This is a genomic window from Pseudomonas sp. NPDC077408, assembly GCF_050269105.1.
In the GTDB taxonomy this organism is placed as follows: domain Bacteria; phylum Pseudomonadota; class Gammaproteobacteria; order Pseudomonadales; family Pseudomonadaceae; genus Stutzerimonas.
The window spans coordinates 227320-283641 of the sequence record NZ_JBNNHS010000005.1 but is presented as its reverse complement, the minus strand read 5'-3'; the positions used below and the strand labels follow the sequence as shown (position 1 = coordinate 283641).

The 56322-nt window shown below is 61.7% G+C and carries 53 protein-coding genes and 1 tRNA gene (2 of these 54 cut by a window edge); 40 read left to right on the top strand and 14 right to left on the bottom strand.

Features of this window, described 5'->3' with window-relative positions; genetic code table 11:
* The 7 genes from gabD to ACQKEK_RS15410 form a co-directional block, all read right to left on the bottom strand.
* A protein-coding gene (gabD, locus tag ACQKEK_RS15440) for an NADP-dependent succinate-semialdehyde dehydrogenase (protein ID WP_499143669.1) crosses the window boundary here: on the bottom strand, positions 1-1285 show its 5' portion. The gene continues 182 nt to the left of window position 1, outside the view; only the first 1285 of its 1467 coding nucleotides appear in the window; the start codon lies at positions 1283-1285; its stop codon lies off the left edge, out of view.
* 13 nt (positions 1286-1298) lie between these two features.
* Positions 1299-2126: an ABC transporter permease gene (locus tag ACQKEK_RS15435; RefSeq protein ID WP_128120323.1), complete on the bottom strand. Its 828-nt coding sequence runs from the start codon at positions 2124-2126 to the stop codon at positions 1299-1301.
* Positions 2127-2190: 64 nt separating this feature from the next.
* Entirely contained in the window at positions 2191-3444 is a 1254-nt protein-coding gene (locus ACQKEK_RS15430) for an ABC transporter permease (RefSeq protein ID WP_499143668.1), read from the bottom strand.
* 79 nt (positions 3445-3523) lie between these two features.
* A complete protein-coding gene (locus ACQKEK_RS15425) occupies positions 3524-4555 on the bottom strand; it encodes an ABC transporter substrate-binding protein (RefSeq protein ID WP_127838351.1) in 1032 nt (343 codons plus the stop codon).
* Positions 4556-4610: 55 nt separating this feature from the next.
* Positions 4611-5720, bottom strand: a complete 1110-nt coding sequence (locus tag ACQKEK_RS15420; protein ID WP_216706987.1) for an ABC transporter ATP-binding protein — start codon at positions 5718-5720, stop codon at positions 4611-4613.
* 211 nt (positions 5721-5931) lie between these two features.
* Complete coding sequence (locus ACQKEK_RS15415; RefSeq protein WP_046162870.1) at positions 5932-6561, bottom strand: response regulator; 630 nt, start codon at positions 6559-6561, stop codon at positions 5932-5934.
* 4 nt (positions 6562-6565) lie between these two features.
* Positions 6566-8935, bottom strand: coding sequence for a PAS domain-containing sensor histidine kinase (locus ACQKEK_RS15410; protein ID WP_499143690.1), 2370 nt, complete (start codon positions 8933-8935; stop codon positions 6566-6568).
* Between the two features lie 157 nt (positions 8936-9092).
* Between ACQKEK_RS15410 and ACQKEK_RS15405 the strand changes: the two genes are divergently transcribed.
* Positions 9093-10109 (top strand): alpha/beta hydrolase family protein, encoded by a 1017-nt coding sequence (locus tag ACQKEK_RS15405; RefSeq protein WP_499143667.1) that lies wholly within the window; start codon positions 9093-9095, stop codon positions 10107-10109.
* 17 nt (positions 10110-10126) lie between these two features.
* Here ACQKEK_RS15405 and ACQKEK_RS15400 read toward each other — a convergent pair whose 3' ends face one another.
* Genes ACQKEK_RS15400 through ACQKEK_RS15390 form a run of 3 tightly spaced genes read right to left on the bottom strand, consistent with a single transcriptional unit; the run spans position 10127 to position 12582 of the window.
* Positions 10127-10897 carry a DnaJ domain-containing protein gene (locus ACQKEK_RS15400; protein ID WP_499143666.1) on the bottom strand — a complete coding sequence of 257 codons (771 nt, stop codon included), beginning with the start codon at positions 10895-10897 and terminating at the stop codon, positions 10127-10129.
* Positions 10898-11563, bottom strand: coding sequence for an N-acetylmuramate alpha-1-phosphate uridylyltransferase MurU (murU, locus tag ACQKEK_RS15395; RefSeq protein WP_499143665.1), 666 nt, complete (start codon positions 11561-11563; stop codon positions 10898-10900).
* Positions 11560-12582 carry an aminoglycoside phosphotransferase family protein gene (locus ACQKEK_RS15390; protein ID WP_499143664.1) on the bottom strand — a complete coding sequence of 341 codons (1023 nt, stop codon included), beginning with the start codon at positions 12580-12582 and terminating at the stop codon, positions 11560-11562. The genes murU and ACQKEK_RS15390 overlap by 4 nt, the downstream gene beginning before the upstream one ends.
* A gap of 131 nt (positions 12583-12713) precedes the next feature.
* Between ACQKEK_RS15390 and ACQKEK_RS15385 the strand changes: the two genes are divergently transcribed.
* The 11 genes from ACQKEK_RS15385 (at position 12714) to ACQKEK_RS15335 (ending at position 26866) form a co-directional block, all read left to right on the top strand.
* Complete coding sequence (locus ACQKEK_RS15385) at positions 12714-15467, top strand: LPS-assembly protein LptD (RefSeq protein WP_499143663.1); 2754 nt, start codon at positions 12714-12716, stop codon at positions 15465-15467.
* Entirely contained in the window at positions 15448-16755 is a 1308-nt protein-coding gene (locus ACQKEK_RS15380; protein WP_499143662.1) for a peptidylprolyl isomerase, read from the top strand. The genes ACQKEK_RS15385 and ACQKEK_RS15380 overlap by 20 nt, the downstream gene beginning before the upstream one ends.
* A gap of 87 nt (positions 16756-16842) precedes the next feature.
* Positions 16843-17826 carry a 4-hydroxythreonine-4-phosphate dehydrogenase PdxA gene (gene pdxA / locus ACQKEK_RS15375; protein WP_499143661.1) on the top strand — a complete coding sequence of 328 codons (984 nt, stop codon included), beginning with the start codon at positions 16843-16845 and terminating at the stop codon, positions 17824-17826.
* Between the two features lie 261 nt (positions 17827-18087).
* The gene (gene rsmA / locus ACQKEK_RS15370) at positions 18088-18885 is read left to right on the top strand and encodes a 16S rRNA (adenine(1518)-N(6)/adenine(1519)-N(6))-dimethyltransferase RsmA (protein ID WP_499143660.1); all 798 of its coding nucleotides are present in this window, start codon (positions 18088-18090) and stop codon (positions 18883-18885) included.
* Positions 18886-18911: 26 nt separating this feature from the next.
* The gene (gene apaG / locus ACQKEK_RS15365; protein WP_046162875.1) at positions 18912-19295 is read left to right on the top strand and encodes a Co2+/Mg2+ efflux facilitator ApaG/CorD; all 384 of its coding nucleotides are present in this window, start codon (positions 18912-18914) and stop codon (positions 19293-19295) included.
* The gene (locus tag ACQKEK_RS15360; RefSeq protein WP_127838343.1) at positions 19292-20113 is read left to right on the top strand and encodes a symmetrical bis(5'-nucleosyl)-tetraphosphatase; all 822 of its coding nucleotides are present in this window, start codon (positions 19292-19294) and stop codon (positions 20111-20113) included. The genes apaG and ACQKEK_RS15360 overlap by 4 nt, the downstream gene beginning before the upstream one ends.
* Entirely contained in the window at positions 20110-20439 is a 330-nt protein-coding gene (gene glpE / locus ACQKEK_RS15355) for a thiosulfate sulfurtransferase GlpE (protein WP_045430702.1), read from the top strand. Before ACQKEK_RS15360 ends, glpE begins: the two co-directional genes overlap by 4 nt.
* Positions 20440-20709: 270 nt before the next feature.
* Positions 20710-22632: a PrkA family serine protein kinase gene (locus ACQKEK_RS15350; protein ID WP_045430704.1), complete on the top strand. Its 1923-nt coding sequence runs from the start codon at positions 20710-20712 to the stop codon at positions 22630-22632.
* 93 nt (positions 22633-22725) lie between these two features.
* The gene (locus tag ACQKEK_RS15345; RefSeq protein ID WP_499143659.1) at positions 22726-23997 is read left to right on the top strand and encodes a YeaH/YhbH family protein; all 1272 of its coding nucleotides are present in this window, start codon (positions 22726-22728) and stop codon (positions 23995-23997) included.
* Positions 23998-24007: 10 nt separating this feature from the next.
* Positions 24008-25561 carry a SpoVR family protein gene (locus ACQKEK_RS15340; RefSeq protein ID WP_499143658.1) on the top strand — a complete coding sequence of 518 codons (1554 nt, stop codon included), beginning with the start codon at positions 24008-24010 and terminating at the stop codon, positions 25559-25561.
* Positions 25562-25654: 93 nt separating this feature from the next.
* Positions 25655-26866: a multifunctional CCA addition/repair protein gene (locus ACQKEK_RS15335; RefSeq protein WP_499143657.1), complete on the top strand. Its 1212-nt coding sequence runs from the start codon at positions 25655-25657 to the stop codon at positions 26864-26866.
* Positions 26867-26919: 53 nt separating this feature from the next.
* Here ACQKEK_RS15335 and folK read toward each other — a convergent pair whose 3' ends face one another.
* Both folK and folB read right to left on the bottom strand, forming a co-directional pair.
* On the bottom strand, positions 26920-27456 hold the full coding sequence (gene folK, locus ACQKEK_RS15330; protein WP_499143656.1) for a 2-amino-4-hydroxy-6-hydroxymethyldihydropteridine diphosphokinase: 537 nt from the start codon (positions 27454-27456) through the stop codon (positions 26920-26922).
* Positions 27447-27800, bottom strand: coding sequence for a dihydroneopterin aldolase (gene folB, locus ACQKEK_RS15325; protein WP_128120308.1), 354 nt, complete (start codon positions 27798-27800; stop codon positions 27447-27449). Before folB ends, folK begins: the two co-directional genes overlap by 10 nt.
* Before the next feature lie 75 nt (positions 27801-27875).
* Between folB and plsY the strand changes: the two genes are divergently transcribed.
* Positions 27876-28445, top strand: a complete 570-nt coding sequence (plsY, locus tag ACQKEK_RS15320) for a glycerol-3-phosphate 1-O-acyltransferase PlsY (protein WP_128120307.1) — start codon at positions 27876-27878, stop codon at positions 28443-28445.
* Positions 28446-28456: 11 nt separating this feature from the next.
* Here the strand turns inward: plsY and tsaD are convergent, their stop codons facing one another.
* A complete protein-coding gene (gene tsaD, locus ACQKEK_RS15315; protein WP_499143689.1) occupies positions 28457-29482 on the bottom strand; it encodes a tRNA (adenosine(37)-N6)-threonylcarbamoyltransferase complex transferase subunit TsaD in 1026 nt (341 codons plus the stop codon).
* 197 nt (positions 29483-29679) lie between these two features.
* On the opposite strand from tsaD, the gene rpsU reads away from it, so the two are divergent.
* The 27 genes from rpsU to ACQKEK_RS15180 all read left to right on the top strand — a co-directional run bounded on the left by rpsU (position 29680) and on the right by ACQKEK_RS15180 (position 55731).
* Positions 29680-29895, top strand: a complete 216-nt coding sequence (rpsU, locus tag ACQKEK_RS15310; RefSeq protein ID WP_003283508.1) for a 30S ribosomal protein S21 — start codon at positions 29680-29682, stop codon at positions 29893-29895.
* 138 nt (positions 29896-30033) lie between these two features.
* Positions 30034-31968: a DNA primase gene (gene dnaG / locus ACQKEK_RS15305; protein WP_499143655.1), complete on the top strand. Its 1935-nt coding sequence runs from the start codon at positions 30034-30036 to the stop codon at positions 31966-31968.
* A gap of 67 nt (positions 31969-32035) precedes the next feature.
* Positions 32036-33892: an RNA polymerase sigma factor RpoD gene (gene rpoD, locus ACQKEK_RS15300; protein WP_499143654.1), complete on the top strand. Its 1857-nt coding sequence runs from the start codon at positions 32036-32038 to the stop codon at positions 33890-33892.
* Between the two features lie 118 nt (positions 33893-34010).
* Positions 34011-34087 (top strand) — tRNA-Ile (locus tag ACQKEK_RS15295).
* 214 nt (positions 34088-34301) lie between these two features.
* Positions 34302-36092 (top strand): SLC13 family permease, encoded by a 1791-nt coding sequence (locus ACQKEK_RS15290; RefSeq protein ID WP_499143653.1) that lies wholly within the window; start codon positions 34302-34304, stop codon positions 36090-36092.
* Between the two features lie 92 nt (positions 36093-36184).
* A complete protein-coding gene (locus tag ACQKEK_RS15285; protein WP_499143652.1) occupies positions 36185-37462 on the top strand; it encodes a bifunctional O-acetylhomoserine aminocarboxypropyltransferase/cysteine synthase in 1278 nt (425 codons plus the stop codon).
* Positions 37463-37556: 94 nt separating this feature from the next.
* Positions 37557-37991, top strand: a complete 435-nt coding sequence (trxC, locus tag ACQKEK_RS15280) for a thioredoxin TrxC (RefSeq protein ID WP_499143651.1) — start codon at positions 37557-37559, stop codon at positions 37989-37991.
* Positions 37992-38314: 323 nt separating this feature from the next.
* Positions 38315-39034 (top strand): beta-ketoacyl synthase chain length factor, encoded by a 720-nt coding sequence (locus ACQKEK_RS15275; RefSeq protein ID WP_128120301.1) that lies wholly within the window; start codon positions 38315-38317, stop codon positions 39032-39034.
* Positions 39010-39819 carry a lysophospholipid acyltransferase family protein gene (locus ACQKEK_RS15270; protein WP_045430736.1) on the top strand — a complete coding sequence of 270 codons (810 nt, stop codon included), beginning with the start codon at positions 39010-39012 and terminating at the stop codon, positions 39817-39819. The genes ACQKEK_RS15275 and ACQKEK_RS15270 overlap by 25 nt, the downstream gene beginning before the upstream one ends.
* Positions 39800-40072: a phosphopantetheine-binding protein gene (locus ACQKEK_RS15265; protein WP_045430738.1), complete on the top strand. Its 273-nt coding sequence runs from the start codon at positions 39800-39802 to the stop codon at positions 40070-40072. The genes ACQKEK_RS15270 and ACQKEK_RS15265 overlap by 20 nt, the downstream gene beginning before the upstream one ends.
* Position 40073: 1 nt before the next feature.
* A complete protein-coding gene (locus tag ACQKEK_RS15260) occupies positions 40074-40331 on the top strand; it encodes an acyl carrier protein (protein ID WP_045430740.1) in 258 nt (85 codons plus the stop codon).
* A gap of 82 nt (positions 40332-40413) precedes the next feature.
* Positions 40414-40992, top strand: coding sequence for a COG4648 family protein (locus tag ACQKEK_RS15255; RefSeq protein ID WP_045430742.1), 579 nt, complete (start codon positions 40414-40416; stop codon positions 40990-40992).
* On the top strand, positions 40989-42668 hold the full coding sequence (locus ACQKEK_RS15250) for an ApeI family dehydratase (protein WP_499143650.1): 1680 nt from the start codon (positions 40989-40991) through the stop codon (positions 42666-42668). Before ACQKEK_RS15255 ends, ACQKEK_RS15250 begins: the two co-directional genes overlap by 4 nt.
* A gap of 74 nt (positions 42669-42742) precedes the next feature.
* On the top strand, positions 42743-43489 hold the full coding sequence (locus ACQKEK_RS15245; protein ID WP_499143688.1) for a glycosyltransferase family 2 protein: 747 nt from the start codon (positions 42743-42745) through the stop codon (positions 43487-43489).
* Complete coding sequence (locus ACQKEK_RS15240) at positions 43486-44427, top strand: lysophospholipid acyltransferase family protein (RefSeq protein ID WP_499143649.1); 942 nt, start codon at positions 43486-43488, stop codon at positions 44425-44427. Before ACQKEK_RS15245 ends, ACQKEK_RS15240 begins: the two co-directional genes overlap by 4 nt.
* Positions 44414-45952 carry an HAL/PAL/TAL family ammonia-lyase gene (locus ACQKEK_RS15235; protein WP_499143648.1) on the top strand — a complete coding sequence of 513 codons (1539 nt, stop codon included), beginning with the start codon at positions 44414-44416 and terminating at the stop codon, positions 45950-45952. The genes ACQKEK_RS15240 and ACQKEK_RS15235 overlap by 14 nt, the downstream gene beginning before the upstream one ends.
* Positions 45945-46370, top strand: coding sequence for an acyl-CoA thioesterase (locus tag ACQKEK_RS15230; protein WP_499143687.1), 426 nt, complete (start codon positions 45945-45947; stop codon positions 46368-46370). Before ACQKEK_RS15235 ends, ACQKEK_RS15230 begins: the two co-directional genes overlap by 8 nt.
* On the top strand, positions 46367-46987 hold the full coding sequence (locus ACQKEK_RS15225) for an outer membrane lipoprotein carrier protein LolA (RefSeq protein WP_499143647.1): 621 nt from the start codon (positions 46367-46369) through the stop codon (positions 46985-46987). The genes ACQKEK_RS15230 and ACQKEK_RS15225 overlap by 4 nt, the downstream gene beginning before the upstream one ends.
* On the top strand, positions 46971-49310 hold the full coding sequence (locus ACQKEK_RS15220) for an MMPL family transporter (protein ID WP_499143646.1): 2340 nt from the start codon (positions 46971-46973) through the stop codon (positions 49308-49310). The genes ACQKEK_RS15225 and ACQKEK_RS15220 overlap by 17 nt, the downstream gene beginning before the upstream one ends.
* Before the next feature lie 148 nt (positions 49311-49458).
* A complete protein-coding gene (locus ACQKEK_RS15215; protein WP_499143645.1) occupies positions 49459-50712 on the top strand; it encodes an NAD(P)/FAD-dependent oxidoreductase in 1254 nt (417 codons plus the stop codon).
* Entirely contained in the window at positions 50709-51236 is a 528-nt protein-coding gene (locus ACQKEK_RS15210; RefSeq protein WP_499143644.1) for a DUF3261 domain-containing protein, read from the top strand. Before ACQKEK_RS15215 ends, ACQKEK_RS15210 begins: the two co-directional genes overlap by 4 nt.
* Positions 51233-52420, top strand: coding sequence for a beta-ketoacyl-[acyl-carrier-protein] synthase family protein (locus tag ACQKEK_RS15205; protein ID WP_499143643.1), 1188 nt, complete (start codon positions 51233-51235; stop codon positions 52418-52420). Before ACQKEK_RS15210 ends, ACQKEK_RS15205 begins: the two co-directional genes overlap by 4 nt.
* Positions 52417-52869 carry a hotdog family protein gene (locus tag ACQKEK_RS15200; RefSeq protein ID WP_499143642.1) on the top strand — a complete coding sequence of 151 codons (453 nt, stop codon included), beginning with the start codon at positions 52417-52419 and terminating at the stop codon, positions 52867-52869. Before ACQKEK_RS15205 ends, ACQKEK_RS15200 begins: the two co-directional genes overlap by 4 nt.
* On the top strand, positions 52866-53594 hold the full coding sequence (fabG, locus tag ACQKEK_RS15195; RefSeq protein WP_499143641.1) for a 3-oxoacyl-ACP reductase FabG: 729 nt from the start codon (positions 52866-52868) through the stop codon (positions 53592-53594). Before ACQKEK_RS15200 ends, fabG begins: the two co-directional genes overlap by 4 nt.
* On the top strand, positions 53594-54820 hold the full coding sequence (locus tag ACQKEK_RS15190) for a beta-ketoacyl-ACP synthase (RefSeq protein WP_499143640.1): 1227 nt from the start codon (positions 53594-53596) through the stop codon (positions 54818-54820). Before fabG ends, ACQKEK_RS15190 begins: the two co-directional genes overlap by 1 nt.
* A 33-nt stretch (positions 54821-54853) precedes the next feature.
* Complete coding sequence (locus ACQKEK_RS15185) at positions 54854-55294, top strand: excinuclease (protein WP_499143639.1); 441 nt, start codon at positions 54854-54856, stop codon at positions 55292-55294.
* 143 nt (positions 55295-55437) lie between these two features.
* On the top strand, positions 55438-55731 hold the full coding sequence (locus ACQKEK_RS15180) for a hypothetical protein (protein WP_046162901.1): 294 nt from the start codon (positions 55438-55440) through the stop codon (positions 55729-55731).
* A gap of 58 nt (positions 55732-55789) precedes the next feature.
* On the opposite strand, the gene hemE is transcribed toward ACQKEK_RS15180, so the two are convergent.
* Positions 55790-56322: the 3' portion of a uroporphyrinogen decarboxylase gene (gene hemE, locus ACQKEK_RS15175; protein ID WP_127838322.1), read on the bottom strand. It continues 532 nt past the right edge of the window; 533 of the gene's 1065 nt are visible here — the last part of the coding sequence; the start codon falls outside the window, past its right edge — the gene reads right to left on this strand; its stop codon occupies positions 55790-55792.

The following is a 56322-nucleotide window of genomic DNA, read 5'->3' as shown; positions in this document are numbered from 1 at the left end:
TCAGGTCGCGCGCATAGAAGTAGGCCGCGAGACCGAACTCGGTGTCGTTGGCCTGCCGGATCACCTCCGCCTCATCGCTGAAGCGGAACAGTGGCGCCAGCGGGCCGAAGGTCTCCTCGCGCGCCACGGCCATCTCGGCGGTGACGTCGCCGAGCAGGGTCGGCTCGAAGAAGGTGCCACCCAGTGCGTGCGGCTTGCCGCCGGTCAGCAGTGTGGCGCCTTTGTCCAGCGCGTCCTGCAAATGGCGCTGGACCTTGGCCACTGCGGCGGCGTCGATCAGCGGGCCGGTGGTGACGCCCTCCTCCGTGCCGTTACCCACATTCAGCCGTGCAACTGCAGCGCAAAGCTTGTTGGCGAATGCATCGTAAATGCTGTCGTGCACATATATCCGGTTAGCGCAGACGCAGGTCTGCCCGGCGTTGCGGTATTTGGCGATCATCGCGCCCTCGACCGCCGCATCCAGATCGGCATCGTCGAACACGATGAAGGGTGCGTTGCCTCCCAGCTCCAGCGAGAGCTTCTTTAGCGTCGGCGCGCATTGCTGCATCAGCCTGATGCCCACTGCTGTCGAGCCGGTGAACGACAGCTTGCGCACGATAGGGCTTTCGCAGAGTTCAGCCCCCACTTCGCGAGACATGCCGGTGTTGGCGGTGACCACGCTGAACAATCCAGCCGGGATACCTGCGCGTTCGGCAAGCACGGCCAGCGCCAGCGCGGAAAACGGCGTTTGCGGCGCCGGTTTGAGCACCATGGCGCAGCCGGCCGCCAGCGCCGGGCCGACCTTGCGAGTAATCATCGCGCTGGGGAAGTTCCAGGGCGTAATCGCCGCGGTTACGCCGACCGGCTCCTTTTGCACGAAGATGCGCTTGTCGCCGGCGTGTGCGGGAATCACCTCGCCGTACAGGCGCTTGCCCTCCTCGGCGAACCATTCGAGAAAGGACGCGGCGTAGGCCACTTCCCCACGGGCCTCGGCCAGCGGTTTGCCCTGTTCGGCCGTCATGATGCGCGCCAGGTCTTCCTGGTTTTCCAGCATCAGCTCGTACCAACGACGCAGGCGCGCGGCTCGCTCCTTGGCAGTCAGCGCCCGCCAGGCCGGTTGTGCCGCCTGTGCGGCATTGATGGCGCGACGGGTTTCGGCGCGCCCCATGTTGGGCACCTCGCCGATGAGTTCGCCGGTGGCCGGGTTGAAGATAGCGGTCCGGCCGCCCTCGTCGGCATCGCACCAGACGCCGTCTAGGTAGGCCTGCTGGCGAAGCAGGCCGGGATGATCAAGTTGCAGGGTCATGGAAGCGTCCGGATCAGGCGGGTTGTTGGGTACGCATCTTCTCGGAGCGGCCGCGTAGCCACTCCAGGGTCAGCAGCAGCGCGATAGAGAAGCCAATCAGCAAGGTGGCCGCGGCGGCGATGGTCGGGCTGAGGTTTTCACGAATGCCGCTGAACATCTGCCTCGGCAAGGTGATCTGTTCGGGGCCAGCAAGGAATAAGGTCACCACCACTTCGTCGAAGGAAGTGGCGAAGGCGAACAGCGCACCACTGATCACTCCCGGCGCGATCAGCGGCAGCGTCACGCGAAAGAAGGCGGTCAGTGGCGAGGCGCCCAGGCTGGCCGCGGCGCGCACCAGATTCTGGTTGAACCCCTGCAGCGTGGCCGACACCGTGATGATCACGAACGGCACGCCCAGCACTGCATGCACCAGAATCAGCGACAAGTAGCTGTTGCCCATGCCCAGCGGGGCGAAGAACAGGTAGCTGGCCACACCGACGATCACAACCGGCACCACCATCGGCGATATCAGCAAGGTCATCACCAACGCCTTGCCGCGGAATTCGCCGCGGGTCAGGCCGATCGCCGCCAATGTGCCGAAAACCATCGCGAGCGCCGTGGCGGCCGGCGCGATGAGCATCGAGTTCTTCAACGAACGCATCCAGTCCGCCGAGCTGAACAAGGCCTCGTACCAGCGCATGGAGAATCCCTGCAGCGGATAGACCAGAAACGAGCCTGAGTTGAAAGACAGCGGCACGATGACCAGCACCGGCACGATCAGGAACAGCAGCACCAGCGCACAAAGGATGCGCAGCGTGTAGAACCAGACCCGCTCGATGGGCGACATGTAGGGGCTCAGCATGGAACGGTCTCCTGCCCAGATGAACGAATGGTTTGCTTTGATTGCCGGGTAAGCGCCGTCATGCTCAACCCAGCCTCAGCCGGCTGGCGCCGACCAGCCAGCTGTAGACGACATACAACAACATGGTCGCCAGCAAGAGCAGGCCGCCCAGCGCCGTCGCCATGCCCCAGTTGATGGTGGTGTTGGTGTAGAAGGCGACGAAGTAGCTGACCATCTGGTCGTTGGGGCTGCCGAGCAGCGCCGGCGTGATGTAGTAGCCAATGGAAATGATGAACACCAGCAGGCAACCGGCACCCACGCCCGCCAGCGTCTGCGGAAAATACACCCGCCAGAAGCTGGCGAAGGGATGACAGCCCAGCGAGATCGCCGCACGCATGTAACTCGGCGAGATGTTCTTCATCACGCTGTAGATCGGCAGGATCATGAACGGCAGCAGGATATGCACCATGGCGATGTACACGCCGGCGCGGTTGAATACCAATTGCAGCGGCTCGTCGATCAGGCCCATCTTCAACAGCGCACCGTTGATCAGGCCGCTGGACTGCAGCAGCACGATCCAGGCGGCGACGCGCACCAGGATCGAGGTCCAGAACGGCAGCAGCACCATGATCAGCAGCAGGTTGCTCTTGCGCGCGGGCAGATTGGCCAGCAGATACGCGAGCGGATAGGCAAGCACCAGGCAGATCGCCGTAATCACCAGGCCCATCCAGAAGGTGCGGGCGAAGATGTCCAGGTACACCGCCTGATCAGGCGAGACCGGCGCCAGCTCTCCCATGTCGTCGATGCGGTGATCGAGGGCAGCCAGCAGATAGTAGGGTGTGAGCGCACTGTCGTTACGACGGATGACCTGCCAGTAGGCAGGGTCGCCCCAGCGCTCATCGAAAGTCTCGAGCGCTTCCTTGTAGGACACTGGCAATTCCTTGAATGGGAGCGCGCGGGCCGTCTTGGTCATCAAGCTGCGGAAACCGGCCTGCTCCATATTCAAGCGTTTGGATAGATCGCCCAGCGACTGATTCTGCCTCGCCTCGAGCAGGTCTTCGCTGAGGGCCCGGTATACCGGTTCCTCTGGTAGACCGCGGCCATCCCAGGCCGCAATCGCCTCGACCGTGCGCGGCAGACTTCCCACCACCTCCGGGTTGTCGACGCTGCGCCATAGCAACGAGGCAATCGGCAGCACGAAGGTCAACAGCAAGAACACCAGCAACGGCAGGATCAGCGCCTTGGATTTCAACCGGTTCATGCGCTCGGCACGCGCCAGCCGACGCTTCAGGTTGGGCTCGGCGATATCGGGAACAGGCAAGGAGATGGCAGTCGCCATGGCGAACTCCGCAAAGTTTCAGTTTCCGGCGGCGCATGGCCCGCCTCAGAGCCGGCCATGCGAGGGGTGCCAGGCTTGCTTAGCGCGCAGCCCAGGCGTTGAAGCGCTGTTCCAGTTGCTCGCCATAGTCGGCCCAGAAGGTGACGTTCATAGCCACTTGGTTGGCGATGTTCTCGGGTGTCGTGGGCATGTTCTTCAGCAGCTTGGGATCGAGCAGTTCGACGGCTTTCTTGTTCGCCGGCCCGTAAGCGATGTTTTCTGAGAAGGCTTTCTGCTGCTGCGGTTGCAAGGTAAAGCTGACGAATTCGAGCGCCGCCTTCTGATCCTTCGCACCTTTCGGCATCGCCCAGGAATCGAAGTCATAGATGCCACCGTCCCAAACCACTTGCAGATTGCTCTCGTCTTGCACCGCGGCGATGCGACCGTTGTAGGCGCTGCTCATGACCACGTCACCGGAGGCCAGAAACTGCGGTGGCTGAGCGCCGGCTTCCCACCATTGAATGCTGGGCTTGATCTGGTCGAGCTTCTTGAAGGCCCGGTCCTGGCCTTCTTTGGTCGCCAGGACTGTGTACACGTCTTTCGGCGCAACCCCATCAGCCATCAAGGCGAATTCGAGGGTGTACTTGGCCCCCTTGCGCAGGCCGCGCTTGCCGGGAAATTTCTCGGTATCCCAGAAATCCGCCCAGCCGGTCGGCGCGCTGGCAAGCTTGTCGGCGTTGTAGGCCAGCACCGTGGACCAGACGAAGAAGCCGACACCGCAAGGCTGTATGGCACCCTCGATGAAGTCATCCGGATTACCCGCCACCGACGGATCGATTTCCTCGAACAGCCCTTCGTCGCAGCCGCGCGACAGCTCCGGTGATTCGACTTCCACGAGGTGCCAGGACACGCTGTTGGTATCGACCATGGCCTTCACCTTGGCCATCTCGCCGTTGTACTCGCCGGCGATGATCTTGTGGCCGGTCTTGGCCTCGAACGGCTCGTTGAAGGCTTTGATCTGGGCCTGCTTGTTGGCCCCGCCGAAGGTGACGGCCGTGAGGTTTTCCGCCGAGGCCTGGGCAGCGCATACCAGTCCGATGCTAAGGGCGGTCAGTTTCAGAGAGTTCAGCATTGTTATTCGCTCCATGATGCGGTTGAAGACAGCTTTCTTGCTTGCTCGTCCCTGCTTATGCCGCTTGCAGCGGATCCAGCGCACGGACGTGTTCCACTTGCCAGCCGATCGGCACGACATCACCAACTGCCAGGGCGGGATCGAACTCGGCGATTGGTTGCTTGACGAAGAAATCGCTGATGCCACAGACCTCGAGGCGGATGCGGATGTGATCGCCCAGGTAGACGAATTCGGCCACCCGCCCGGTGAAGCGATTCGGGCAGTTGGCGCTGGCGCCGTTGAGGCGGACCCGTTCCGGGCGGATCGACAGGTTGACCGGTGTACCCGGCGCACCGACCTTCACCGCAAGGGCCTCGACCCGTTCGCCGCGGCCCAATTCAACGGTGCAGTTGTCGCCGTCACGGCTGACCAGGCGTGCCGGCAGCCGGTTGTTCTCGCCGAGAAAGTTGGCGACGAAGGTGTTCGCTGGCCGCTCGTAGAGCGCCCGCGGCTCATCGATCTGCTGAATTTCGCCCTGATGGAATACCGCGACCCGATCTGACATGGTCAGCGCCTCGCCCTGATCGTGGGTGACGTAGACCACAGTGACCCCAAGGCTTTGATGCAGGTGCTTGATCTCCATCTGCATCTGCTCGCGCAACTGCTTATCCAGCGCCCCCAGGGGTTCATCCATCAACACCAGCTGCGGTTCGAACACCAGGGCCCTGGCCAGGGCCACGCGCTGCTGTTGACCACCGGACAACTGGGCCGGGTAGCGATTACGGAAGCCTTCGAGCTGCACCATCGACAGGGCGCGCTTGACTCGCTCCTTGATGTCGAGCTTGGCCATGCCCCGCACGCTTAGCGGGAACGCCAGGTTCTCGGAAACCGTCATGTGCGGAAACAGCGCATAGTTCTGGAACACCATGCCCATGTCGCGCTTGTGCGGCGGCAGCTTGTTGATCGAACGGCCGCCGAGCAGAATTTCACCGGCAGTCGGCGTCTCGAAGCCGGCCAGCATCATCAGGCTGGTGGTCTTGCCGGAGCCGGACGGGCCCAGCAGCGTGAGGAATTCACCCTTGCGGATGTCCAGGTTGAGGTCTTTGACGATCAGCGCTTCGCCGTCGTAACTCTTCTGGATGCCACGAAAGCTGACCAGTACTTCGTTCGCTTGGGAATCGAGCATGCCGCACCTGTGTTCCGTTGTTCCGTGACCACAGGTTAGGAGCCTGCGCAGTCCGCGAACATCAGCGCAGCGGAGTGATTGAACTCAGTCAAACGGAGAGACCGATGTAGGGATCGCCCTACAAGGGCTGCTGCGCCAGCGGCCTGACTGAGCAGCTGTCATAGCGCAAAGTCCACTGGGTTGAGGCGTGCACGGCGGCGGTCGGGCGAGCTCAGACCAACTTGTGCTCCATGGCATAGCGCACTAGATCGGCCACTGAGTGGGCGACCAGCTTCTGCATCAGGCGCGCCTTGTGCGTGCTGATGGTCTTGCTGCTGAGCGCAAGCTTGGCGGCGATGTCGTTGACCGAGTCGCCATGTACCAGGCGCTCGAAAACCGAGTACTCACGCTCGGACAGCAGCGCATGGGGTGGCCGGGAATCAGTGAGCCCGACCTCGAAGACCATTCGATCAGCCAGCTCCGGATCGATATAACGGCCGCCGGCAGCGACCTTGCGCACCGCGGTCAGCAACAGCGCCGGGTCGCTGTCCTTGGTGGCATAACCGGCAGCGCCGATTTTCAGCGCACGCGCCGCCATCTGTGCCTCGTCATGCATCGACAGGACCAAGATCGCCGGCGGCTGGCTCAATGCACGGATCCGTGGAATGGCTTCCAGTCCGTTGATGCCCGGCATGGAGATGTCCAGCAGCACCACATCGCAAGGCGTCAGCCGCAACTGGTCGAGCAGCTGCTGACCGTTACCCGCCTCACCGATCACCTGCATGTCCTTGGCCAATCCGATCAGCTGCTTGATGCCCTCGCGAACGATGGTGTGATCCTCGGCGACGATTACCCTAATCATGGCGCTAGCTCTCCAATGTACTGATCAGAACCGCAGGCGCGGCTGGGACATCCAGGGGCACCGAGACGTGAATCGAGGTCCCCTCGCCCGGCTGGCTTTCCAGCAGCAACGTGCCGCCGAGCATCTGCGCTCGCTCGTGCATACCAACCAGACCGAATGAGGGTCCCTGGCGGCTCTGCTGAACCACGAACCCCTGGCCGTCATCGCTGATGCTCAAGCACAGCATATCCCCTTGCTGCTGCAGGGTGAGGCTCACGGTTTGTGCATTGGCGTGACGCATGACATTGGTCAGGGCTTCCTGAAGGATGCGAAACAAGCCGATGGCCTTGGCATTACCGAGTTGCGGCGGGCATTCCGGCACTTCCACCAGGCAGGCGATGCCAGTGCGCTCCTCGAAGCGCCGCGCCTGCCAGTCGATGGCCGATGCGATGCCGGCGTCCAGAATCGGCGGGCGCAGGGCGGTCGCCACGTCGCGCACCTGCTGGAAAAGCTGCGCAATCAGCCGCTTCATGCCCTGCAAACGGGCCGCCAGGCCGGCATCGAGCTCGGCGAAGCTGATCTCGCACATGGAGATTTCCAACTTCAGTACCGTCAGCATCTGCCCCAGCTCGTCATGGACCTCGCGGGCGATGTGGGCTTTTTCCTCCTCGCGCACGGTCTCGACGTGCGCCGCCAGCTTGCGCAACTGCGCACGCGAGGCGTCCAGCTCCAGCTCAATCCGCTTGTTGTCAGTGATATCCCAGACGATACCGTCCCAGACCTGCCGACCCTCCAGCTGGCCCCGTACCGACGCACGGATATCGGCCCAGCGAATCTCGCCGGAACGAGTCAGGATCCGCCCCTGCCAGTACCAGTCGCTCATGCTGTCCAGGGCTTGCTGCTGGCTGCTCCAGTAACCCGGCTCGTCATCGGGATGGACCAGGCTGCGGATACCGCGTCCGGGCTGCAACAACAGCTCAGCCGAGTAGCCAACCAGGCGCTCGCTGGCCTCGCTGATGTAGGCGATGCTGACCGGCGCACCGGCGTCCTGCCGTTCGAGGCGGAACACCAGTCCGGGGACGTTGCCGGCCATGGCCTTAAGGCGCACCTCGCTTTCCTGCAGCGCGGCACTGGCGCGGCGGCGCTCGGTGATGTCAGCGAGGAACACGACCAGGTATTCCTTACTGCCGAATCGCAGGAAGCTCAGGGTGACTGCGGCGGGGAACCGGCTGCCGTCGGCACGCTGCCATTCACATTCGTGAACCCGATGGTCCTCCACACCGCTGCGGGCGTCACGCCAGAGCTGCAGCCAGTCGTCCATGCTCATTCCCGGTTCCAACGCTTGCAAGGGCTGGTCGAGAAGACTGTCCGAGGCATACCCGAGCAGTTCGACGGCAGCCTGGTTGGCATATCGAACATGGCTATCCCAGTTCAACCAGAGAATACCGACCGTACTGTGATCGAGGCAGAATTGAGTCAACCGCTGCGCCTCTTCGGCCGCGGCGCGCGCCTCGATGTCTCGCCGCGCCGATTTCAACCGGCTCTCCAGAAGCCCCTGCTGGCGGCGCTGCCAGACCAGCATGGTCACGGTAGCCACCAGCAGCAACGTCAACAGTAGGCTGAGGCTGCGCCAGTAACTGATGCGGCGGGATTGGTCGATGCTGCGCGATTTCAGCCAGTGCTCCTGCAACTGACTGAACTCACGGGCGGGAAAGTTGCGCAACGCCTGATCGATGACCGCGCTCATCACCGGGCTGTCGCGGCGGGAACCAATGCGCAGCAACAATGGATTGCCCAGATCACCTACGACATCCAGCGATGCGTATTCGGCCCGCTGCGAGAGCCGGCCGTAGAGCGGCTCATCAACCACTGCGAAGCGCACGCGTGCCTCGAGCAACTGACGAAGTGCCTCGAACTGGCTACCGACTTCCAGCACCGGCTGGCTCGGGTAGTTGCTGCGCATGTAGTCGGCCACCGCGCCGGGCCCCTCCAGGGCGATCACATCATTGCTGTCCAGACGCTCTAGATCGATCGCACGGGGGCCGTTTATGTCACCGATAATCAGCCTTGGCACTCTCAGAAACGGATCGCTATAGCGCCAGATGCGCAGCCCTTCGCGAGTCTGTCGCAGCCCTGGCGCAAGGTCGATCTCGTTGGCGCGCATGGCATCATCCAATGCCGCCTCGTCGACGAATCGATGCCATTGCAGGGTGACGCCGAGGCTGGCGGCCAGCCGCTCAATGAACTGCACGTGGAAGCCGGACAGGCGACGCTGGCGCTGGTCGTATTCGGCGTAAGGCGGCGCCATCACGACACCCACTCGCCACTGCTGGTGGGCCGCCAGCCACTCCTGTTGCGCATCGCTCAGCGGCACGCTCGAGGCCTGTACGGTCATGGCGTTCAGCGCAAGCAACAGGCAGCAACAACGCAGCAGAAATGACACCATAAGCCTCACGAGATCGGCATTCGTGCCGAAAACGCTTTTGTAGTGCATCTGCACCGCCTGCGCCAGCACCACGGCAGCGCCAGGCCGGCGTCTATCAGGAAAGTCCATGGTTCGAGCTCGCGTTTCAACTGGTTTGGCGGTCGCCTTGTTCGCCATCGTCACCAGTCCTTTTGTCAACGCCGTTGAGGAGCCTGCCGAACCGGAAGCCACTCCGGCTCCGGTGGCTATCGATCGCCCGCCGCTGCCCTCTCGCAGCGCGACCATGGCCGCTGACCTGTTGCGCCAACTGCCGCCCAGCGAGTTCATCAGCCTGAACGCGGACAAGGACGACTTCGTTGCGCTCTGGCGCCCCGCCAATGTCGCTGAACCCAAGGGTGTCATCGTCCTGTTGCCTGGCGAGGGCGAAAGCACCAACTGGCCGCGCGGCATTGGCCCGTTGCGTCGTGGCCTGCCGGACCACGGTTGGCACACCCTGAGCCTGAGCCTTCCGGACTCGCCGGGCTTGCTGTTACCGCCAGCCACTGAGCAAACGCCCGAGCAACCGACCGACGAACCCGAGCCTGAACAGCCCACCGAAGAGCCGCCGCCAAGCGAAGCCGGATATCTGCCTGAAGAAGCCGCAGCAGTGCCAGACGAACCGGCAGCCGACGACGGCGACGCGCAAGACCCGGCCGAAACGGCCGAAACGGCCGCGCCCAAGCCTGAGCAGGCCGAGCAGATCACTGCACGCATCGAGGCAGCCCTGGCCTTCGCCCGCAGCAAACAACCCGCAGCGATTGTGCTGCTAGGCCAGGGTACAGGCGGCTATTGGGCGGCCCGCTATCTTCAGCAACGGGCGCCAGCGGATGTCAGGCATCTGCTGGTGATCCAGCCGCGCCAACCGGAAGGACAGGACGAGCCGCTTGCGCAGCTGGTGCCGACCCTCAAGCTGGCCACCGGCGACTTCTATTACAAGGACGCAGGGAGCGAGCAACAGACAGCTCGCGAGCGACTGAACGCCAGCCGCCGAATCCAGCACCCGGCCTATCGCCAAGTCGGCTTACCCCAACAGACCGGCGATCGCCCCTCCGATCAGGAAGTGCTCGTTCGACGAGTCCGCGGCTGGCTCAAGCGAGAAATATAAGCGCCGACCGGCTCGCACTAACGAAAGCCCCGCCGCTCGCGAATCAAACCGTAGGCATGGTGCAGTTCGCGGGTCCGCTCGGTTGCCTCGCGCACCTCGATGGCGGTTGCGCCGGCACCGGCCTGCTTGTCCGGGTGGTGCTTGCTGAGCAGGCGCCGATAGGCCCTTTTGATTGCCTGCGGCTCGCTGTCGGCACGGACTCCCAGCAACCGCAATGCCTGCTCGTAGGCCCCACCGGGATTGCTCGGCGCGCCCTGGCGGCGCCCCCCTTGCTGGTCCAGCGCCGCCACGGCCACCGAATCCCAGCCCATCCACTTTCCCCAGAGCATGATCAACTCATGCTCACGCGCATCGATCTGCCCCTGGGCCCTGGCCATGCGCCAGCAGGCTTGCAGGAGCACCTTCGCTTCATCCTGCCGCCCTCGTAATCGCTGCAAGGGCTCTCGTAGCCCGTCTCCACTGGATTTGCCACGGTAAAAGGCATCAATTGCCATGCGTTGTTGAGGAGCGGTCAACTGTAGCCGGCGCATCTCACTGCGGGCGGCCTGGATGTGAGCCTCGCTGATACGCCCGCTGCTTTTCGCCAAGCGTCCGAGCAGGAAAAACAGCAAGTCGTTGCCCTGCATCATCGGTTTGACCCTTGATAGCAGTTGGCGCACACTCGCCCAGGAGTCGAGCCCGAAGCGACGATCCAGCACCTGCCCGATCAGTGCACCCAACAGGGCGCCCGGAATGCTCGCCAGCAGCCACCCTGCAAGTGCGCCTAGCAACGTGATTGGCCAGAACATTCAGCGCTGTGCCTCGAGCGTACGTTCGACTTCAGCCAGACGCTCATGCGTCCCAACGTCAATCCAGCGTCCGCGATAATGCTCACCGCTCAGCTTGCCGACAGCCATCGCCTGGCGCAGCAGAGGCGCAAGCTTGAACGCACCGGCACTGCACCCGGTAAACAATTGTGGGCTGAGTACGGCGATGCCGCTGTAGGTCAGCATCGCAGTGTCCCCGTCGCCAATGCAGCCGTCGATCAAGCTGAAATCACCTTTGAGGTTATGCGCTGGATTGTCCACCAGCACCAAATGCGCCAAGCCTTCGAGTGGCCGCTTCAGCGCACCAAAGTCATAGTCGGTCCAGATATCGCCATTGACCACGATAAAAGGCTCCGCCCCCAACAGCGGTAAAGCGCGATGAATCCCCCCGCCGGTCTCCAGTGGCTCGCCCTCGGCTGAGTACTGGATGCAGACGCCCAAACGCCGACCGTCACCGAGGTACGCCTCGATCTGTTCACCCAACCAGGCGTGATTGATCACCAGCTCGTCGATACCAGCCTCGGCCAGCGCCCGGATGTGGTATTCGATCAGCGGCACGCCGCCCGCGCGGACTAGCGGTTTGGGTGTGTGCAAGGTCAGGGGCCGGAGGCGCTCGCCCTTTCCCGCCGCCAAGATCATCGCCTTCATGATTCAACGGGCTCCTGCGGCAACCCTTGCAGCAGCCGCTTGAGATCGGCCAGTTCAGGGCGGCGCTCCAGCACGGTGTCGAGATAAGCGAAAAAGCGCGGCACGTCGGCCAGGTAGCGTGGCTTGCCGTCACGATGACAGATTCGCGCAAAGATACCGATGACCTTAAGGTGGCGCTGCAGGCCCATCAGATCGCTGGCGCGATGAAACTCGGCGAAGCTCTCCTGCACCGGTATCCCCCGTGCACGCGCGGAATCCCAGTAACCCTGCAGCCAGCCAAGCACTCGCCCTTCCGGCCAACTGAGAAAGGCATCCTTGAACAGCGAGGTGATGTCGTAGGTGACCGGGCCAATCACAGCGTCCTGAAAATCCAGTACGCCGGGGTTCGGCTCGCTGAGCATCAAGTTGCGTGGCATATAGTCGCGGTGCACCAGCACTGTTGGCTGGGCCAGCGCCGAGTCGATCAGCACACGGCAGGTTTGATCCCACAGCCGTTGCTCATCCGCAGTGAAGCTGTGGCCCAGATGCCTTTGCACATACCACTCAGGGAATAGCTGCAGCTCTCGGCGCAGCAGGGCTTCGTCATAGGAAGGCAGTACTGCTTGGTCGGCGTTGGCCTGGAACGCCAGCAGTGCCGAAATGGCGTCAGCAAAGAGCGCGTCAGCATTCTCGCCGTCGATTACGTCCAGGTAGGTCTGCCGACCCAGATCGCTGAGCAGCAAGAAGCCCCGCTCGAGGTCGGCCGCGAGGATTTCGGGCACATGCACGCCAGCCTCGGCCAGTATTGCCGCGATGCTCACGAACGGCTGGCAGTTCTCCTGAGGCGGTGGTGCGTCCATCAGGATAAAGCTGTGCTGCCCTGCCTCCCAACGGAAGTAACGACGAAAGCTGGCGTCACTACTGGCAGCAACCAGCGACACCTCGGGCACGTCGCCCCAGCCGCGACGAGCGAAAAGCGCCTGTAGATGGGGCTCCAGCCAGGCGTTGAGGTCCAGCAGACGTTGATCATGTTGCGGCATATCAGGGGCTCTCCACGGCGCTAGCCGATAAGCGGGTCATGCTTTATTATCCAGCATCTTTTTCAGCCCATCGAGAGGCGTGCGGCCCAGCCCGGCCGATGGCTCGCCGCAAGCACGGACCAAAAAACAAGATGGCAGTCAAATATCCCGCTTTTCGTAAAAAATTCCCTCTATTGGTAACTGGCGGCTTGCTCGCACTGCAACCTGTAACGGCGCCCATGGTCATCGCAGCCGAACAGTTCGCCTGCCAACCAGGCGCTGGCGGGGGTTGGAATTGCGCAGCGGATGCCGCCAGCCCGACCCTGCCACCACGTCCGACTCATCGTGGCACGTCTACTGGCGAGACCACTAGCGCTAAGCCCAGCGCCAGCAAAGCCGAGCGCCAGGCGGCCACCACAAAACTGGTCACCGAAAGCAAGGGCCGGGCACTGACCTCGCGCAGTGCCGATTACAGTCATCTGGACTGGGTGCCGCGCGATCAGCTGACCAATGCACAGCTGGCCGAGACAGGTCCGTACTGTGCCGGTACCTATGTTGAACCAAACCGCCCCGGTCAGTTCGACGACACGCCGATGAGCGAGGCACCGACCTACGTATCGGCCAAAGCAACCCGTTACGAGCAGCAGCAGGAAATCGCCACGCTGGCCGGCGACGTGGTACTTCGCCAGGGCAGCATCCAGGCCGAAGCCGACGAGGCGAGCCTGTACCAACTGGAGAACCGCGGCGAGCTGAAAGGCAATGTCCGTCTGCGTGACGGCGGCGCACTGATGGTCGGTGACCGCGCTGAACTGTTCCTCGACACAGGTGAAGCGCAGGTCGAAAACGCCGAATACGTGGTTCACGAAGGTAAGGTCCGCGGCAGTGCACTCTATGCCAAGCGTACCGAGGACGCGATCATCCGCCTCAAGGACGGGACTTATACCCGCTGCGAACCCGGCGATAACGACTGGTATCTGCAAGGCAACAACGTCACCCTCAACCCGGCCACCGGCTTCGGCTCGGCGACCAACGTCACGCTGCGGGTCAAGGGTGTGCCGGTGTTCTATACGCCTTACATCTATTTCCCGATCGATGACCGCCGCCAGTCCGGCTTCCTGGCGCCAAGCATCAGCTCATCCAGCGATACGGGTTTGTCGCTGATCACACCGTACTATTTCAATCTGGCGCCGAATTTCGACGCGACGCTTTACCCGAATTACATGACCGATCGCGGTTTGCTAATGGAAGGTGAGTTCCGTTACCTGACCCGTCGCAGCGAAGGCCAGTTCGGGGCTGCCTACCTGGATGACAGCAACGACGAGCGCAAGCTGCAGTCCGAGTACGAGGACCAGCGCTGGATGTACAGCTGGCAGCACCGTACCGGCCTGGACACGCGCTGGCTGGCGGAAGTCGATTACACCGACATCAGCGATCCCTACTACTTCCAGGACCTGGACACCCAGCTGGGCATCGATCAGCCAGATCACCTAGATCAGCGTGGCACCCTGACTTATCGCGCACCGTCCTATACGGCTCAGCTGAACGTACACGCTTACGAGCGCGCAACCATTGCCGACATCACACCCTACGAGCGCCTGCCGCAGCTGACGTTGAACGGCGCATTGCCGTTCCAGCCGGGTGGATTGCGGTTCGCTTATGGCACCGAGTTCGTCAGCTTCCAGCGCAGCCTGCGCAGCGGCAACTTTATTAACGAAGATGGTAATCCTGAACGTTGGTATGACGATCGCTTGAGTGGCCTGAAGCGCGCGGAAGGCGAGCGTCTGCACCTTGAGCCCGGCGTTAGTCTGCCGCTCGACTGGAGCTGGGGCTTCGTCCGGCCATCGCTGAAATACGCGTATACCAAGTACGATTTGACGCTGGACAATACCGGCCGTCGCCAGGTGAATGACTTCAACGACTCGCCTGACCGCAGCGTACCGATCTTCAGCGTCGATAGTGGCTTGTACTTCGACCGCGACACCCAGTGGTTCGGCAAGAACTACCGCCAGACCCTCGAGCCGCGGATGTTCTATCTGTACGTACCGGAAGAAGACCAGGATGACATTCCTGTGTTCGATACCGGTGAAAACACCTTCAGTTACTCTTCGCTGTGGCGTGAAAACCGCTTCTCCGGCAAGGACCGAATAGGCGATGCCAATCAGCTCTCGCTTGGCGTGACCAATCGCTGGATCGAGCCGAACGGGCTGGAGCGTCAGCGCTTGAGCGTTGGCCAGATCATCTACTTCCGCGACCGAGAAGTGCAGCTACCGAATCTCGAGGGTCGCCCAGGCTCAACCTCGGACGTATCGCCATACGCCCTCGAGTACCTGTATCGCTACAACCGCGACTGGCGCTTCACCTCGACGTTCAATTGGGATCCAGACGAAGGCCGCACCCAATCAGGCAGCGCCATGTTCCATTACCAGCCGGCTGACAATCCGCGAAAGATCGTCAACTTCGGCTACCGCTATCGCAACGACACCGTGCGATTCGACAGAGCCACCGGAGAGTGGGCCTATGGTGGCGACTACGGCGTGCCAGGCACGCCTGAGTACATCGAGGATTACTACAAGATCAACCAGCACGACATCTCCACCATCTGGCCGATTCTGCCGCAGTGGAGTGTGATCGCACGCTGGCAGCATGACTACAGCCGCAACCGCACATTGGAAGCCTTCGGTGGCTTCGAGTACGACAATTGCTGCTGGAAACTGCGCCTGATCAATCGCTACTGGATCGATTACGACGAAACCAGTCTCAACCCATCGCAGAACGATGAGCCGGACAACGGCATCTTCCTGCAAATCGTCCTCAAGGGACTCGGCGGCGTGTTCGGCAGCTCGACCGAGACATTCCTCGACGAAGGCATACAAGGTTACCGTGAACGTGAAGATCAAGCTTTCTGATTGTCTGCGCCCCCTGCTGGCAGGCGCACTATTGCTGGGCAGCGCGACTGCTGCGCTGTACGCGTCGGCCGAAGTTCGACAGCTCGACCGTATCGTCGCGATCGTGGACAACGACGTGATCATGCAAAGCCAGCTGGACCAACGGACCCGCGAAGTGCAGCAGACCATCGAGAAACGCGGCGCGGAAATGCCGCCCGCGGACGTTATGCAACAACAGGTGCTGGAACGGCTGATCACCGAAAATCTGCAACTGCAGATCGGTGAACGTTCGGGCATCCGTATCTCCGATGAAGAGCTGAACCAGGCGATGAGCACCATCGCCCAGCGCAACAACATGACCCTGGACCAGTTTCGCGCGGCCCTTGAGCGTGACGGCCTGAGCCTCGACACCGCTCGTGAGCAGATTCGCCGCGAAATGGTCATCAGCCGGGTGCGCCAGCGCCGGATTGCAGAGCGTATTCAGGTATCGAACCAAGAGGTGGAAAACTTCCTGGCTTCAGATCTCGGAAAGTTGCAGCTATCAGAAGAATACCGACTGGCCAATATCCTGATCCCTGTGCCGGAGTCCGCTGATTCGGCCACGATCCAGGCGGCTGAAAAAACCGCGATGGATACCTATCAGCAACTTCAGCAAGGCGCCGACTTCGCCAAACTGGCTGTCTCGCGTTCGGCCAGTGAAAACGCACTGGAAGGCGGCGATATGGGCTGGCGCAAGGCCGCTCAGCTGCCACCGCCATTCGATACCGAGGTCAGCAGCATGTCGGTCGGCGACGTCACCCGGCCGGTGCGTACCCCGCCGGGCTTCATCCTGCTAAAAGTGCTGGACAAGCGGGGCGGTGATACTCAGGTACGCGACGAGGTCCATGTTCGCCACATTCTGATCAAGCCGAGTCAAATCCGCAGCGAAGAAGAAAGTCGACGTCTGATCCAGCGACTGCGTGACCGCATCCAGGCTGGCGAGAGCTTTGCCGAGCTGGCGAAGAACTTCTCCGAAGACCCAGGCTCGGCGCTGAACGGCGGAGACCTCAACTGGATCGACCCCAGCTCGCTGGTTCCGGAGTTCCGGGAAGTCATGGCCAACACCGCCAGTGGGCAGCTGTCCGAACCCTTCAAGACGCCGTATGGCTGGCACATCCTAGAAGTGCTCGGACGCCGCGCCACAGATGCCAGCGAAGAGTTCCGCGAGCAACAGGCCCTGTCTTTGCTGCGCAACCGTAAGTACGAAGAAGAGCTGCAGAACTGGCTGCGCCAGATTCGCGACGAAGCCTACGTCGAGATCAAGCTCTGATTGCGCGGTGACATGTTCGTCAGCGACGCCTCAGCGGGCCGGCCAATCGGCCGGCCCGCTTCATTTCATCAGCCCAAAGGCCTAGAGATGACCACCAAACGTTTCGCCCTGACGCCCGGCGAGCCCGCCGGTATTGGTCCGGACCTCTGTTTGCTGCTAGCACGCGACAGCCACCCTCACGCCTTGGTCGCCATCGCCAATGCCGAGCTGCTACGCGCCCGAGCAGCCGAGCTTGGACTGGACATCACCCTGATCGACGTTGCCCCGGGCAGCTGGCCGAACCAGCCGGCAACCGCCAATAGCCTGTATGTCTGGGACACACCGCTCGCTGCGCCGGCCATAAGCGGCCAGCTCAACCCGGCGAACGCAGACTATGTGCTAGCGACGCTGACACGTGCCGGTAACGGATGCCTTGATGGCAGCTTTGCCGGCATGATCACTGCGCCGGTGCACAAGGGCGTCATCAACGAGGCAGGCATCTCGTTTTCAGGACACACCGAGTTTCTCGCGGAGCTGACCGGCACAGAGCAGGTCGTCATGATGCTAGCCACACGTGGGTTACGGGTTGCACTGGTCACCACCCATCTGCCGATCAAGGAGGTGCCGGCGGCCATCACTGCCGAGCGGCTGCAGCGTGTGACGCGCATATTGCACAACGACCTGGTAGCAAAATTCGGCATTGCCCATCCCCGGATTCTGGTCTGCGGTCTCAACCCACATGCTGGTGAGGGCGGACATTTAGGCCGCGAGGAAATCGAGGTCATCGAGCCAACGTTGGAAATCCTGCGACGCGACGGGCTCGACCTGATCGGCCCGCTACCGGCTGATACAGTGTTCACGCCCAAACACCTCGAACACTGCGACGCGGTGCTGGCGATGTACCACGATCAGGGGCTGCCAGTGCTCAAGTACAAGGGCTTTGGCGCAGCCGTCAACGTCACGCTGGGGCTGCCGATCGTACGCACCTCGGTCGATCACGGCACCGCGCTGGACCTTGCAGGCACTGGCCGAATCGACACCGGCAGCCTGCAAGTCGCGCTGGAAACGGCGTATGAGATGAGCGGCAGCTAAAAGCAGCACGCAGCAAACCCTGTTCGGGCGTAAGGCATACACCTGAAACACATCGGCGTGGCGGCCGCAGCCTGCCGAGCAGCGGCCGGAACAGCGGTCTCGAGTCGACAAAAAACCGCTTCCGGACTTTCCAGCGCGCCTCCGAACCGCAATGGCCCGCGGCGGGGGCACTCGCCTCAGCTAGCGCAGCTGCTAAACTGCGGGCCTTTTCGCTCCCAGCTGCAAGCCTCACGCTTCCAGCTGCTCCTGAGACTGCTGTATATGTCCGAGAACTACCAACACCGCGCGCGCAAGCGTTTCGGCCAGAATTTCCTTCACGATGCGGGCGTGATCCATCGCATCCTGCGCGCCATCCATGCCAAGCCGGGCGAGCGGATCGTCGAGATCGGTCCGGGCCAGGGCGCACTGACCGAAGGCCTGCTAGACAGCGGCGCACACCTAGACGTGGTCGAGCTGGACCTGGACCTGATTCCGATCCTGCAACAGAAATTCGCCGACCGCGAGAACTTCGCCCTGAACCAGGGCGATGCGCTGAAATTCGACTTCGCCCAATTAAGCTCGGAGCCAAACAGCCTGCGCATCGTTGGCAACCTGCCGTACAACATCTCCACGCCGCTGATCTTTCACCTACTCGATCACGCCAGCCTGATCCGCGACATGCACTTTATGTTGCAGAAGGAAGTGGTCGAGCGCCTCGCAGCAGCGCCGGGCGGCGGCGATTGGGGCCGGCTGTCGATCATGGTGCAGTACCACTGCCGCGTCGAACATCTGTTCAACGTGGGTCCTGGCGCATTCAACCCGGCGCCGAAAGTCGACTCGGCCATCGTGCGCCTGGTCCCGCATGAAGTGTTGCCGCACCCGGCGCGCGATCACCGGCAGCTGGAGACCGTGGTTCGTCAGGCCTTCAATCAGCGCCGCAAAACGCTGCGCAACACCCTCAAGGGGCTACTGGACGCAGATGCGATCGCCGCCGCCGACGTCGATGGCAGCCTGCGCCCGGAACAGCTGGACCTCGCCGCGTTCGTAAGACTATCGGATCAATTATTTGCCCGCGGCTGAAAGCGACCTACGCGAAGGAGCACACCATGCCTGAAGACCTCCGCTACCGGATCGACGTCAATGTCCGCCCGGCCTACCTCGCAGACCAGTCACAGCCAGACCAAAACCGTTTTGCCTTTGCCTACACCGTAACCATCGAAAACAAGGGCGAGCTCACAGCGCAGTTGCTGTCACGCCACTGGATCATCACTGATGGAGACGGTCAGGTGCAGGAAGTGCGCGGCGAAGGCGTGGTGGGTGAGCAGCCGGTACTAGCCCCCGGCCATCGCCATGTCTACACCAGCGCCACGCTGATGGCCTCACGCGTTGGCACGATGCAGGGCAGTTATCAAATGCTTGCCGAGGACGGGCACCGCTTCGATGCCACGATCGCACCGTTTCGGCTGGCCGTACCGGGAGCCCTGCATTGACTACCTATGCTGTCGGCGACCTGCAAGGTTGCCTCGAACCCTTGCTCTGCCTTCTGAAACAAGTTGACTTCAGCCCATCACGCGACTGCCTGTGGCTGGCTGGCGACTTGGTCAACCGCGGCCCACAATCGCTGGAAGCATTGCGCTTCGCGCGCGACCTGGGCAGTTCGGGTGTCACCGTTCTGGGTAATCATGACCTGCATCTGCTGGCCGTCACGCACAAGGTCGAGCGGCTGAAGAAGTCCGACACGCTTCAGCCGATCCTCGATGCGCCCGACCGAGCCGACCTGATCTTCTGGCTGCGTCAGCAGAAACTGGTCCACCACGATGCCGAACGCCAGGTCACCATGGTTCATGCCGGCATCCCACCGCAATGGACACTGAGTAAATCCCTGCGCCGTGCGGCCGAGGTCGAACAGGCGCTTCGCGACGACGCCATGCTGCAACCCTTCCTCGACGGCATGTACGGTAACCAGCCGGCCAAGTGGAGCAAGGAGCTGCACGGCATCCCTAGGTTGCGTCTAATCACTAACTATTTCACCCGGATGCGCTTCTGCAAAGCTGACGGCACCCTCGATCTCGAAGCCAAAGAAGGCCTCGACTCTGCACCCGCCGGATTCGCGCCCTGGTTCAGCCACCCCACTCGCAAAACCCGAGGCGAAAAGATCATTTTCGGCCACTGGGCCGCGCTGGAAGGCAATTGCGACGAGCCGAACGTCTACGCGCTGGATACCGGCTGCGTATGGGGCAACTCCATGACACTGATGAATGTGGACAGCAACGAACTGTACAGCTGCGACTGTGAGGCCAAGCCATGACCGAGTTCAAACGTATTTCACCCGAGCAGGCGCAGTCGCTGCGCAGCGAAGGCGGCGTGATCGTCGACATCCGCGACCCGAACAGCTTCGCCAATGGTCACGTCACCGGCTCGACACATCTGGACAACCAATCCTTGCCAGACTTCATCGCAACCGCTGATCTCGACCAACCGCTGATAGTCGTCTGCTACCACGGCAACTCCAGCCAGAGCGCAGCCGCCTATCTGGTAGGCCAGGGTTTTTCAGACGTCTACAGCCTTGACGGCGGCTTCGAGCTTTGGCGACAAGCGTTTCCGCAAGAGACTGAACAAGGCGATCCCGCCTAAAAAATCACGCCCGCCTAGGCCGCAGATAATGCGGCCTTGAGCCTCCCTTCCGACGAAACGCAGCGGCAATAACACCTCTCCTCCCTTGAACTTGCCGAATCCGAACTATCCTTCAGTGCAGGCCATCCAAACAGGTGGAAGCCGTGCAGCGGCTACCGGGCCTCAGTTTCGACCATCAGGTGTTCGGGGGAACTCCACAGGCCGGTAAGGCGGCCGTACCTGAATGCATGATGACAACACCGGCTCCGAGCATCGTCCGAGGTGAAGTCAATGAGCATTTTCAGCCATTTCCAGCAACGATTCGAAGCAACCCGTCAGGAAGAGTATTCGCTTCAGGAATACCTCGACCTGTGCAAGGAAGACCGGGGAACCTACGCAACTGCAGCCGAACGCCTGTTGATGGCGATTGGCGAGCCCGAACTGATCGACACTTCTGCCGACTCGAGACTTTCGCGGATTTTCTCCAACAAAGTCATACGCCGGTATCCCGCCTTTGAAGACTTCCACGGCATGGAAGATTGCATCGACCAGATCGTTTCCTATTTCCGCCACGCCGCGCAGGGCCTGGAAGAGAAGAAGCAGATTCTCTATTTGCTGGGCCCGGTGGGCGGCGGTAAGTCTTCGCTCGCCGAGAAGCTCAAGCAACTGATGGAGCGAGTACCCTTTTATGCAATCAAGGGCTCGCCGGTGTTCGAATCGCCCCTGGGGTTGTTCAACCCGGCTGAAGATGCACAGATCCTCGAAGAGGATTACGGCATTCCCCGTCGCTACCTCAGCTCGATCATGTCGCCCTGGGCCACCAAGCGGCTGCAGGAGTTCGGCGGCGACATCAGCCAGTTCCGCGTGGTCAAGCTCTATCCTTCGATCCTCAACCAGATCGCGGTGGCCAAGACCGAGCCGGGCGATGAGAACAACCAGGACATCTCGGCGCTGGTGGGCAAGGTCGATATCCGCAAGCTTGAAGAGTTTCCGCAGAACGACGCCGACGCCTACAGCTACTCAGGCGCGCTGTGCCGCGCCAACCAGGGCATGATGGAGTTCGTCGAGATGTTCAAGGCACCGATCAAGGTGCTGCACCCGCTGCTGACCGCCACTCAGGAAGGTAACTACAACAGCACAGAGGGCCTCGGCGCTATCCCGTATAACGGCATCTTGTTGGCTCACTCCAACGAGTCGGAATGGCACACCTTCCGCAACAACAAGAACAACGAAGCCTTCATCGACCGCATCTACATCGTCAAGGTGCCGTACTGCCTGCGGGTGAGCGACGAGATCAAGATCTATGACAAGCTGCTGTTCAACAGCTCGCTGTCGAAAGCCCACTGCGCGCCCGATACGCTGAAAATGCTCGCGCAGTTCTCTGTCCTGAGCCGCCTGAAGGAGCCGGAAAACTCCAACATCTACTCCAAGATGCGGGTCTACGACGGTGAGAACCTCAAGGACACTGACCCCAAGGCCAAGTCGATGCAGGAATATCGCGATACGGCCGGGGTCGACGAGGGCATGAATGGGCTTTCCACCCGCTTCGCCTTCAAGATCCTGTCCAAGGTGTTCAACTTCGATCCCCATGAAATCGCCGCGAACCCGGTGCATCTCCTTTACGTGTTGGAGCAGCAGATCGAGCAGGAGCAATTCCCAGCCGAGGTGCGCGAGCGGTACCTGCGCTTTATCAAGGAGTACCTGGCGCCGCGCTACGTCGACTTCATCGGCAAGGAAATCCAGACCGCTTACCTCGAGTCCTACAGCGAATACGGCCAAAACATCTTCGACCGCTACGTGCTCTATGCGGACTTCTGGATTCAGGATCAGGAATACCGGGACCCGGAAACCGGTGAAATTCTCAACCGCATGGCGCTCAACGAAGAGCTGGAAAAGATCGAGAAGCCAGCCGGCATCAGCAATCCGAAGGACTTCCGCAACGAAATCGTCAACTTCGTGCTGCGTGCCCGCGCCAACAACAACGGCAAGAATCCGTCTTGGCTCAGCTACGAGAAGCTGCGCGTGGTGATCGAGAAGAAAATGTTCTCCAACACTGAGGATCTGCTGCCGGTCATAAGCTTCAACGCTAAGGCCAGCAAGGAAGATCAGAAGAAGCACAACGACTTCGTCGTGCGCATGGTCGAGCGCGGCTACACCGAGAAGCAGGTTCGCCTGCTCTCGGAATGGTATCTGCGCGTACGTAAATCGCAGTAAGAGCAGCTGAGGGCTTGGAGCCGGAGCTGGAAGCCAAAGCAGCACGCTTCCGGCTCGCGGCTCGCGACTTCCAGCTCAGCCCGGAGGGCTCGTATGAGTTACGTGATCGACCGCCGTCTGAACGGCAAAAACAAGAGCACGGTCAATCGCCAGCGCTTCTTGCAGCGATACCGTGGACACATCAAGAAAGCCGTGGAGGAGGCCGTTGGACGCCGCTCCATTACCGACATGGAACACGGCGAACAGATCAGTATTCCCGGCCGAGATACCGATGAGCCGATCCTTCACCACGGTCGTGGCGGTCGGCAAACCATCGTGCATCCCGGAAACAAGGAGTTCATCGCCGGTGAGCGCATCCCTCGCCCAAACGGCGGTGGCGGCGGCCAAGGGGCTGGCCAGGCCAGCAACAGTGGCGAAGGCATGGACGATTTCGTTTTCCAGATCACCCAGGAAGAATTCCTCGATTTCATGTTCGAGGATCTCGAATTGCCCAACCTGGTCAAACGCCACCTGACGGGCACCGACACTTTCAAGACGGTCCGCGCCGGGATCAGCAACGAAGGCAACCCGTCACGCATCAACATCGTTCGTACCCTACGCTCGGCTCACGCGCGCAGGATTGCCCTGTCCGGAAGCAGCCGCGGCAAACTGCGCGAGGTAAAAGCTGAGCTGGCACGGCTCAAGCTGGAGGAGCCCGCCAACTTCACCGACATCCAGGCAGCCGAGGAAGAAATCGAACGACTCAGCGCGCGCATCCATCGCGTGCCTTTTCTGGACACCTTCGACCTCAAGTACAACCTACTGGTCAAACATCCCAACCCAAGCTCGAAAGCGGTGATGTTTTGCCTGATGGATGTGTCCGGCTCCATGACCCAGGCCACCAAGGACATCGCCAAGCGCTTCTTCATCCTGCTGTACCTGTTCCTCAAGCGGAACTACGACAAGATCGAGGTGGTGTTCATCCGCCATCACACCAGCGCCAAGGAAGTCGACGAAGAAGAGTTCTTCTACTCCCGGGAAACCGGCGGCACCATCGTCTCCAGCGCCCTGAAAATGATGCAAGAGATCATGGCCGAGCGGTATCCGGCTAACGAGTGGAACATCTATGCGGCACAGGCCTCGGACGGCGATAACTGGAACGACGACTCTCCGGTTTGCCGGGACATTCTGATCAACCAGATCATGCCGTTCGTCCAGTACTTCTCCTACGTCGAAATCACCCCTCGCGAACATCAGGCTCTGTGGTACGAATACAACCAAGTGGCCGAGGCCTTCGGCGACTCGTTCGCCCAGCAGCAGCTGGTGACAGCGGGGGACATTTATCCGGTGTTCCGCGAGCTATTCCAGCGGCGCATGGCTAGCTGAGGTAAGCAGCATGAAACGACAGCCCATTTCCACCGGCTCGGAATGGACCTTCGACCTGATCCGTACCTACGATCGTGAGATCGGCCGTATCGCCGAGCGCTATGCGCTGGACACCTACCCCAACCAGATAGAAGTCATCACGGCCGAGCAGATGATGGACGCCTACGCCTCGGTGGGCATGCCGCTTGGCTATCACCACTGGTCCTACGGCAAGCATTTCCTCAGCACGGAAAAATCCTATACCCGCGGGCAGATGGGCCTGGCTTACGAGATCGTCATCAACTCCGACCCCTGCATCGCCTATTTGATGGAAGAAAACACCATCACCATGCAGGCACTGGTGATCGCCCATGCCAGTTATGGCCACAACAGCTTTTTCAAGGGCAACTACCTGTTCCGCACCTGGACCGACGCCAGTTCGATCATCGATTACCTGGTGTTTGCCAAGCAGTACATCATGCAGTGCGAAGAACGCCACGGCATCGATGCCGTGGAGGATCTGCTCGACTCCTGCCATGCGCTGATGAACTACGGCGTCGACCGCTACAAGCGGCCCTACCCGATATCCGCCGAGGAAGAGCGACGCCGGCAGAAGGATCGCGAAGAGCATCTGCAGAAGCAGATCAACGATCTGTGGCGAACCATTCCCAAATTCGGCGAGAAAGATGACGAACGCCAGCGCGACCAGCGCTTTCCCGCCGAGCCCCAGGAGAACATCCTTTACTTCATCGAAAAACATGCACCGCTGCTGGAGCCCTGGCAACGAGAAGTAGTGAGGATCGTGCGCAAGATCGCACAGTATTTCTATCCACAACGCCAGACGCAGGTCATGAACGAAGGCTGGGCGACCTTCTGGCACTACACGCTGATCAACGACCTGTACGACGAAGGACTGGTGACCGATGGCTTCATGATCGAATTTCTTCAGTCCCACACCAGCGTGATCTATCAGCCCGGTTTCGACAGCCCTTACTACAGTGGCATCAACCCCTACACGCTGGGGTTCGCCATGTACCAGGACATCAGGAGAATTTGCGAGCACCCCACCGATGAAGACAAACACTGGTTCCCGGATATCGCCGGCAGCGACTGGCTCACCACGGTCAAGTTCGCGATGAACAACTTCAAGGACGAGAGTTTCATCCTGCAGTTCCTGTCGCCCAAGGTCATCCGCGACCTCAAGCTGTTCAGCATCCTCGATGATGACCACAAGGACGAGCTGCTGGTCCCCGCCATCCATGACGAAAATGGCTATCACGCCATCCGCGAATTGCTTGCAGCTCAATACAACCTCGGCAATCGTGAACCCAATGTGCAGGTATGGAGCGTCGATCGCCGCGGCGATCGCTCGCTGACCCTGCGCCACCAGCAGCACGACCGCAAACCCTTGGGCGGCTCCACCGATGAGGTCCTCAAGCACCTCCATCGGCTCTGGGGGTTCGATGTGCACCTGCAATCGATGCAGGATGACAAGCTGATCGCCACGCACCACATGCCGCCGAGAGTCGAGGCGGATGTCGAGGCCAAGTACCCCGGTATGAACCTGGCGCTGCCACCCATCTGACGGTTACACATCACTTCAGATCGAATACCCGAGAGCAGTCGCAGCTTGCTGCTTCGGGGCATTCGTTTATCCTCCGCCGCAATGGAGGACTGCATGCGAATCTATAAAGTCGGCGGAGCGGTACGTGACCGGTTGCTGGGGCGTCCTGTGACCGAGGTGGACTGGGTGGTCGTCGGCTCCAGTGCCGAAGAGATGCAGGCCAAGGGTTTTCGCCCGGTGGGCGCAGATTTCCCCGTGTTCCTCCATCCGGTCACAGGTGAGGAATACGCACTGGCCCGCACCGAGCGCAAGAGCGGTCGCGGTTACGGCGGGTTCACCTTCTATGCCAGCCCCGAAGTGACACTCGAAGAAGACCTGATCCGCCGCGACCTGACCATCAACGCCATGGCCGAGGATGAGCGGGGCCAGCTGATCGATCCCTACGGCGGCCAGGCCGACCTCGCAGCCCGCCAGCTCAGGCACGTATCCCCCGCCTTCGCCGAAGATCCTTTAAGGGTGTTGCGTGTGGCGCGCTTTGCCGCGCGTTATGCCGAACTCGGCTTTAGCGTGGCGCCCGAAACCCGGGCGCTGATGTGTCAGCTCGCCGAATCGGGGGAACTACTGGCGTTGACACCGGAACGCAGCTGGAAGGAAATCGCCCGCGCGTTGATGGAGCCTCGCCCTGACGTGTTCCTGCAGGTTCTACGCGACTGCGACGCCTTGAAGGAGCTGTTTCCGGAAATCGACCGGCTATTCGACGAGACGTTACCGCTCGAGGATGGTACCCAGGCCGGCAAACACACGCTTGAGGTGCTACACAGATGCGCCGCTCATGCTCAGCCCCTAACAGTGCGCTGGGCCTGTCTGCTGATGCCGCTGGGACAGACAGCTGACCTCGATGCGCCGAGTTCGGAAGCAGCCAGAACATCGCCAATTGACATCGTCAGCACGCGTTACAAAGTGCCGCGAGACTGCCAGGAGTTGGCCAGACTGGTCGGCGAATTCTACTCGCTCGGCCATCAGGCCATGTCACTGCCGGCGCAGACGCTGTTCGACTTGCTGCAGCATTTCGACATCTACCGCCGCCCGGAACGCTTCGAGCAGTTCGTCGCCTGCTGCGCTATGGACGCGCAGAGCGGTCACGAGGGGCACGCCTATCCGCAGGCCGAATACCTGCGCGGAGCCGCCGAGCATGTCCGCGCGGTACAGGTGAAACCGCTTATTGAACAGGGTTACAAGGGCGCAGAACTAGGAGAAGCACTTAAACGCGAACGACTGGAAGCTGTCCGCCAATATCAACGCCTCTATCAAGACAACGCCAACTGATCAGCGCTTGCCCTGCTGCAACGCGAGGAACCCGCGCTCTTCGCAAGACGAAGTCAGCGCGGGTCCGCGGCGGACAACAACGACGCTGGCGTCAACTCCTCGCCCTTCCACTGGAAGCGCACGGGCCACAGCTGCTGCTCGATGACCGATTCCCGCCACAATTCAGCGAAGCACCGCCCGGTCTCGGGATGCATCACGTCCGGCGACAGCAAGGCCAGCGGCCAGAGCACGAAAGCGTTTTTAAGTGTCTCCGGCCGCGGCAGTTGCAAGCCATGAAAATTGCCCTGCAGATCGCCATACATCAACACATCGATATCCAGTGGTAGACCTTTGCGGTCCGGCGCGTAGCGACCGTTGTCCGCTTCGATGAACTTGAGCCGTCTGTCCAGCTCCATCAGGGGCAACTCGGTGCTACCGGAGACCACAAGGTTGTAGAAATGGTCACCCTTGTAGCCCACTGCAAGGCTTTCAAAAACGGGTGAACAGCGCATGTCTCCGAGCAGCTTTTCCAGCGCATCGAGACCGGCCGTCAGATTCCGTTCACGGCGGCTATTGCTGCCGAGCCCCAGCAGTACGCGAGTCAGTGGCATCCGCGTTCGATCTCCACACCCAACGCCTTTGCGCGCGGGTTGACGCCCGGTTTGGTCACCCGTAGCCGCAACCAGGGAATGCCGAACTCACTCATCAGGGCAGCAGCCAGGCGTTCGGCAAAGGTTTCTACCAGCTCGAAGCGTGACGCTTGAGCGAAACAATCGATGGCGGCAGTCACTTTGGCATAGTCCAGCGCCTTATCCAGTTCGTCGTTCCGGGCGGCGGGACGGATGTCCCAGCCGAGGGTCAGGTCCAGCCGCAAGCATTGTCGAATGCCGCGTTCCCAATCATAGGCGCCGATCAGCGTATCCACTTCCAGCCCTTCGATGAAAACTGTATCCACGCAACGTTCTCCCTCGGCACGACAACTTCATGACAGGCCGTTAGACTCAGGAGCTCCTTGCCCCGGATGAATGCCATGTTCTGGCAATTAGCACTGCTCGCCTATCTGACCGGCTCGCTTTCATTCGCCATTCTACTCAGTCGCCTGACCGGCGCACCCGATCCACGCGCCGGCGGTTCCGGCAATCCCGGCGCCACCAACATGCTGCGACTGGCCGGTAGAGGCCTGGCCATCAGCACCCTGTTCGGTGACCTACTCAAGGGTTTGCTGCCAGTGCTGCTCGCCGCAGCGCTAGGCCTGGCCATCGAGCAACAAGCCTGGATCGGTCTCGCCGCAGTACTGGGCCACTCATATCCGTTGTATTTCCGCTTTCGTGGCGGCAAAGGCGTGGCCACAGCCGCTGGCGTCTTGCTTGGCCTGCATCCAGCAACGGCATTACTGGCGCTGCTCATCTGGCTGGCTGTTTTCACGTTGTCACGCACCAGTTCACTGGCCGCACTGGTCGCACTACCGCTCTGCCTGCCCTTTCTTGCCTGGATGCAACCGACGGCGCTCTGGCCTATGGCATTGCTGGCCGCGCTCGTCGCCTGGCGTCACCGTAACAACCTGCGCGACCTGTCTAAAGGCAGAGAGCGACATTTTTAAGCTAACCGGCGTCAAATCGCCGGAAGCGCTTCCATTGGCCAGCGCGCCTGTACCGAAATCTCAGGGCCGTCTTGCTGACCAGCAAGCAAACGCTGGCAGCCAGCATAGGCGATCATCGCCCCATTGTCGGTGCAGAAACGTGGCCGAGCATAGAACACGCGCCCCTTCAGCTCAGCGAGCATCGCTTCAAGACTCTGGCGCAGCGAAATGTTGGCGCTCACACCACCGGCAATGACCAGGCTGTGCAACCCCGTCTGCTTCAGCGCGCGCCGGCATTTGATGGTCAGCGTATCGACCACGGCCTGCTGAAACGCCAAAGCGATATCGCAGCGGGTTTGCTCACCATCATCGCCGGTACTCTGACGTTGCTGCCAGGTCGTCAGGGTGGACGTCTTGAGGCCGCTGAAACTGAAATCCAGCCCGGGCCGATCTGTCATTGGTCGGGGAAAAGTGAACCGACCCGGCGTGCCGCGCTCGGCAAGCGCTGCGATCTCCGGACCGCCCGGATAGCGCAGCCCCATCAGCTTGGCCGTCTTGTCGAAAGCCTCGCCAGCGGCGTCGTCCACCGACTCGCCCAGCAGTTCATAGCGACCAATGCCGTCTACCCGGACCAACTGGGTATGCCCACCGGAAACCAGCAGCGCGACGAAGGGAAACGCCGGCGGTTGCTCTTCGAGCATCGGCGCCAGCAGATGTCCTTCCATATGGTGCACGCCGATTGCCGGCACACTCCAGGCAAGCGCCATCGCCTGCGCGCAAGAAGCGCCAACCAGTAGCGCGCCCACCAGGCCGGGGCCGGCCGTATACGCCACCGCGTCGATCTGGCTGGATTCGCGTCCGGCCTCTTCGAGCACCTGACGGATCAGCGGCAGCATCCGCTTGACGTGATCACGCGACGCCAACTCTGGCACCACGCCTCCATAGACGCGGTGCAGATCGATCTGACTGAACAGCGCGTCGGCCAACAGGCCGTGCTCGCTGTCATACAGTGCAACACCGGTCTCGTCACATGAAGTTTCCAGCCCCAGAACCAGCATGGGCACGACCTTTCCAAAGAAGCGAATGAAGCCGCGCATATTAATCGCCGGGGCCAGCGACCGACCAGCGCTTTTCGATAAGGGGGCTTTGCATTCCACGCGGCAAGGCGTTAACATCCGCAACCCTTAAAACCAGCGTGCTCGCGATATTTGCCGAAGCGCGTTGTAACCGGTAAACAAGTGAAGGTACGTCCTGGATGCCCAACGTTAAAGTTAAAGAGAACGAACCATTCGACGTAGCTCTGCGTCGCTTCAAGCGTTCTTGCGAAAAGGCCGGTGTTCTGGCCGAAGTCCGCAGCCGTGAGTTCTACGAAAAGCCTACTGCTGAGCGCAAGCGTAAAGCTGCTGCCGCAGTCAAGCGTCACGCTAAGAAAGTGCAGCGCGAACAGCGCCGTAGCGTTCGCCTGTACTGATCCAGTACTGCTGACGCTGCATCAAGCCCGGCCAATGCCGGGCTTTGCATTTGAAGGAGACTCCGCTTCGCCAATCGGCGAATTGCCGGAGTTTTTTTCATTCCGGCCTGAACACTGCGAGCGTATTCTCATACCCCTATGGCCGGCTTGATCCCGCAATCCTTCATTGATGACTTGCTCAACCGCTCCGACATCGTCGAGGTGGTGAGTTCGCGCATCCAACTGAAAAAAGCGGGCAAGAACTACACGGCCTGCTGCCCGTTTCACAAAGAAAAGACCCCCTCATTCAGCGTCAGCCCGGACAAGCAGTTCTACTACTGCTTCGGTTGCGGCGCTGGCGGCAACGCGCTCGGCTTCATCATGGATCATGACAGCCTGGAATTTCCCCAGGCAGTCGAGGAGCTAGCCAAGCGCGCCGGCATGGAAGTGCCGCGAGAAGAAAGCGGACCGGGGCGCAAACCCCGTCAGCCCGTGGACTCGCCGCTTTATCCCTTGCTCGATTCCGCCGCCGATTACTATCGACAGTCACTCAAGGGGCACCCGGCACGCAAGGCCGCGGTGGAGTATCTAAAAGGCCGCGGTCTGTCTGGCGTTATCGCGAGGGATTTCGGCCTCGGCTTCGCCCCGCCTGGCTGGGACAACCTGATGAAGCACCTGGGCGGCGACGCCCTTCAGCAAAAGGCCATGATCGATGCCGGCCTGCTGATCGAAAACGCCGAAAGCGGCCGGAGCTACGACCGCTTCCGCGACCGGGTGATGTTTCCGATCCGCGACAGTCGTGGACGCGTCATTGCCTTTGGCGGACGGGTACTGGGCGATGACAAGCCGAAATACCTTAACTCCCCGGAAACACCTGTCTTTCATAAAGGCCAGGAACTCTACGGGCTCTACGAGGCACGCAAGGCCAATCGCGACCTGGATGAAATCATGGTCGTTGAAGGCTACATGGACGTCATTGCACTGGCGCAGCAAGGGCTGCGCAATGCCGTCGCGACACTGGGCACCGCGACCAGCGACGAACACCTCAAGCGCCTTTTCCGCATCGTGCCCAGCGTGCTGTTCTGTTTCGATGGTGACGCAGCCGGCCGCAAGGCTGCATGGCGCGCCCTGGAATCGGCTCTGCCCAACCTGCAGGATGGCCGCCGCGCACGTTTTCTGTTCCTGCCGGAAGGCGAGGACCCGGACAGCCTGGTGCGCAGCGAAGGTACCGATGCCTTCAAGGCCCGAATCCAGCAACAAGCGCAACCGTTGGCCGATTACTTCTTCCAGCAGCTCAGTGAAGAAGCAGACCCGCGCTCCCTGGAAGGCAAGGCCCACCTGGCGACGCTTGCAGCACCGCTCATCGAAAAAATCCCCGGCAACAACCTGCGCGCATTGATGCGGCAGCGCCTCGGGGAAATTACCGGTCTGCATAGCGAAGCACTTCAGCAGATGGGCTCAGCATCGCCGAGCGCCGCGTCGGAATACGACGACAGCGTGTATTACGACACCACGCCTGGGCACGACGAAGGTGACTACTACGCACCGCCGGCCACTACCCAACCAAAGATCGGCGGCAAGAAAGAGTGGAAAAAAGACTGGAAAAAGAACGGCCAGCGTCCAGACTTCAAAAAGCCACGCGCACCGAGAACGCCCGCCACAGTAGAACCACCAGCACTGACCACATTGCGTACGCTCCTGCACCACCCTGAGCTCGCGCAGAAGGTCGAAGATGCCAGCCACTTCGCGGCGGAAGACGACACCTACGCACAACTACTGGTCGCCCTGCTCGGAACGCTGCAAAAGAACCCCAAACTGCGCAGCCTGCAATTGATTGCACGCTGGCATGGAACCGATCAAGGGCGACTTTTGCGCGCACTTGCCGAGAAAGAATGGCTAATCTCGGCCGATAACCTTGAACAACAGTTTTTCGACACCATAACAAGCCTTGCTGCTAGACAACGCGACCGCAGCCTTGAAACGCTGCTGCGCAAAGCTCGCCAAGGTGAACTCAGCGCAGAGGAGAAAGAGCAGCTGCGCAGCCTGCTAAATCGCAACTCAACACCCGCTATATCGACCTCAACTGGCGCGTGAGGTCCTTGCTCGGCTATAATGCTCAGCTTGTTTTCAGCCCGCCAGAACCGTCAGTGGATAGGGTTATATGTCCGGAAAAGCGCAACAGCAGTCCCGTCTCAAAGAATTGATCCAGCGTGGCCGTGAGCAGGGTTACCTGACTTACGCCGAGGTCAATGACCACCTACCGGAGGATATTTCCGATCCGGAACAGGTGGAAGACATCATTCGCATGATCAACGACATGGGTATCAATGTATTCGAGGTTGCCCCGGATGCCGATGCCCTGTTGCTGGCCGAAGCCGATACCGATGAAGCTGCAGCAGAAGAGGCCGCTGCGGCACTCGCCGCTGTGGAAACCGACATCGGCCGCACCACCGACCCAGTGCGCATGTATATGCGTGAAATGGGCACCGTCGAACTGCTGACCCGCGAAGGCGAGATTGAAATCGCTAAACGCATTGAGGAAGGCATTCGCGAGGTGATGAGCGCAATTGCCCATTTCCCGGGTACCGTCGACGGCATTCTTGCCGACTACGAGCGCGTCACCACCGAGGGTGGGCGTCTCTCCGACATTCTCAGCGGGTATATCGACCCTGACGATGACGGCGCGGCCGGTCCTCAGGCAGAAGTCGAGCCCGTCGCACCGCAGGCAGCAGCAAAGCCGGCCGGTGACGACAAGGACGACGAGGAAGAGGACGATTCCGACAGCGATGAAGAAGAAGGCGATGGCGGTCCGGATCCGGAAGTCGCTCGCGTTCGCTTCGGCGCCGTTGCCGAGCAACTGGACGTTGCCAAGAAGGCCTTGAAGAAGCATGGCCGCGGTAGCCAGCAGGCGACCGATGCCCTGCAGGAACTCGCCACGCTGTTCATGCCGATCAAGCTCATCCCTAAGCAGTACGATGCGCTGGTCGATCGCGTACGTGATGCTTTGAGCCAGGTCCGCGCCCAAGAACGCGCCATCATGCAAATCTGCGTGCGTGACGCACGTATGCCCCGCGCCGACTTCCTGCGTCAGTTTCCTAACAACGAAACAGACCTTGATTGGGCAGAAAAGCTGGCCAATGGCAAAAGCAAATACGCCGAAGCCATCGCCGCACGCAAGGAAGACATCCAACGCTGCCAGCAGAAGCTGCTCGCGCTGGAAGAAGAATGCATATTGGCTATCGCTGACATCAAGGACATCAACCGTCGCATGTCGATCGGTGAAGCCAAGGCTCGCCGGGCCAAGAAGGAGATGGTCGAGGCCAACCTGCGTCTGGTTATCTCCATCGCCAAAAAGTACACCAACCGCGGCTTGCAATTCCTCGACCTGATTCAGGAAGGCAACATCGGCCTGATGAAAGCGGTGGACAAGTTCGAATACCGCCGCGGCTACAAGTTCTCGACCTACGCTACCTGGTGGATTCGCCAGGCAATCACTCGCTCCATTGCCGACCAGGCGCGGACCATCCGTATCCCGGTCCACATGATCGAGACGATCAACAAGCTCAACCGCATCTCCCGTCAGATGCTGCAGGAAATGGGCCGCGAACCCACGCCTGAAGAGCTTGGCGAGCGTATGGAAATGCCCGAGGACAAGATCCGCAAGGTACTGAAGATCGCCAAAGAGCCGATCTCCATGGAAACCCCGATCGGTGACGACGAAGATTCGCACCTGGGCGACTTCATTGAAGACTCCTCCATGCAATCGCCAATCGACGTGGCGACGGTGGAGAGCCTCAAGGAAGCCACTCGCGAAGTCCTCTCCGGCCTCACCGCACGGGAAGCCAAAGTACTGCGCATGCGTTTCGGCATCGACATGAATACCGACCACACCCTAGAGGAGGTCGGCAAACAGTTCGATGTCACCCGCGAGCGGATCCGTCAGATCGAAGCCAAGGCGCTGCGCAAGCTGCGCCACCCGACGAGAAGCGAGCACCTGCGCTCCTTCCTCGACGAGTAAAACCAGAACCCCCGGCCAGCGCCGGGGGTTTTGCATTCAGGCCAGTCAAAACATGCCTGTACGCGCAGCTTCGCTTGGCGCACGCGCAACACCACCGGTATAATTCGCCCGCCTCTGAGGGCCTATAGCTCAGTTGGTTAGAGCAGAGGACTCATAATCCTTTGGTCCACGGTTCGAGTCCGTGTGGGCCCACCACCTTTAAAGCCGCGCAATGCGCGGCTTTTTCGTTTGCCTCCGACCTTTCTTGTTGCAACCCCTCGCGCCAGGCGACTAGAGCCTCTATCAATCCTACTAATACCCAAAACGCATATAAACTGAAACAAACGTTCCTAGACTCTCTAAGTGCTCGACCCTATCGTTCGCGCGGGGCCGTTCTGCGGCCGGTCGTTACGCCACGTTAAGGACGTTCATGCTCTCCGATTCGCTACCGCTGCTTTTCGTCTGCGCCTTGCTGGTCTGGGTGCTGGTGTCTTTCGTGCGGGAGACATGGAGCCCGGACATCGTCGTGGCGATTGCGGTGGCGGTGTTGATCGCCAGCCAGTTACTGACCCCCGCGGAAGTGCTTGGGGTGCTGTCCAACTCCGCCCCCGTCACCATCGCCTGCATGTTCGTGATATCCGCGGCACTGGAGCGCACCGGCTGCATCGATGCGTTGGGTAACTGGCTGGGTGGACTGGTCGGCACCAGCCCGACCCGCGTGCTCGGCGGACTGACGATTACTGCGCTGGTCATTTCGGCCTTTCTCAACAACACGCCCGTGGTAGCGATCCTGACACCGGTCGCCATTTCCCTGGCAACGCGGGCCGGCACCACGCCTTCGAAACTGCTGATTCCGCTGTCCTACGCCACGATCCTTGGCGGCACGCTGACGATGATCGGCACCTCGACTAACATCCTGGTCGACGGTGTGGCGCGCAAGGCGGGCCTCGCCCCATTCGGCATGTTCGAAATCACCGGCGCTGCGCTGGTGCTCGCCGCGGCCGGCATGCTGTATATGCTGACCATCGGCAAGCGGCTGCTGCCGGAGCGCGACACTCTCTCCAAGCTTCTCGGGCCGAGGCTCGATCGCACCTTCATGAGTGAATTGCGGGTTCCTCAAGGCTCTCCCGTGGTCGGCAAGAGCATTGCCGAGGCCAACCTCAACGGTGGCAGCGGACTGCAGGTGCTGCAGGTGAACCGCGGGGTTCATTTGCACAGCCGACCGGAACAGGATTTCAGTCTGCTGGCCGGCGATGTGTTGGTGATCCACGGCCAGGTCAAGGATGTAGTTGAGCTACGCGGCAGCGGTCATCTGAGCTTCAACCGCAGCGACGCCTTCGAGACCCTCAGCAGCGAGGATGAAGTGCTCGCTGAAGCCATTGTCGGACGCAACTCGCGTTACAGCCACCGACCGATGCGCGATCTCGATCTCAGCGCCCGCTACGGGATCAATGTGCTGGCCGTGCACCGGCAGGACGAAAACATCCAGGGCAACCTCGACGATTTCCAGCTGCAGTTCGGCGACGTGATGCTGGTCGAGGGCACACCGGCCCAGATCAAGCGTTTCGCTGACAACGGCGAGCTGATCAGCCTCAACGCCGTACAGGAGCGCGCTTTCCGGCGAGACAAGGCGCCCATCGCCATTGGCACGACGCTGATGGTGATGCTGCTGGCAGCGTTCGGTGTGATGCCAATCGAAGGCCTGGCGATCATGGGTGCCGCGGCGGTGCTGGCGACCCGCTGCCTGGATGTGGAAGACGCCTACAAGGCGGTCGACTGGAAGATCCTCAGCCTGATCTTCGGCATGCTCGCCATCAGCGTAGCGATGAACAAGGTCGGGCTGGTCGAGCTGATTGTTTCCAGCGTGGTCGACCTGACGCCTTGGGCTGGCCCGCTATTCATGCTCGGGTTCATCTATCTGTTCACTTCGGTGCTTACCGAGATCCTCTCTAACAACGCCGTCGCCGTGCTGGTCACACCAATTGCTATTGGCCTTGCCCAACAGCTCGGTATCGATCCGCGTGCCTTCGTCGTCGCGGTGATGTTCGCTGCCAGCGCCAGCTTCGCCACGCCGATCGGTTACCAGACCAACACTTTCGTCTACAACGCCGGTGGCTATCGCTTCGCTGATTTCCTCAAGGTGGGTATCCCGCTGAACCTGTTGCTGTGGGTCGTCGCAACCTTGGTCATCCCGTTGTTCTGGCCGCTCACACCGCTCTGATAACGGTGCTTGCCCTGGATCATTGACCGCATCGGCGTTCAGTTTCATGCTCTCGGGCCTTTGCCCCGATGAACAAGAACAAGGAGCGCGCCATGAAGCTGGAAACCCTCGCCGTCCATGCCGGCTACAGCCCAGACCCAACCACCCGCGCGGTGGCTGTGCCGATCTACCAGACCACCTCCTACGCGTTTGACGATACCCAGCACGGCGCGGACCTGTTCGACCTGAAGGTGCCGGGCAACATCTATACACGCATCATGAATCCCACTACCGACGTGCTCGAGCAGCGCGTCGCGGCACTGGAAGGCGGGGTGGCGGCCTTGGCGGTGGCCTCGGGAATGGCGGCGATCACCTATGCCATTCAAACCATTGCCGAAGTTGGCGACAACATCGTTTCGGTCGCCAAACTCTATGGCGGCACCTTCAATCTATTTGCCCATACCCTGCCGCGCCAAGGCATCGAGGTGCGCTTCGCTGCCCATGACGATATCGCTGCGCTGGAGTCGCTGATCGATGAACGCACCAAGGCGGTGTTCTGCGAATCGATCGGCAACCCAGCCGGCAATGTCATTGACCTCGCCGCGCTGGCGGACGCCGCACACCGCCACGGCGTACCGTTGATCGTCGATAACACCGTAGCTACACCGATGCTGTGCCGCCCCTTTGAGCATGGCGCGGACATCGTCGTGCATTCGCTGACCAAGTACATGGGCGGCCATGGCACCAGCATTGGCGGCATCGTCGTCGACTCAGGGAAGTTTCCCTGGGCACAGCACCAGGAGCGCTTCGCGCTGCTCAACACGCCTGACGTGTCCTATCACGGCGTCACCTACACCGAGGCATTCGGCCCCGCGGCTTTCATCGGCCGCTGCCGCGTGGTGCCGCTGCGCAACATGGGCGCGGCGATTTCGCCGTTCAATTCGTTCCTTATTCTGCAAGGACTGGAGACGCTGGCGCTGCGCATGGAACGGCATTGCGAAAACGCCTTGAAGGTTGCCGAATACCTGCAGGCACACCCGCAGGTGGCGTGGGTGAAATACGCCGGCTTGGCCGATCATCCGGAGCATGAATTGGCGCGCCGCTATATGAGCGGCACGCCGGCGTCGATCCTCTGCTTCGGCATCGAAGGTGGCATGGAGGCCGGCGCGCGCTTCATCGATGCGCTCAAGCTGATCGTGCGACTGGTCAACATTGGCGACGCCAAGTCTCTGGCCTGCCATCCCGCCAGCACCACGCATCGCCAGCTGAATGCCGAAGAACTCGCCCGGGCAGGCGTTTCTCAGGATCTGATCCGGCTGTCGATTGGCATCGAGCACATCGATGACATCCTGGCCGACCTGACCCAGGCCCTGGACGCGGCCAAAGGCTGATTTCGCAAGCCGCTATGCCCGCGACGCTTGATATCGCTTGATATCGACCAGCGAGGCTCCACATTACTGCGACAGACCGCTGTGGAGCCTCGCCATGACCGACTCGCTGATCATCCCCTGCGCACATTGCGCCAGCCTCAACCGCATCCCCGCCGACCGGCTGCACGACGCGCCGCGCTGTGGACGTTGCAAAGAAGAAGCCTTACCGAACACGCCGTTCGAGCTGCAGCAGAATCAGTTCGCCAATCAGATGAAGGGTGATTTGCCGCTGCTGGTGGATGTCTGGGCCAGCTGGTGCGGCCCGTGCCGCAGTTTCGCCCCAACCTTCGCCCAGGCGGCCGCTCAGCTGCAGGGCCGTTGCCGATTGGCCAAACTGGACAGCGAGGCCAGTCCGCAACTGTCTAGCCAGCTCGGCATTCGTTCGATCCCCAGCTTGATCCTCTTCAAGAAAGGCAAGGAAGTGGCGCGCCAGAGCGGTGCGATGCCATTGCCGCAGCTACTGGCCTGGCTCCAACAGCACGGGGTATGACAGGCGCCACGCAGTAGTCTGTTCGGCTTCTGAGGAGGCGGAAGAAGGTCTGGTAGCCAAGCAGCTCGACGCCGGCATCGTCACGGGCACGCGCAGCCTTGGCGATCGGGCTTTTTGGCAAACCTAGAACAGACCACCGACCGACCCCGCAGTTCCGTGCATTAGGCCTGCCTTTTATCCGGATATTTCAAGCAACGTTTGCCTAGGCTCCACCGCGATTGGATAATGCCGCCGCTTTCACGGCAGACATTTACCGATAGTCGCTGTACAAGGACGTCGACACGCCAATAACAAAGGCTCGAGGATGAGCCGGTGAGTTCAGCGTGATTCAATTCGAAATCGATCAATGGCAGGCTTGGGCTCCAGGCCTGGCGAGCACTGATGACTGGGCCAATTGGGCCGGGGATCCGTGCGAGCTCGAAAGCAGTGACGCACAACCGGACGTCAGCTTCCTGCCGGCCATGCAGCGCCGCCGCCTGAGTCGCCTGGCGCGCATGGTGTTCGCCGTGGCCACTCCGCTGGCGGCCAACCGGGCGCCAATGCCGCTGGTCTACGCCTCCCGCCACGGTGAGACCACGCGCACTTTCGCCATCCTCAATGACCTGGCGAGCGACGAGCCACTATCCCCTACCCAGTTCAGCCTGTCGGTGCACAACGCGATCATCGGTCTGTGGTCCATTCAGCAGCAGAACACCAGCGAGATGACGGCGCTAGCAGCTGAAGGTGACGGACTGGAGCATGCCGTGCTCGAAGCAGCCATGTTGCTCGGCGAAGGCGCTCCCGAAGTCCTGGTGGTGGTTGCGGAAGATCAGCCCCCTGCGGTCTATGCGCCCTGGATCAACGACGTCAGCTTTCCTTATGCCGTGGCGCTGTTGCTGAAGCCGGGTAAGACCTGGCAATTGAGCCTCGAAACAGCCGAGCCAGCCGCTAGGCCGGCATCGCACCCGCATGCGATCAAACTGGTCCACGCACTGCTCAAGGACCAACCGACCTTTCAAAACACCTGGGAGAGCCGCCAATGGAACTGGCAGCAAACCTATTGAACCGCCGATACAGCGCGCCCTGGCTGTGGCGCCTGGTCGCGACCGGGCTGTCGTTTGCCCTGTTCGGTCTCGGCGGGCTCTGCCTGCGAATGATCGTTTTCCCTGTGCTGGGTCTGCTGCCAGGCGACACGACCGAACGCCGCGGTCGGGCGCGGCAGACCGTGAGCCGGCTGTTCTGGCTGTTCGTCCAGTTCATGTACCGCAGCGGCGTACTGACCTATGAAGTCGAAGGTGCCGAACGGCTCGGCCGACCAGGGCAGTTGGTGATCGCCAACCATCCTTCGCTGATCGACGTGGTGGTGCTGATCGCACTGATCCGTGACGCCAACTGTGTGGTCAAGCAGAGCCTGTGGGACAACCCCTTCACTCGCGGACCGATACGTGCGGCTCAGTACATCAGTAATAACGGCAGCGCGGAGATGCTCGACGAAGCTGCCGATGCGCTGAGGCAAGGCCAGACACTGATCATCTTTCCCGAAGGCACGCGCACCACGCCGGGCCAGGCGCCGCAGTTTCATAGGGGCGCGGCGGCTATTGCGCTGCGTGGCGCACGCCTGGTTACGCCCGTCGTGATCACCGTAACGCCCACCACCCTGACCAAAGCCGAGCCCTGGTATCGGATTCCGGCAAGACGTTTTCATTTTCATCTGCGCGTCGGTGAGGATATCGACCCGCAGATGTTCGCTTCGCGTGGCGCAGCACCCATTGCCTCTCGGCAACTCAACGATCATCTGCATCGACACTTCATAAAGGAGCTCGCACTCGATGAGCCAACTGCAGCTTGAAATCAAGCAACTGATCATCGACGCCCTGGGTCTGGAAGACCTCGGCCCGGACGACATCGCGGCCGACCAGCCGCTGTTTGGCGAAGGGCTCGGGCTGGATTCGGTCGATGCGCTGGAGCTGGGTCTGGCGATCCAGAAGCGCTTCGGCATCAAGATCGACGCCGATGCGAAGGACACCCGCAAGCATTTCGCCAGTGTCGATAGCCTGACCGCCTACGTCAGCGCCAACCGCGCCGTCACCGAGGAGGCTTGAAATGGAAAGCCGCAACGAAATCTTCCAGACCCTGCGCGATGCGCTGGTCGAGCTATTCGAACTCGAGCCCGAGCGAATCAGCCTGGAAGCCAACCTGTACCAGGATCTGGAAATTGACAGCATCGACGCCGTCGACCTGATCGATCACATCAAGCGCCAGACAGGCAAGAAGATTGCTGCAGAGGAATTCAAGTCGGTACGAACCGTGGGCGATGTCGTCGAGGCGGTGTATCGGCTGGTGAACCCGCAACCGGCCTGACCCACCCGATCAACCAACCAAGCATTGTCCGGTGAGCCCAGAGCTCCCCGGATCAAGCTCCCATGCGCAAACGGACGGCACGATGCAGACACCCGCTCGAACAGGCACGGCGAACGCCAGTCGGCTAACAGGCCTCGCCCTGTTGCTGGTCGGCCTCGCCTACCCGTTCGTTGTGTATGTGGGCCTGGAGCAGCTGTCGCCTCGGCTCTTTGCGCTGCTGCTCGGCGCGCTCTGGCTGGCTCGCCTATGCAGTGGCAAGCAGACACCGCTGAGCAATACGGTGGCAGCGACCGCGCTGCTGTTCTGCCTGTTACTGGGGCTGGCTGACGAGCCGGCGTTGTTACGCTGGTATCCCGTACTGATCAGCCTGGCGCTGCTTGGCCTGTTTGCCGGCAGCCTCTACTCCGGCATGCCGATCATCGAACGCCTCGCGCGGCTAAGCGAACCCGAGCTCCCACCCGCGGCGGTGCGCTATACGCGGCAGGTGACCTGGGTCTGGGTGGGCTATTTCATCGTCAATGCCGGTATCGCCAGCGCACTCGCGCTCTGGGCGCCGCTGAGCTGGTGGACGCTTTACACCGGCTTTATCGCCTATCTACTGATGGGACTGTTGTTTGCCGGTGAATGGTTGATACGCCAGCGCGTCAGGAACGTTACATGAACTGGATTCCCCTCGAACATCTGCTCGACCAGACGCCCACGTCGCGGCCGGTCACGCTCGATCCCGTCCTTGAGCATGCCGAGCTGCGCCAACGAGCGCTGCGTGTGGCTGCTGGGCTGCGTAACCGTGGCGCCGCCAGGCTCGCAGTGCATCTGGAGGACGCCGGCGAGCTGGCGATTGCCCTGCTCGGCGCCTGGCGAGCCGGCGTGACAGTATTGCTACCCGCCGACCTGCAGCCCGCCAGCCGAGCGCGACTGGCCCACCAGGCCGATCTCTGGCTGACCGATCAGGACGGCGATGCTCATCTCTCGGAGCTGTTTGCCGAGCCGCTCGAAGGGGCGAAGCTGGATCTGGACCAGTGCCGATTGCTGCTCTGCACCTCCGGCTCCAGTGGCGAGCCGAAACTGATCGACAAACGCCTGCGCCAGTTGGCGAACGAAGTTAAAACACTCGAAGCCTGCTGGGGCGCCGAACTCAGCGACGCCTGCGTGATTGCCAGCGTCGCCGCGCAGCACATCTATGGACTGCTGTTCCGCGTGCTCTGGCCGTTGTGCGCCGGCCGTCCCTTTCTGCGCCGCGCGCAACCCTTTTCCGAAGACCTGCAGCTGGCCAGCCGTCAGCATCCGCGCTTCTGCTGGGTGGCCAGCCCGGCGTTGCTCAAGCGGATGGGGGGCAACCTCGACTGGCCGGCTTTGCGCAGCGTGTGCCGGGTCTTTTCCTCAGGGGGAGCCCTGGATGCCGAGGCTGGGCAGCGACTGCAGCAGCGCCTGGGTCAGCTACCGATCGAGATCTACGGCAGCTCCGAGACCGGTGGCATCGCCTGGCGCCAAGGCGGCGCCCTGTGGCAGCCCTTCGCCGGCGTGCAGTTGAGCCAGGATGATCACGGAGCACTGCGCATCGCCTCGCCTTGCCTGCCTCCAGGCCACGTCGAGCAAACGGCCGATGCAGCGCGAATCGAAGCAGACGGACGCTTCGAGCTGCTCGGCCGGCTGGATCGCATCGTCAAGCTGGAAGAGAAACGCATTGCTCTGCCGATGCTCGAAACAGCGTTGGCCGCACACCCTTTCGTCAGTGACGCACGGCTGGGAGTGATCAATGACAATCGCGCCTACCTCGCGTCGCTGGTCGCACTGAGCGAAGCCGGCCTGCATGCGCTGCGCAACGGTGGTCGACGCGCATTGACCGATACGTTGCGCAAGCACTTGGCAAACCACTGCGAAGCGCTAGCCTTACCGCGCCGCTGGAGACTGGTCGCCCAGCTGCCCTGCAACAGCCAGGGCAAGCTCGCGCAGGCACAACTCGACGCGCTGTTGCAGGCGCCGCGCCCGCTGCAGCCGGAGCGACTCAGTGCTTCCCAAGAAGAAGACCAGTGGCAGCTGCAGTTGGCCATCCCGCTGGACCTCGCGCACTTCACCGGGCATTTCCCGCAAACCCCGGTTCTGCCCGGCGTGGTGCAGATCGACTGGGCCATCGGCCTCGCCCGCGAGCTGATTGCCGACCTGCCACCGAGCTTTCAAGGCATGGAAGTGCTCAAGTTCCAACAGCTCGCCCGTCCGGGAGACCAGTTGAGTCTGACGCTGCGCTTCGACCGCGAGCGCAGCAAGCTGCATTTCGCATACCGCAACGGCGACGCGCCCTGCTCGTCCGGCCGCATTCTGCTGGGAGATCCGCTGTGACCATGCTTACCCCGCTTGAGCCTGCGATGGCGACCGTGCCCGTTAAGGACAGCCCTCAACAGTTGTCGCTAGCGATGGACGAAGACTGGTTCAAGCCCTGTGCGGTGGTGCCGGTGTACAACCACGAGGCCAGCCTGCCTGGCGTCGTTCGCGCGTTGCTCGCCGAAGACTTGCAGTGCGTGCTCGTTGATGATGGCTCCAGCCCGGCAGCGGGGGCGGTTATCGATGCGTTGGCAGAACATCCCTCGGTGCACCTGCTCCGTCACAGCCGCAATCAAGGCAAAGGCGCAGCGGTCGCATCCGGCCTGCGCGAGGCGGCGCGCCTGGGTTTCAGCCATGCATTGCAGGTGGATGCCGACGGCCAGCATGACCTGGGCTGCGTGGCGCTGTTTCTCGACCGCGCCAGTCAGGCGCCGGATGCACTGATCTGCGGTTATCCCCAGTACGACTCGAGCGTGCCGAAGGGGCGTCTTTATGGCCGTTACCTGACCCACGTCTGGGTCTGGATCAACACCCTGTCCTTGTCGATCCGCGACTCCATGTGCGGCTTTCGCGTCTATCCGCTGCCCCCCACCCTGGCCCTGCTCGACGCGATGACGTTGGGTCAGCGCATGGACTTCGACACCGAAATCCTGGTTCGCCTGCACTGGCGACAGCAGCCGATGGTCTGGCTGCCGACGCGGGTGCACTACCCGGCCGATGGGGTTTCGCATTTCCGTCTGTGGCGCGACAACCTGTTGATCTCGTCGATGCACGCACGACTGTTCGGCGGCATGCTCATGCGGGCGCCCGCGCTGCTCTGGCGCCGGTGGTGGGGATGAGCGACAAGGCCGCAGCCGGTTCGCATTGGGCCGCGCATCGCGAGCGGGGCAGCTTTGCCTTGATGAAGCTAACGGCCTGGGCCGTGCGCCTGCTTGGCCGACGTGCCATGGCACCCCTGCTGTACCTAATCGTGCTGTACTTCTACCTGTTCAACCGCAGCGCTCGGCAGAGCGCCTGGCGGTACCAACAGAACCTCGCCGCGTACAGCGGCCGCGCCGATCTGGCGCCCAACTGGCGCTCGGTCTATCACCAGTTCATGGCCTTCGCCGATGCCTTGCTGGACAAGCTCGATGTCTGGGGTGGACGCCTGAGGCTGGATCGACTGGTGCTGCATGACAGCGCCAACCTGCACGCTGACCTCAAGGCGCCGCGTGGCCAGCTGCTGGTCGGCTCGCACCTGGGCAATCTGGAGATCTGCCGAGCCCTGGCAGAAATGGGCCGCAAGGTCAGAATGAACGTTCTGGTACATACCCGCCACGCCGAACAATTCAACCGGCTACTGAACGAGTCCGGCGCGAATAACTTGCGGCTGATCCAGGTCAGTGAGCTCGACCCGGCGATCATGATGGAGTTGTCCCACCGGCTGGACCAAGGCGAATGGCTGGCGATCGCCGGTGACCGGGTACCGCTACAGGGCGCGCGCATTGCCACCGCCGACTTCCTCGGACAGCCGGCCGCTTTTCCACAGGGCCCCTGGCTATTGGCCGGGTTGCTGCAATGTCCGGCAAATCTGTTGTTTTGCCTGAAACAGGGCGAGCAATTTCATGTCCATCTGGAGCCTTTCGCCGACTGCATCGAATGGCGCCGAGGCGAACGCGATGCCGTTGTGCAGCGCTGGGTGCAGCGCTACGCGGATCGACTGGCGGCACGCTGCCTGGAGGCACCCTTGCAATGGTTCAACTTCTACCCTTTCTGGGACACCCATGAACAACGCTGAACCCGTCATCTTTGGCGAAAACCACCTGCGCATCGAGGACCTGCTGGCCGTGGCCCAGGGCCGTGCGCCCGCCCGGCTGCAGAGCGACGCGGCGTTCCGCGAACGGATCGCCCGCGGTGCACGGTTTCTCGACACCCTGCTCGACCGCGAAGGTGTGATCTACGGCGTAACCACCGGCTATGGCGATTCCTGCGTGGTGGCAGTGCCGCTGCACCAGGTCGAGGCCCTGCCGCAGCATCTGTTCACCTTTCACGGCTGCGGCCTGGGCAAGCTGCTCGACGCGGAAGCCACGCGCGCGGTCCTGGCCGCCCGCCTGCGTTCGCTGACGCACGGCATGTCTGGGGTACGCATCGAGTTGCTCGAGCGCATGCAGGCGTTCCTTGAACATGACGTGCTGCCATTGATCCCAGAAGAAGGCTCGGTCGGCGCCAGCGGTGACCTCACGCCGCTGTCCTATGTCGCGGCGACCCTGGCTGGCGAGCGGGAGGTGATGTATCGGGGCGAACGCCGCAGCGCCGCCGAGGTACACCGCCAACTTGGCTGGACGCCGCTGACGCTCCGTCCCAAGGAGGCCCTGGCGCTGATGAACGGCACCGCAGTGATGACCGGCCTGGCCTGTCTGGCCTATGCCCGCGCCGATTACCTGCTGAAACTGGCGACCCGGATCACCGCGCTCAACGTCATCGCACTGGAAGGCAACCCGGAACATTTCGACGAGCGCCTGTTCGCTGCCAAGCCGCACCCTGGGCAAATGCAAGTGGCCGCCTGGATTCGTCAGGACTTGGCCATCGAGGCGCCGGCTGCGCCGCTGCATCGCCTGCAGGACCGTTACTCGCTGCGCTGCGCCCCGCACGTGCTCGGTGTGCTCGCCGACAGCCTGGGCCTGCTGCGGCAGTTCATCGAAACCGAACTGAATAGCGCCAACGACAACCCGATCATCGACGCGGAAAACGAGCGGGTGCTGCATGGCGGACATTTCTATGGCGGACATATCGCCTTCGCCATGGACAGTTTGAAGAATCTCGTCGCCAACATCGCGGACCTGCTCGACCGGCAGCTCGCCTTGCTGGTCGATACTCGTTACAACCACGGCTTGCCGAGCAACCTGTCCGGCGCCCCCGAAGCCACAGCGATGATCAACCATGGCTTCAAAGCCGTGCAGATCGGCGCCAGCGCCTGGACCGCGGAAGCCCTGAAGAACAGCATGCCTGCCAGCGTTTTTTCGCGTTCGACCGAGTGTCACAACCAGGACAAGGTGAGCATGGGCACCATTGCCGCGCGCGACGCATTGCGCAGCCTGGAACTGACCGAGCAGGTCGCCGCCGCCACGCTGATCGCCGCGAACCAGGGCGTCTGGCTGCGTCAACGTCAGCAGGGCTCGCGGCCGCTACCGGCACCGCTATCGCGGATGCACGAAGCGCTTGGCGAAGACTTCCTACCGCTGATCGAAGACCGTGCGCTGGAAGGCGAACTGCGCCTTTGCCTCGAGCGAATTCGTGCGCAGCATTGGGGGCTATATGCGTAAGAGCGGCGTACTGCAGGCTGAGGTCGAAGTGCTGGTGCCCTTCTTCGACGTCGATTCCATGGACGTCGTCTGGCACGGCCATTACGTCAAGTATTTCGAGATGGCGCGCTGCGCTCTGCTCGACCGCATTGGCCACAACTATGTGCAGATGAGAGAAGCCGGCTACGCCTGGCCGATCATCGACGTACAGCTGCGCTACATGCGCGGCGCCCGTTTCAATCAGCGCATCGTTGTTCGCGCCGATCTGGTCGAGTGGGAGAACCGCCTGAAGATCAACTACCTGATCAGCGACGCCGAAACCGGTGAGCGCATGACGCGCGGCAGCACCGTGCAAGTTGCCGTGGAGATAGCCAGCCGCGAAATGCTGCTGGCTTCGCCAAAGGTGCTGGTCGAAGCCGTGGAGCGCGCGCTGCTGTGAAGCGTTTATTCAACAGCCCTTGCTGGGCCTTGCTGGTCGCACTGAGCCTGCTGTTGGCGCTGACCACCCGCGCCAACGCCTTCGATCTGGTCCAACTCAGCCTGCAGTTGCGCGAACCCACGGTGGTTCGTGGCACCTTCACCCAGGAGAAATACCTGCGCGCACTGCCCCAACCGCTGGTCAGCGTGGGCAGCTTCGTCCTGGCGCGCGACAGCGGTCTGCTGTGGTTCCTGCAAGCTCCGGTGCAACAGGATTACCGCATCAGCGCCTCCGGCATTGCCCGACGCACGCCCAGCGGCTGGAAGCAGACCAGTCAGCAAGGGCCTGCGGCGCGACAGAACGAGCTTTTTCTAGCCGTACTGCAGGGCGATACCGAAGCCCTGCAGCGCGATTTTGAACTGCAACTGACGGGAACTGCGCAGGCCTGGGCGCTGACCCTGACGCCGCGCTCCCGACTGCTTGCACAGATCTTCTCCACCATTCTGATTCAGGGGGGTGCCACCGCCGAGCGTGTCGAGCTGGTCGAAGCCCAGGGCGACAGCACCCTGCTACTGCTGACTGACATTCAGATCGACAATCAGTTGAGCCCCAGCGAACACCATGACCTCGCCGACTGATCACGCGCTCAGGCTGCCGGCCTGGCTCTCCTCGCTATTCTTTGTGGCGCTACTCGGACTGGTCGCGTTGACCGCATGGCAATGGCGCAATGGCCCGCCGATCAGCGCCAACCTGCTGCAGTTGCTGCCCAGCGGCGCGCCAGGGGAACTGGAGCAACTCGCCGAGCAGCGCGTGCAGGCCCCACTCAATCGCGACCTGATGCTGCTGGTTCAGCATGAAGACGAAGACACGGCCGTCGCACTGGCCAAGGAGGTCGATGGCAACCTCAAGGCCAGCGGCCTGTTCGCACAGGTTCGTCGCTCTGTGCAGGCCGATTTGCCAGCGATGCGACAGCAGTTGCTGGATCAACGACTGGTATTGCTCGACCGGGCCAGCCGCGAAGCCCTGATCGCCTCACCCGAAGACTTCATTCAACAACGCCTGCAGCGCCTGTTCAGCCCGTTCGAAAGCACCAGCCTGGTGCCGGTCGAAGAAGACTGGTTCGGCTTGGCCGACCTGGCGCAGCGTCGGCTCCCGCATCCAGGCAATATCCATCCGCGCCTCGATGGCGCATTGCTGGCCGAACATGACGGCCAGCGTTGGGCCGTGATCCATGCGCAAATCCACGGCGACGCCTTTGATGACAAGCTGCCACTCCTGGTCGACGATCAGGTCCGCGCCGCTCGCCACCGGGTCGAGTCCCAGCAGGGCAAACTGCTCGCGGCTGGCGGCGTGCTACATGCGGCATACGGGCAGCGCCAGGCGCGTGAGGAAGCGAGCCTTATTGGCAGCGTCTCGCTCGTCGCCACGCTCGCCTTGCTCCATCTGCTGTTTCGTACACCGCGCGTCCTGCTGGTCGCGTTGCCGGTGCTGGTCGGGGCGCTCAGCGGCGCCGCGGCCTGCGTTGCACTGTTCGGTCAGATCCATGTGCTGACCCTCGTGCTCGGGGCCAGCTTGGTCGGTGTCAGCATCGATTTCCCGCTGCATTATTTGTCCAAAAGCTGGACGCTGCAGCCCTGGCAGGCATTTCGGGCCTTACGCTTGACGCTGCCCGGCCTGGCCCTGGCGCTGGCGACCAACGTCATCGGCTATCTAGCCATGGCATTTACCCCGTTTCCGGCACTGAGCCAGGTCGCCGTCTTTTCTGCCGCAGGACTGCTGGGTGCCTTCGCTTGTGCGACCTGCCTGCTCCCCTCGCTGGTGAACGTGCCACTGCAGCCGTGGGCGGCCCCACTGAGCTGGGCTGAACGCGCCTTGGCTCTGCGTCAACGGCTGCTCGGTCGGCTACCGTCGAGCTGGCTGCTGGCCGGCTTCGTGGTGTTCTGCCTGGCCGGCATCAGCCAGGTGTCGTTCAAGGATGACCTGCGCCAATGGGTCAGCCGCGCGCCGGCGCTGCAACAACAAGCCGAGCGCATCGGGCAAATCACTGGCTTCGAGCCGACCAGCCAGTATTTCCTGGTTCGCGCGCAGACGGCTGACGAGTTACTGGAGCGCCAGGGAGCGCTCGGCACTCGCCTTGACGAGCTGGTGGCGGAGCAGAAGCTGCACGGTTATTTAGCCCTGAGCCAGTTGGCGGCCTCGACCGTCGCCCAGGAAAACCTGCATCTCGCCCTGCCGCGCCTGCTGGAACACAGCCAGCCACTGCTGGCGCTTGGCATGACTGCTGGGGCGCTCGAAAAGGAACTTGCCGCCCTGCAGGCACAGCCAGTGACAGGCCTGGATCAGGTGTTGGCAGGACCGATTGCCGAACCGTGGCGCCCGCTTTGGCTGGGCACGCGAAGCGACGGCACGGTTGCCGGCCTGATCAGCCTGCAAGGACTGCGCGACAGTTCGGCGCTGCACGGCCTGGTAGACGGTATTGACGGGGTCAGCCTCATCGACCGGCCCGCAGAGCTGAATCGCTTATTTGCCGAGACCCAGCGCCAGGCGGCGCTGCTCAAGATGTTTGCCGCTGTCGTTATCCTGGCTCTGCTGTGCCTGCCGTTCGGCTGGAGCGGCGCCCTGCGCTGCCTGGCTGTTCCGCTACTTGCAGCGCTTGGCAGCCTTGCCTGCCTCGGCTGGCTGGGCCAGCCGTTGACCCTGTTTGGCCTGTTCGGCCTGTTATTGGTCACGGCGATCGGGGTGGACTACGCGATTCTCATGCGTGAGCGGATCGGTGGCGCTGCGGTGAGCCTGGTCGGCACGCTACTCGCGGCCGTCACGACCTGGCTATCGTTCGGCCTCCTGGCCTTGTCGAGCACACCGGCTGTGAGCAACTTTGGCCTGGCGGTGGGCATCGGTCTGGTATTTGCGTTTCTGCTCGCGCCTTGGGCGGCAAAAACCACCGAAGAGCCAGCATCTTGACCGCCCAGCCTGATGTCTGGTTATGGCGTCGGCGGCCCTTGGCTGAGTTTCCAACGCGACCAGACCAAGGCAATCGCCCGAATAACCGCCTGTCTTATCCAACCCGCCGGCAACAACCGGCATCCGCCACCCTTGTCGAGTCGAATACATGAAGGCTTCCTCGCATTCAGAAGAACGTAGCGTTGTCGTTATTGGGGCGGGGCCTTCTGGGGCCATCGCCGCTGCCCTGCTCAAGCGTCAGGGGCATGACGTGCTGATTATCGAACGACAGCGGTTTCCACGCTTTTCGATAGGAGAGAGCCTGCTCTCGCATTGCCTGGATTTCATCGAGGAAGCTGGCATGCTCGAAGCGGTACAGGCCGCCGGTTTCCAGATCAAACATGGCGCGGCGTTCGGTTGCGGTGACCGCTACACCGAGTTCGATTTCCGCGACAAATTCACCGAAGGCCACGGCAGCACCTATCAGGTGCAGCGCGCGGATTTCGACCAGCTGTTGGCCGACCAGGCCGCTCTGCAAGGCGTAGAGATTCGTTACGAAGAGGAAATTACCGCTGCGGACTTCGACGGCCCGCACCCGTATTTGCAGGTCCGCCGCCTCGACGGTAGCGAATATGCGCTGCACGCCGACTTTGTCCTCGACGCCAGCGGCTACGGCCGGGTGCTGCCGCGCTTGCTCGACCTGGAAGCGCCGTCGAGCTTTCCGCTGCGCCGTGCGGTATTCACCCACATCACGGACAACATTGACGACCCGCATTTCGACCGCAACAAAATCCTCATCACCACCCACCCTGAATGGCGCGATGTATGGTTCTGGACCATCCCCTTCAGCGATGGTCGCTGCTCTCTGGGCGTTGTCGCCAGTGCGGAGCGTTACGCTGGACGCCCGCTGGATCTGGACGCCTGTCTCAAGGCGTTCGTCTTGGAGGCCCCCAACCTGCAGCGCATCCTCAAGCACGCTGAATGGGACACGCCGGCACGCCTGATCAACGGATACTCGGCGAACGTCAAAGCGCTGCACGGCCCCGGCTTTGCGCTTCTGGGCAATGCGGCCGAGTTTCTCGACCCTGTGTTTTCGTCCGGGGTCACCATTGCGATGCGCTCGGCAAGCATGGCGGCTGCGGTACTGCACCGGCAGCTGAACGGCGAGACCGTCGACTGGGAAGGCGAATTCTCGACCCCTCTGAAGCGGGGCGTGGATACCTTCCGCGCCTATGTCGAGGGCTGGTACGACGGCAGCTTTCAGGACGTGATCTACTACGAACGCGCCCAGCCGGAGATTCGCCGCATGATCTGCTCGATCCTCGCCGGTTACGCCTGGGACAATAGCAACCCCTACGTCGCCGAGCCCAGACGCCGCTTGCGCGTATTGGCCGAGCTCTGCGCCACTCCGTCGCCTGCATGATTTCGATGAAACACAACCTGTCACGCCTGATCTGGCTACCGCTGCTGCTGTTGCTCGGCGCCTGCGCGCAGCAACAGCCCTTGCCGAGCCAGACGCCACGGCTGTCGCTGCCCATGCAATTGCATGTCCAGCGTCACGAGCAGGGCGAAACCGACGATTGGCTATTGGTGATTCAGCTAGAAGGGGCTGCATTGCGTTGGTCGCTGTTCAACCCACTGGGCGTCCCGCTGGCGCGCCAGCGACTCCTTGATGGACGCTGGCAAGCCGATGGGCTGCTGCCTCCGAATGCCGAAGCGCGTGCGCTGTTTGCCGCCTTGCTATTCGCACTCAGTCCCGCTGAGCAGCTTGACGAGCTCTATGCTGGTAAGCCTTGGACGCTTCAGCAAAACGGCCGGTCGCTGGCAGACGATACCTCGGCTTGGCACGTGCGGTATGAGAAAAATGGCGGCTTCGAACTCGACGTCGAACCGACGCTGACCTATCGTGTCGCGCCTATTGCGCCAGCCGGAGCCCGCCAACGATGACCGCCTACCTCAATGCACTTGGGCTGATTTGCGCCCTGGGGCGCGGCAAGGCTGAAGTCGCACGCCGCCTGCTGGCAGGCGACAGCTCAGGTATGCAGCCGCATCCCCAGGCGATAGCCGGGCGCCGCCTGCCGGTCGGCGCAGTCACTGCCGAGCTACCCTCGCTTGCCGATGCGCCGCTGCAGCACGCCACCCGCAACAACCAGCTGCTGTTGGCTGCCCTGGACGAAATCGCATGCGAAGTGGATGAAGCAATTTCCCGCTTCGGCCCAAGCCGTGTCGGCGTGGTCATGGGGACGAGCACCTCCGGTATTCAGGAGGCGACCCAGGGAATAGCCCGTCTGGTGCGTGACGGCCAATTGCCGTCCAGCTATCACTACACCCATCAAGAGCTTTGTGCACCAGCCAGCTTCATCAGTGAGCGACTGCAGCTCAGCGGCCCGAGCTACGCGATATCCACGGCGTGTACGTCGAGTGCACGCGCACTGCTCAGTGCCAAACGACTGCTGGATGCGGGCGTCTGCGATGCGGTTATCTGTGGCGGGGTGGATTCGCTGTGTGACCTGACCCTTCGTGGTTTCAGCTCGCTGGAGGCGACCAGCGCCCATGTCTGCAATCCGTTCTCGGTCAACCGGGACGGCATCAATATTGGCGAAGCGGCGGCTGTGTTCCTGATGACCCGTGAACGCGCCCCGATAGCCCTGCTAGGCGGCGGCGCCAGTTCCGATGCGCACCACATCTCGGCCCCCGACCCGCAGGGGCTAGGCGCGATAGCGTCGATGGGCAAAGCATTGCGCAGCGCCGCAGTTCTTGCCGAGCAGATCAGCTACCTGAACCTGCACGGCACCGCTACGCGACACAACGATGCGATGGAAAGCTTGGCTGTGGCTGCGGTTTTTCCGGCCGGCGTGCCCTGCTCATCCACCAAGCCGCTCACCGGCCATACCCTGGGTGCCGCCGGAGCGCTGGAAGCGGCGTTCTGCTGGCTGACCCTGTCCGACCATAACCCTGCACAGCAGCTGCCGCCGCATCGCTGGGACGGCGAGCAAGACGCCGACCTGCCATGCTTGAATCTGGTCGCACCCGGCACCCAAGCGACAGCGGCCGGGCAGCGGCGAACGATGAGCAACTCCTTTGCTTTTGGTGGCAATAACATCAGCCTGATCCTGGGAGATGCGCCATGATTGATTGGCCAGTAGCTGAACTACTGCCTCATGCGGGAGACATGATCCTGCTCGATGCGGTCGAGTCTTTCGATGCGGACAGCATCACGACCCACCTGCGGGTCAAAAGCGCCGGCCTGCTCAACCTGGCCGACGGCAGCCTGCCGGCCTGGGTCGGCATCGAGATCATGGCGCAGACGGTCGCCGCCTTTGCTGGCTGCCAGGCGCGCCAGGCCGGACAACCAGTGGAATTGGGCTTTTTACTGGGCACCCGCCGCTTCCAATGCAATGTAGAGCAGTTCCCAGCCGGTAGCCGGTTACGCATCCATGCGCTGCGTTCGCTGCAGGATGACAACGGCATGGGCGTGTTCGAATGCCATCTCGACGGGCCTGGCATCCATGCCGAGGCGCGCCTCAACGTGTACCGCCCGCCCGAAGTGGCGAGCTATCTGCAAGAGCCTTCCCCATGAGTAACAGCATCCTCGTCACCGGTTCCAGTCGCGGCATCGGCCGCGCCATTGCGTTGCGCCTGGCACAAAGTGGTCACGACATCGTCCTGCATTGCCGCGCGCGGCGGGACGAGGCGGAAACCGTCCAGACGCAGATTCAGGAAATGGGCCGCGCGGCGCGGATCCTGCAGTTCGACGTGGCAGATCGCGCACAATGTCGTGAACAGCTGGAAGCCGATGTCGAAACCCACGGCGCCTATTACGGCGTGGTGTGCAACGCCGGGCTGACCCGCGACGGCGCCTTTCCAGCCCTGACCGAGGACGACTGGGATCTGGTCATGCGCACCAACCTGGACGGCTTCTACAATGTCTTGCAGCCACTGACGATGCCGATGATACGTCGTCGCCAGCCTGGACGAATCGTCTGCATTACCTCGGTGTCGGGGCTGATCGGCAACCGCGGCCAGGTCAACTACAGCGCGTCCAAGGCCGGCGTGATCGGCGCGGCGAAGGCTCTGGCTGTGGAACTTGGTAAACGACGCATCACCGTCAACTGCGTCGCGCCCGGGCTGATCGATACCGACATGCTCGACGACCACCTGCCCATCGAGGAAATGCTCAAGATGATTCCAGCACAGCGCATGGGCACGCCTGAAGAAGTCGCCGGCGCGGTCAACTTTCTGATGTCGGCAGAGGCCAGCTACATCACCCGTCAGGTTCTCGCGGTCAACGGCGGGTTGTGCTGATGAAACGCGTCGTTGTCACCGGCATGGCCGGCATCACCTCACTGGGCAGCGACTGGGCCAGTATCGAAGCCCACTTCAGCAGCAACCGCAGCGGCATTCGCTACATGCACGAGTGGGACCGGTTCACTGAGCTCAACACCCGACTGGCGGGACCGGTGGATGACTTCGCCGTCCCCAGGCACTGGACGCGCAAACAACTGCGCAGCATGGGCCGGGTCTCGCGGCTGTCGGTGAAGGCCGCTGAACAGGCTCTCACCCATGCTGGCCTGCTCAATGACCCGTCGATCCGCGACGGCCGGATGGGCGTCGCCTGTGGCTCATCCACCGGCAGCACCGAGGAAATCAAGGCCTTCGGCAATATGCTGCTCAACTCGGTGGCCGACGGGCTGAACGCCAACTCCTATATCCGTATGATGCCGCACACCACGGCGGCCAACATCAGCATCTTCTTTGGCTTGACTGGCCGAGTGATTCCTACGTCGAGCGCCTGCACCAGCGGCAGCCAGGGAATCGGCTACGCCTACGAGACGATCAAGTTTGGACGTCTGCCCATGATGCTTGCCGGCGGCGCCGAGGAACTCTGCGCCACCGAAGCCATGGTCTTCGATGCCCTGTATGCCACCAGCCTGAAGAACGACGCGCCGCATACGTCTCCGCGCCCCTACGACGCCGGCCGCGATGGCCTGGTGATCGGCGAAGGTGCTGGAATGCTGGTGCTGGAAGAGCTCGAGCATGCCCTTGCCCGTGGCGCCACGATCCACGCCGAACTGATTGGCTTTGGCAGCAATGCCGACGGCCAGCACGCGACAAAGCCCGAACAGCTGACCATGCGTCGCGCCATGGAGCTGGCGCTGGAAGACGCCGGTCTGCAACCCGACGCCATTGGCTACGTGAACGGTCATGGCACCGCCACCGAGCAGGGCGATATCGCCGAAACCCTGGCCACCCAATCGCTATTCGGCGGCGGCATGCCGATCAGCTCGCAGAAGAGCTTCCTCGGCCACACGCTAGGCGCCTGCGGCGCTCTGGAATCCTGGTTCAGCATCGAGATGATGAATAGCGACCGTTATATTCATACCCTGAATCTGAACAGCATCGATCCGCGCTGTGGCGAGCTGGACTACCTCATCGACGCACCCCGTGCGATGCAGCACGAATACGTGATGAACAACAATTTCGCCTTTGGCGGCATCAACACTTCGTTAATCTTCCGCCGCTGGACTTGACCCTTTCAATTAAAACACCGCAAGGAAAAAGCAATGAACAAGAACACATGGATCGGCGCAGCACTGGTGCTCTGCGCATTACCCGGAATCAGCCAGGCGCGCGACACCACTCACTACCTGCCATTCGATCAGGTAGTGGCCGAGGCAACGGCCTCAGGCAAACTCGACGGCAGCGTGAAGTTCTACCTGGCTGGCAAGACACCCAATGGGGTCCAAGTCATCCGCCGGGACGTTACCACCAGCAAGAAAACCAACGCGTTCAACAAAACTGACGAGGGTGCCTGCAGCTGGGCAATGCAATCGGCGCTGATCGGCATGCAGCAGGCCGCCAAGGCGGCTGGCGCCAATGCCGTGGTGGACATCGCCAGCAATTACAAGCACGTCGAATACAAAGACAGCCAGAAGTACGAGTGCCATGCCGGCGCGATCATGGCCGGGGTTGCGATCAAGGGCAACCTGGCGAAGGTCAAGTAAAGCCCGCAGCGCTCGGGGCCGTACAACGAAACCGAGCGCTGCACCCGGCGCGCGAGACGACGATCGAGTTGTCTTCCTTGCCGAACGAATAACTGGACCGGCGAGTCAACAGAAGCAGAACCTTCCACTTCAAGGAGCTGCCCATGTTTGGCAAGTCAACGCACAAGTTCGAAATCAACTACCTCTTCCAGAACGATCCGCGTAACCACGTCATTGATTCGGAAGAAGAACGCATGTCGCAGGCCAGTGCCGCTCGGCATCTCATCGAGCTTCACAACGGCGACGCCGAAAACAGCCTGGTGATGCCGGAGGCGGGAGCTGACGAGGGCAAGATACTTGAACAGGCCGAAGTCATCGGTATTACCGATATCCGCGTAACCAAACTGGTTCACGAACATGAACCAGGGACTACGCCAGGTCACTATCAACAGCCCTGAGCGAAAGCATGAACAAAAAAAAAGAGCCGCTTTAAGCGGCTCTTTTTTTGGCAACGAATCAGCGGTGGTATTGCGCCGAGAGCTCGTGAACCGACTCGATGAAGGCGCCAGCGTGAGCCGGATCGACTTCCGGGGTAATGCCGTGACCCAGGTTGAATACATGCCCGTTGCCATGACCGAAGCTGGCCAGGATGCGCCCGACCTCGGCACGAATGGCATCCGGCTTGGCGAACAGCACGCTGGGATCCATATTGCCCTGTAGCGCGACCTTGTCGCCCACTCGCGCCCGCGCATTGCCGATATCGCATGTCCAGTCGAGGCCCAGCGCTTCAGCTCCGGTATCTGCCATGGTTTCCAGCCACAACCCACCGCCTTTGGTGAACAGAATCACCGGCACACGGCGACCATCCTGTTCACGGATCAGCCCATCGACGATCTTCTGCATATAGGCCAGGGAGAACTCCTGATATGCGGCGGCAGAAAGGCTGCCACCCCACGAATCGAAAATCTGCACTGCCTGGGCACCGGCGAGAATCTGCCCGTTGAGGTAGCTGGTCACCGACTGCGCGAGCTTATCCAGTAGCGCATGCA

What these genes read in the sequence shown, in the direction of transcription:
- ACQKEK_RS15230 (WP_499143687.1), top strand. Translation starts at nt 45,945, where the DNA reads ATGCGTAAGAGCGGCGTACTGCAGGCTGAGGTCGAAGTGCTGGTGCCC.
- ACQKEK_RS15250 (WP_499143650.1), top strand. Translation starts at nt 40,989, where the DNA reads ATGAACTGGATTCCCCTCGAACATCTGCTCGACCAGACGCCCACGTCG.
- ACQKEK_RS15205 (WP_499143643.1), top strand. Translation starts at nt 51,233, where the DNA reads ATGACCGCCTACCTCAATGCACTTGGGCTGATTTGCGCCCTGGGGCGC.
- ACQKEK_RS15350 (WP_045430704.1), top strand. Translation starts at nt 20,710, where the DNA reads ATGAGCATTTTCAGCCATTTCCAGCAACGATTCGAAGCAACCCGTCAG.
- ACQKEK_RS15405 (WP_499143667.1), top strand. Translation starts at nt 9,093, where the DNA reads ATGGTTCGAGCTCGCGTTTCAACTGGTTTGGCGGTCGCCTTGTTCGCC.
- ACQKEK_RS15425 (WP_127838351.1), bottom strand. Translation starts at nt 4,555, where the DNA reads ATGCTGAACTCTCTGAAACTGACCGCCCTTAGCATCGGACTGGTATGC.
- ACQKEK_RS15220 (WP_499143646.1), top strand. Translation starts at nt 46,971, where the DNA reads ATGACCTCGCCGACTGATCACGCGCTCAGGCTGCCGGCCTGGCTCTCC.
- ACQKEK_RS15435 (WP_128120323.1), bottom strand. Translation starts at nt 2,126, where the DNA reads ATGCTGAGCCCCTACATGTCGCCCATCGAGCGGGTCTGGTTCTACACG.
- rpsU (WP_003283508.1), top strand. Translation starts at nt 29,680, where the DNA reads ATGCCCAACGTTAAAGTTAAAGAGAACGAACCATTCGACGTAGCTCTG.
- ACQKEK_RS15245 (WP_499143688.1), top strand. Translation starts at nt 42,743, where the DNA reads ATGGACGAAGACTGGTTCAAGCCCTGTGCGGTGGTGCCGGTGTACAAC.
- ACQKEK_RS15185 (WP_499143639.1), top strand. Translation starts at nt 54,854, where the DNA reads ATGAACAAGAACACATGGATCGGCGCAGCACTGGTGCTCTGCGCATTA.
- ACQKEK_RS15265 (WP_045430738.1), top strand. Translation starts at nt 39,800, where the DNA reads ATGAGCCAACTGCAGCTTGAAATCAAGCAACTGATCATCGACGCCCTG.
- ACQKEK_RS15190 (WP_499143640.1), top strand. Translation starts at nt 53,594, where the DNA reads ATGAAACGCGTCGTTGTCACCGGCATGGCCGGCATCACCTCACTGGGC.
- ACQKEK_RS15420 (WP_216706987.1), bottom strand. Translation starts at nt 5,720, where the DNA reads ATGCTCGATTCCCAAGCGAACGAAGTACTGGTCAGCTTTCGTGGCATC.
- folK (WP_499143656.1), bottom strand. Translation starts at nt 27,456, where the DNA reads ATGCCACTGACTCGCGTACTGCTGGGGCTCGGCAGCAATAGCCGCCGT.
- murU (WP_499143665.1), bottom strand. Translation starts at nt 11,563, where the DNA reads ATGAAGGCGATGATCTTGGCGGCGGGAAAGGGCGAGCGCCTCCGGCCC.
- trxC (WP_499143651.1), top strand. Translation starts at nt 37,557, where the DNA reads ATGACCGACTCGCTGATCATCCCCTGCGCACATTGCGCCAGCCTCAAC.
- ACQKEK_RS15290 (WP_499143653.1), top strand. Translation starts at nt 34,302, where the DNA reads ATGCTCTCCGATTCGCTACCGCTGCTTTTCGTCTGCGCCTTGCTGGTC.
- ACQKEK_RS15410 (WP_499143690.1), bottom strand. Translation starts at nt 8,935, where the DNA reads ATGACCGTACAGGCCTCGAGCGTGCCGCTGAGCGATGCGCAACAGGAG.
- ACQKEK_RS15415 (WP_046162870.1), bottom strand. Translation starts at nt 6,561, where the DNA reads ATGATTAGGGTAATCGTCGCCGAGGATCACACCATCGTTCGCGAGGGC.
- ACQKEK_RS15260 (WP_045430740.1), top strand. Translation starts at nt 40,074, where the DNA reads ATGGAAAGCCGCAACGAAATCTTCCAGACCCTGCGCGATGCGCTGGTC.
- ACQKEK_RS15200 (WP_499143642.1), top strand. Translation starts at nt 52,417, where the DNA reads ATGATTGATTGGCCAGTAGCTGAACTACTGCCTCATGCGGGAGACATG.
- ACQKEK_RS15345 (WP_499143659.1), top strand. Translation starts at nt 22,726, where the DNA reads ATGAGTTACGTGATCGACCGCCGTCTGAACGGCAAAAACAAGAGCACG.
- tsaD (WP_499143689.1), bottom strand. Translation starts at nt 29,482, where the DNA reads ATGCTGGTTCTGGGGCTGGAAACTTCATGTGACGAGACCGGTGTTGCA.
- plsY (WP_128120307.1), top strand. Translation starts at nt 27,876, where the DNA reads ATGTTCTGGCAATTAGCACTGCTCGCCTATCTGACCGGCTCGCTTTCA.
- ACQKEK_RS15240 (WP_499143649.1), top strand. Translation starts at nt 43,486, where the DNA reads ATGAGCGACAAGGCCGCAGCCGGTTCGCATTGGGCCGCGCATCGCGAG.
- glpE (WP_045430702.1), top strand. Translation starts at nt 20,110, where the DNA reads ATGACCGAGTTCAAACGTATTTCACCCGAGCAGGCGCAGTCGCTGCGC.
- rpoD (WP_499143654.1), top strand. Translation starts at nt 32,036, where the DNA reads ATGTCCGGAAAAGCGCAACAGCAGTCCCGTCTCAAAGAATTGATCCAG.
- ACQKEK_RS15390 (WP_499143664.1), bottom strand. Translation starts at nt 12,582, where the DNA reads ATGCCGCAACATGATCAACGTCTGCTGGACCTCAACGCCTGGCTGGAG.
- ACQKEK_RS15270 (WP_045430736.1), top strand. Translation starts at nt 39,010, where the DNA reads ATGGAACTGGCAGCAAACCTATTGAACCGCCGATACAGCGCGCCCTGG.
- ACQKEK_RS15340 (WP_499143658.1), top strand. Translation starts at nt 24,008, where the DNA reads ATGAAACGACAGCCCATTTCCACCGGCTCGGAATGGACCTTCGACCTG.
- ACQKEK_RS15335 (WP_499143657.1), top strand. Translation starts at nt 25,655, where the DNA reads ATGCGAATCTATAAAGTCGGCGGAGCGGTACGTGACCGGTTGCTGGGG.
- ACQKEK_RS15210 (WP_499143644.1), top strand. Translation starts at nt 50,709, where the DNA reads ATGATTTCGATGAAACACAACCTGTCACGCCTGATCTGGCTACCGCTG.
- rsmA (WP_499143660.1), top strand. Translation starts at nt 18,088, where the DNA reads ATGTCCGAGAACTACCAACACCGCGCGCGCAAGCGTTTCGGCCAGAAT.
- ACQKEK_RS15430 (WP_499143668.1), bottom strand. Translation starts at nt 3,444, where the DNA reads ATGGCGACTGCCATCTCCTTGCCTGTTCCCGATATCGCCGAGCCCAAC.
- ACQKEK_RS15215 (WP_499143645.1), top strand. Translation starts at nt 49,459, where the DNA reads ATGAAGGCTTCCTCGCATTCAGAAGAACGTAGCGTTGTCGTTATTGGG.
- ACQKEK_RS15285 (WP_499143652.1), top strand. Translation starts at nt 36,185, where the DNA reads ATGAAGCTGGAAACCCTCGCCGTCCATGCCGGCTACAGCCCAGACCCA.
- ACQKEK_RS15235 (WP_499143648.1), top strand. Translation starts at nt 44,414, where the DNA reads ATGAACAACGCTGAACCCGTCATCTTTGGCGAAAACCACCTGCGCATC.
- dnaG (WP_499143655.1), top strand. Translation starts at nt 30,034, where the DNA reads ATGGCCGGCTTGATCCCGCAATCCTTCATTGATGACTTGCTCAACCGC.
- fabG (WP_499143641.1), top strand. Translation starts at nt 52,866, where the DNA reads ATGAGTAACAGCATCCTCGTCACCGGTTCCAGTCGCGGCATCGGCCGC.
- ACQKEK_RS15180 (WP_046162901.1), top strand. Translation starts at nt 55,438, where the DNA reads ATGTTTGGCAAGTCAACGCACAAGTTCGAAATCAACTACCTCTTCCAG.
- ACQKEK_RS15255 (WP_045430742.1), top strand. Translation starts at nt 40,414, where the DNA reads ATGCAGACACCCGCTCGAACAGGCACGGCGAACGCCAGTCGGCTAACA.
- ACQKEK_RS15385 (WP_499143663.1), top strand. Translation starts at nt 12,714, where the DNA reads ATGGCAGTCAAATATCCCGCTTTTCGTAAAAAATTCCCTCTATTGGTA.
- ACQKEK_RS15400 (WP_499143666.1), bottom strand. Translation starts at nt 10,897, where the DNA reads ATGTTCTGGCCAATCACGTTGCTAGGCGCACTTGCAGGGTGGCTGCTG.
- apaG (WP_046162875.1), top strand. Translation starts at nt 18,912, where the DNA reads ATGCCTGAAGACCTCCGCTACCGGATCGACGTCAATGTCCGCCCGGCC.
- pdxA (WP_499143661.1), top strand. Translation starts at nt 16,843, where the DNA reads ATGACCACCAAACGTTTCGCCCTGACGCCCGGCGAGCCCGCCGGTATT.